The organism is Streptococcus sp. 1621 (genome assembly GCF_013276615.1).
In the GTDB taxonomy this organism is placed as follows: Bacteria; Bacillota; Bacilli; order Lactobacillales; family Streptococcaceae; genus Streptococcus.
Genome location: NZ_VMLJ01000009.1, coordinates 1 through 45,981, shown reverse-complemented (window position 1 = coordinate 45,981; position 45,981 = coordinate 1). Strand labels below are relative to the sequence as shown.

Annotated in this window: 47 protein-coding genes and 1 pseudogene; 11 read left to right on the top strand and 37 right to left on the bottom strand. The window is 39.2% G+C overall.

What is annotated here, in order from left to right:
• Positions 1-169 precede the first annotated feature (169 nt).
• The 9 genes and pseudogenes from HT697_RS01970 to HT697_RS01930 all read right to left on the bottom strand — a co-directional run bounded on the left by HT697_RS01970 (position 170) and on the right by HT697_RS01930 (position 10,797).
• Complete coding sequence (locus HT697_RS01970) at positions 170-2,491, bottom strand: G5 domain-containing protein (RefSeq protein WP_173261942.1); 2,322 nt, start codon at positions 2,489-2,491, stop codon at positions 170-172.
• A gap of 630 nt (positions 2,492-3,121) precedes the next feature.
• On the bottom strand, positions 3,122-3,673 hold the full coding sequence (locus HT697_RS01965; RefSeq protein WP_173218695.1) for a GNAT family N-acetyltransferase: 552 nt from the start codon (positions 3,671-3,673) through the stop codon (positions 3,122-3,124).
• A 398-nt stretch (positions 3,674-4,071) separates the two neighbouring features.
• Positions 4,072-4,896 carry an ammonia-dependent NAD(+) synthetase gene (gene nadE, locus HT697_RS01960; protein ID WP_173218693.1) on the bottom strand — a complete coding sequence of 275 codons (825 nt, stop codon included), beginning with the start codon at positions 4,894-4,896 and terminating at the stop codon, positions 4,072-4,074.
• A complete protein-coding gene (locus HT697_RS01955) occupies positions 4,893-6,353 on the bottom strand; it encodes a nicotinate phosphoribosyltransferase (RefSeq protein ID WP_173218686.1) in 1,461 nt (486 codons plus the stop codon). Before HT697_RS01955 ends, nadE begins: the two co-directional genes overlap by 4 nt.
• Positions 6,354-6,468: 115 nt before the next feature.
• Positions 6,469-6,957: a DUF6773 family protein gene (locus tag HT697_RS01950; RefSeq protein WP_173218684.1), complete on the bottom strand. Its 489-nt coding sequence runs from the start codon at positions 6,955-6,957 to the stop codon at positions 6,469-6,471.
• Positions 6,947-7,156, bottom strand: coding sequence for a helix-turn-helix transcriptional regulator (locus HT697_RS01945; protein WP_049525060.1), 210 nt, complete (start codon positions 7,154-7,156; stop codon positions 6,947-6,949). Before HT697_RS01945 ends, HT697_RS01950 begins: the two co-directional genes overlap by 11 nt.
• A 380-nt stretch (positions 7,157-7,536) precedes the next feature.
• Entirely contained in the window at positions 7,537-8,265 is a 729-nt protein-coding gene (locus HT697_RS01940) for a hypothetical protein (protein ID WP_173218682.1), read from the bottom strand.
• 15 nt (positions 8,266-8,280) lie between these two features.
• Positions 8,281-9,151 (bottom strand): annotated as a pseudogene (locus HT697_RS01935) (ABC transporter ATP-binding protein).
• A 359-nt stretch (positions 9,152-9,510) separates the two neighbouring features.
• Positions 9,511-10,797, bottom strand: a complete 1,287-nt coding sequence (locus tag HT697_RS01930) for a U32 family peptidase (protein ID WP_173261939.1) — start codon at positions 10,795-10,797, stop codon at positions 9,511-9,513.
• 443 nt (positions 10,798-11,240) lie between these two features.
• On the opposite strand from HT697_RS01930, the gene HT697_RS01925 reads away from it, so the two are divergent.
• Together HT697_RS01925 and HT697_RS01920 are read left to right on the top strand one after the other, a co-directional pair.
• Positions 11,241-11,615: a hypothetical protein gene (locus HT697_RS01925; protein WP_173218677.1), complete on the top strand. Its 375-nt coding sequence runs from the start codon at positions 11,241-11,243 to the stop codon at positions 11,613-11,615.
• 293 nt (positions 11,616-11,908) lie between these two features.
• Positions 11,909-12,817 (top strand): Dam family site-specific DNA-(adenine-N6)-methyltransferase, encoded by a 909-nt coding sequence (locus tag HT697_RS01920; RefSeq protein ID WP_173218676.1) that lies wholly within the window; start codon positions 11,909-11,911, stop codon positions 12,815-12,817.
• Positions 12,818-12,850: 33 nt separating this feature from the next.
• Here the strand turns inward: HT697_RS01920 and HT697_RS01915 are convergent, their stop codons facing one another.
• Both HT697_RS01915 and guaA read right to left on the bottom strand, forming a co-directional pair.
• Complete coding sequence (locus HT697_RS01915) at positions 12,851-13,693, bottom strand: type II restriction endonuclease (RefSeq protein WP_173218675.1); 843 nt, start codon at positions 13,691-13,693, stop codon at positions 12,851-12,853.
• A 90-nt stretch (positions 13,694-13,783) separates the two neighbouring features.
• A complete protein-coding gene (gene guaA, locus HT697_RS01910; RefSeq protein WP_000065711.1) occupies positions 13,784-15,346 on the bottom strand; it encodes a glutamine-hydrolyzing GMP synthase in 1,563 nt (520 codons plus the stop codon).
• A 139-nt stretch (positions 15,347-15,485) separates the two neighbouring features.
• Here guaA and HT697_RS01905 point away from each other — a divergent pair, with 139 nt between their 5' ends.
• Positions 15,486-16,184, top strand: coding sequence for a GntR family transcriptional regulator (locus HT697_RS01905; RefSeq protein WP_000936191.1), 699 nt, complete (start codon positions 15,486-15,488; stop codon positions 16,182-16,184).
• A gap of 111 nt (positions 16,185-16,295) precedes the next feature.
• Here HT697_RS01905 and HT697_RS01900 read toward each other — a convergent pair whose 3' ends face one another.
• The 6 genes from HT697_RS01900 to HT697_RS01875 all read right to left on the bottom strand — a co-directional run bounded on the left by HT697_RS01900 (position 16,296) and on the right by HT697_RS01875 (position 21,747).
• Positions 16,296-17,192 carry a DMT family transporter gene (locus tag HT697_RS01900; protein ID WP_173261936.1) on the bottom strand — a complete coding sequence of 299 codons (897 nt, stop codon included), beginning with the start codon at positions 17,190-17,192 and terminating at the stop codon, positions 16,296-16,298.
• Positions 17,193-17,200: 8 nt separating this feature from the next.
• Entirely contained in the window at positions 17,201-18,136 is a 936-nt protein-coding gene (locus HT697_RS01895; protein WP_173261933.1) for a serine hydrolase domain-containing protein, read from the bottom strand.
• Positions 18,133-18,858, bottom strand: a complete 726-nt coding sequence (locus tag HT697_RS01890) for a CppA family protein (protein WP_173261930.1) — start codon at positions 18,856-18,858, stop codon at positions 18,133-18,135. Before HT697_RS01890 ends, HT697_RS01895 begins: the two co-directional genes overlap by 4 nt.
• A gap of 83 nt (positions 18,859-18,941) precedes the next feature.
• On the bottom strand, positions 18,942-19,577 hold the full coding sequence (locus HT697_RS01885; protein WP_173235038.1) for an SGNH/GDSL hydrolase family protein: 636 nt from the start codon (positions 19,575-19,577) through the stop codon (positions 18,942-18,944).
• A gap of 1 nt (position 19,578) precedes the next feature.
• The gene (locus tag HT697_RS01880) at positions 19,579-20,406 is read right to left on the bottom strand and encodes an HAD family hydrolase (RefSeq protein ID WP_173235040.1); all 828 of its coding nucleotides are present in this window, start codon (positions 20,404-20,406) and stop codon (positions 19,579-19,581) included.
• Between the two features lie 21 nt (positions 20,407-20,427).
• Positions 20,428-21,747, bottom strand: a complete 1,320-nt coding sequence (locus tag HT697_RS01875; RefSeq protein ID WP_173218669.1) for a CapA family protein — start codon at positions 21,745-21,747, stop codon at positions 20,428-20,430.
• Positions 21,748-21,921: 174 nt separating this feature from the next.
• On the opposite strand from HT697_RS01875, the gene def reads away from it, so the two are divergent.
• Both def and rlmB read left to right on the top strand, forming a co-directional pair.
• Entirely contained in the window at positions 21,922-22,533 is a 612-nt protein-coding gene (gene def, locus HT697_RS01870) for a peptide deformylase (protein ID WP_004260025.1), read from the top strand.
• A gap of 44 nt (positions 22,534-22,577) precedes the next feature.
• Positions 22,578-23,306, top strand: coding sequence for a 23S rRNA (guanosine(2251)-2'-O)-methyltransferase RlmB (gene rlmB / locus HT697_RS01865; protein ID WP_138703006.1), 729 nt, complete (start codon positions 22,578-22,580; stop codon positions 23,304-23,306).
• 39 nt (positions 23,307-23,345) lie between these two features.
• Here rlmB and trxB read toward each other — a convergent pair whose 3' ends face one another.
• The 7 genes from trxB to HT697_RS01830 form a co-directional block, all read right to left on the bottom strand.
• Positions 23,346-24,257, bottom strand: coding sequence for a thioredoxin-disulfide reductase (gene trxB / locus HT697_RS01860; RefSeq protein WP_112444175.1), 912 nt, complete (start codon positions 24,255-24,257; stop codon positions 23,346-23,348).
• Between the two features lie 65 nt (positions 24,258-24,322).
• The gene (locus HT697_RS01855) at positions 24,323-24,547 is read right to left on the bottom strand and encodes a DUF4059 family protein (RefSeq protein ID WP_164226726.1); all 225 of its coding nucleotides are present in this window, start codon (positions 24,545-24,547) and stop codon (positions 24,323-24,325) included.
• 77 nt (positions 24,548-24,624) lie between these two features.
• Positions 24,625-25,368 (bottom strand): amino acid ABC transporter ATP-binding protein, encoded by a 744-nt coding sequence (locus HT697_RS01850; protein WP_000590965.1) that lies wholly within the window; start codon positions 25,366-25,368, stop codon positions 24,625-24,627.
• Positions 25,368-26,168, bottom strand: a complete 801-nt coding sequence (locus HT697_RS01845) for an amino acid ABC transporter permease (RefSeq protein WP_050313437.1) — start codon at positions 26,166-26,168, stop codon at positions 25,368-25,370. The genes HT697_RS01850 and HT697_RS01845 overlap by 1 nt, the downstream gene beginning before the upstream one ends.
• A gap of 157 nt (positions 26,169-26,325) precedes the next feature.
• Positions 26,326-26,682, bottom strand: a complete 357-nt coding sequence (locus tag HT697_RS01840; RefSeq protein ID WP_000889092.1) for an arsenate reductase family protein — start codon at positions 26,680-26,682, stop codon at positions 26,326-26,328.
• A 5-nt stretch (positions 26,683-26,687) separates the two neighbouring features.
• Positions 26,688-27,206 carry a methylated-DNA--[protein]-cysteine S-methyltransferase gene (locus tag HT697_RS01835; protein WP_173261927.1) on the bottom strand — a complete coding sequence of 173 codons (519 nt, stop codon included), beginning with the start codon at positions 27,204-27,206 and terminating at the stop codon, positions 26,688-26,690.
• Positions 27,206-27,700, bottom strand: a complete 495-nt coding sequence (locus tag HT697_RS01830; protein ID WP_173261924.1) for a GNAT family N-acetyltransferase — start codon at positions 27,698-27,700, stop codon at positions 27,206-27,208. The genes HT697_RS01835 and HT697_RS01830 overlap by 1 nt, the downstream gene beginning before the upstream one ends.
• Before the next feature lie 134 nt (positions 27,701-27,834).
• On the opposite strand from HT697_RS01830, the gene HT697_RS01825 reads away from it, so the two are divergent.
• Entirely contained in the window at positions 27,835-28,281 is a 447-nt protein-coding gene (locus tag HT697_RS01825) for a DUF1836 domain-containing protein (RefSeq protein WP_173261921.1), read from the top strand.
• Positions 28,278-28,925, top strand: coding sequence for a hemolysin III family protein (locus HT697_RS01820; RefSeq protein ID WP_173261918.1), 648 nt, complete (start codon positions 28,278-28,280; stop codon positions 28,923-28,925). Before HT697_RS01825 ends, HT697_RS01820 begins: the two co-directional genes overlap by 4 nt.
• Positions 28,926-28,945: 20 nt before the next feature.
• Here HT697_RS01820 and pdxT read toward each other — a convergent pair whose 3' ends face one another.
• The 3 genes from pdxT to HT697_RS01805 form a co-directional block, all read right to left on the bottom strand.
• On the bottom strand, positions 28,946-29,527 hold the full coding sequence (gene pdxT / locus HT697_RS01815) for a pyridoxal 5'-phosphate synthase glutaminase subunit PdxT (RefSeq protein WP_173261915.1): 582 nt from the start codon (positions 29,525-29,527) through the stop codon (positions 28,946-28,948).
• Entirely contained in the window at positions 29,528-30,403 is an 876-nt protein-coding gene (pdxS, locus tag HT697_RS01810; protein ID WP_000138517.1) for a pyridoxal 5'-phosphate synthase lyase subunit PdxS, read from the bottom strand.
• Positions 30,404-30,555: 152 nt separating this feature from the next.
• Positions 30,556-31,935 carry an FAD-dependent oxidoreductase gene (locus tag HT697_RS01805; protein ID WP_050242086.1) on the bottom strand — a complete coding sequence of 460 codons (1,380 nt, stop codon included), beginning with the start codon at positions 31,933-31,935 and terminating at the stop codon, positions 30,556-30,558.
• 143 nt (positions 31,936-32,078) lie between these two features.
• Here HT697_RS01805 and HT697_RS01800 point away from each other — a divergent pair, with 143 nt between their 5' ends.
• Genes HT697_RS01800 through HT697_RS01785 form a run of 4 tightly spaced genes read left to right on the top strand, consistent with a single transcriptional unit; the run spans position 32,079 to position 35,076 of the window.
• Entirely contained in the window at positions 32,079-32,261 is a 183-nt protein-coding gene (locus HT697_RS01800) for a hypothetical protein (protein WP_173261954.1), read from the top strand.
• Entirely contained in the window at positions 32,231-33,154 is a 924-nt protein-coding gene (locus HT697_RS01795; RefSeq protein ID WP_173261912.1) for an FAD:protein FMN transferase, read from the top strand. Before HT697_RS01800 ends, HT697_RS01795 begins: the two co-directional genes overlap by 31 nt.
• Positions 33,155-33,213: 59 nt before the next feature.
• Complete coding sequence (locus HT697_RS01790; RefSeq protein WP_049511449.1) at positions 33,214-33,819, top strand: NADPH-dependent FMN reductase; 606 nt, start codon at positions 33,214-33,216, stop codon at positions 33,817-33,819.
• 18 nt (positions 33,820-33,837) lie between these two features.
• Complete coding sequence (locus HT697_RS01785) at positions 33,838-35,076, top strand: NAD(P)H-dependent oxidoreductase (protein WP_173261909.1); 1,239 nt, start codon at positions 33,838-33,840, stop codon at positions 35,074-35,076.
• A gap of 115 nt (positions 35,077-35,191) precedes the next feature.
• On the opposite strand, the gene HT697_RS01780 is transcribed toward HT697_RS01785, so the two are convergent.
• The 10 genes from HT697_RS01780 to HT697_RS01735 all read right to left on the bottom strand — a co-directional run.
• On the bottom strand, positions 35,192-35,449 hold the full coding sequence (locus HT697_RS01780) for a DUF896 family protein (RefSeq protein ID WP_173218654.1): 258 nt from the start codon (positions 35,447-35,449) through the stop codon (positions 35,192-35,194).
• A 42-nt stretch (positions 35,450-35,491) separates the two neighbouring features.
• Positions 35,492-37,528 (bottom strand): glycine--tRNA ligase subunit beta, encoded by a 2,037-nt coding sequence (glyS, locus tag HT697_RS01775; protein WP_173261906.1) that lies wholly within the window; start codon positions 37,526-37,528, stop codon positions 35,492-35,494.
• A gap of 211 nt (positions 37,529-37,739) precedes the next feature.
• A complete protein-coding gene (glyQ, locus tag HT697_RS01770) occupies positions 37,740-38,657 on the bottom strand; it encodes a glycine--tRNA ligase subunit alpha (RefSeq protein WP_112444194.1) in 918 nt (305 codons plus the stop codon).
• Between the two features lie 537 nt (positions 38,658-39,194).
• Positions 39,195-39,956: an elongation factor Tu gene (locus HT697_RS01765; RefSeq protein ID WP_173261903.1), complete on the bottom strand. Its 762-nt coding sequence runs from the start codon at positions 39,954-39,956 to the stop codon at positions 39,195-39,197.
• A 272-nt stretch (positions 39,957-40,228) separates the two neighbouring features.
• Positions 40,229-41,071 (bottom strand): aldo/keto reductase, encoded by an 843-nt coding sequence (locus HT697_RS01760; RefSeq protein ID WP_173261900.1) that lies wholly within the window; start codon positions 41,069-41,071, stop codon positions 40,229-40,231.
• A 255-nt stretch (positions 41,072-41,326) separates the two neighbouring features.
• Entirely contained in the window at positions 41,327-42,718 is a 1,392-nt protein-coding gene (pgdA, locus tag HT697_RS01755) for a peptidoglycan-N-acetylglucosamine deacetylase PgdA (protein WP_173261897.1), read from the bottom strand.
• A 234-nt stretch (positions 42,719-42,952) separates the two neighbouring features.
• A complete protein-coding gene (locus tag HT697_RS01750) occupies positions 42,953-43,552 on the bottom strand; it encodes a DUF6088 family protein (RefSeq protein WP_173261894.1) in 600 nt (199 codons plus the stop codon).
• Between the two features lie 98 nt (positions 43,553-43,650).
• Positions 43,651-44,001, bottom strand: a complete 351-nt coding sequence (locus tag HT697_RS01745) for a hypothetical protein (RefSeq protein WP_240149829.1) — start codon at positions 43,999-44,001, stop codon at positions 43,651-43,653.
• A 59-nt stretch (positions 44,002-44,060) separates the two neighbouring features.
• Positions 44,061-44,564 carry a hypothetical protein gene (locus tag HT697_RS01740; RefSeq protein WP_239499811.1) on the bottom strand — a complete coding sequence of 168 codons (504 nt, stop codon included), beginning with the start codon at positions 44,562-44,564 and terminating at the stop codon, positions 44,061-44,063.
• Between the two features lie 266 nt (positions 44,565-44,830).
• Positions 44,831-45,981: FIVAR domain-containing protein (locus HT697_RS01735; protein WP_173261890.1), on the bottom strand; the 1,151-nt coding region annotated here is incomplete at its 5' end.

The window sequence follows — 45,981 nt, the reverse complement described above, 5'->3', positions numbered from 1 at the left end:
TTTTCATTGAGTATTAAACAAAAAGTGAACAAACCTGAATTCTAATGTACAGAAGACTAGGCTTGTTCACTTTTTTATAGTCGCTATAAGATGAGCTTATCTATAGCTTTTTATACATAATTATATATTCAGATATACTATTATCAATTGTGTCGCAGGGAGGAATCTATTAACGCACCCATTCACCATTATCATTGACTCTATAGCCATCTATACTTGTATTGACCGCTAGCTCACCCGATGCGTTTACATAATACCATTTACTACCAACTTGGAACCATTGATTGGCTTTCATAGAACCGTTGCTGTTGAGGTAGTACCATGAACCATTATTTTGTAGCCAACCTGTCTCCATAGAACCATTATCGTTTAGATAGTACCATGAACCATCAACTTGCTCCCAACCTGTTGCCATGGAACCGTTAGAGTTGAGGTAGTACCATAAACCATTCACTTGTACCCAACCTGTTGCCATGGAACCGTTAGAGTTGAGGTAGTACCATGAACCATTCACTTGTACCCAACCTGTTGCCATGGAACCATCAGTATTATAAAAATACCACATACCATTTTCTTGTTTCCAGCCTGTTGGCGCAACTGGTTTAGCTGGTTCTACTGCTGCATCCGTTCCTTGATTAGATGTAACAGATACAGGATACGAAGGAATAGATGATTTCTTAGGAACAACAACTTTTTCAGGTTCTCTCGTCCCTCTCCTTATACGTCTTTTTACCATCTCTTTAGTAATTTGACGAGAAGTAGTTTCTTCAATTGTTCCATCACGTTCATCTACAGTATAGATTGTAGTAAGCGTAATTTCACCAATTTCTCCTGCTTCTTCTATTTCTTGACCTTTATCAAGAGTTGGGTCATCGAGATATTCTGTTTCGATTGGGATTACTTTTGTTTCAACGCTATCCTTAGCTGGAACTTTAACAATAATAGGTGTAGCTGCTTTAGTAACCGTCTCCGAAACAGTTGCTACCGTAATATCGCCTGTCTTAGAATCAACTTTATAACTAGTCGTAACTGTTTTCAGTCCATCTTCGCTTGGAATAGTCGTAGGTTGACTTCCTCTTATATGTTCTGAATCCTTTTCATACCTCACTTCCGTGGAAGTTGTAGACTCAGTTGTTTCAGTCGGTTTTGTCCCAACTTTAACTACTTTCTTAACCATCTCAGTTGTTACTTCACTAGTCTTCTTATCTTCTACTGCCTTACCACCTTCGATTTTATAAGTAGTCGTAATGGTTTCAGTTCCTGCCTTACCTGGACGAGTTGGATCATCTTTCTTTTCCCCTTTAACAAGAGTTGGATCTGCTTCATACTCTGTTTCGATTGGAATAGCCTTTGTTTCAACGCTATCCTTAGCCGGAACTTTAACAATAATAGGTGTAGCTGCTTTAGTAACCATCTCTGAAACAGTTGCTACCGTAATATCGCCTGTCTTAGAATCAACTTTATAACTAGTCGTAACTGTTTTCAGTCCATCTTCGCTTGGAATAGTCGTAGGTTGGCTTCCTCTTGTATGTTCTGGATCCTTTTCATATCTCACTTCCGTGGAAATTGTAGGCTCAGTTGTTTCAGTCGGTTTTGTCCCGACTTTAACCACTTTCTTAACCATCGCAGTTGTTACTTCACTGGTCTTCTTATCTTCAACTGCCTTACCACCTTCGATTTTATAAGTAGTCGTAATGGTTTCAGTTCCTACCTTACCTGGACGAGTTGGATCATCTTTCTTTTCCCCTTTAACAAGAGTTGGATCCGCTTCATACTCTGTTTCGATTGGAATAGCCTTTGTTTCAACGCTATCTTTAGCTGGAACTTTAACAATAATAGGTGTAGCTGCTTTAGTAACCGTCTCCGAAACAGTTGCTACCGCAATATCGCCTGTCTTAGAATCAACTTTATAACTAGTCGTAACTGTTTTCAGTCCATCTTCGCTTGGAATAGTCGTAGGTTGGCTTCCTCTTGTATGTTCTGGATCCTTTTCATACCTCACTTCCGTGGAAATTGTAGGCTCAGTTGTTTCAGTCGGTTTTGTCCCGACTTTAACTACTTTCTTAACCATCTCAGTTGTTACTTCACTAGTCTTCTTATCTTCTACTGCCTTACCACCTTCGATTTTATAAGTAGTCGTAATGGTTTCAGTTCCTGCCTTACCTGGACGAGTTGGATCATCTTTCTTTTCCCCTTTAGCAAGAGTTGGATCCGCTTCATATTCTGTTTCGATTGGAATTACTTTCGTTTCAACGCTATCCTTAGCTGGAACTTTAACAATAATATTTCCTACTTCATCAACATCAGTCTCCGGTTCCTCCCCTTTACGGCGGGTATCGTCTTTAATAAATGTCACTCCTGTTCCATCAGCATGAACAAAACTTGTATTCAGGACTCCTCCTAAAAATAAAGTTAGCCCGATTATCACAGAACCAAAAATCTTTCCGAGTTTACGTAATGCATAGCGCTTATTGGTATTAGATTTTGCCATTACATCCTCCTTCTAAAAGTTACTACTTCTAGTATAGCATCTTTTCTGGCAAATGTTGAATAATATGTTTCATATATTAAATAAACTTATAATGATATATTGATTATTGAAATAACACTTTAACTATATCGTAATCAATCTCATATATAGAGGATTGCAGACATCTTATCTAAATACATGCTAATATATTTAAATACAAACATTCCAACTTGATAATTTTCACTCATCTTTCATCATTCTTTATACAACGATGCAGTAGCAATCGAATAGTTTGTTCATCAGAATTAGAATGTTTTAATATTAGATATTTTGATGAAAAACATAAATAAAATTTGTGGAATTTAATTCCCTAACTCGATAGAGGATTCTATTTTAAATTTAACAACAGCTAGGATTACACTATAAAACATATATTACTACCTGTTCGGCTGGAGAATCTAGTCGATTAGCTCCCTCTTAGTTACAAGCTTAAAGCGATTTTTTAACTAATACTAAATAAGATTAAAGAAGGAACTAGAACATCTGTCTTGTACTAATCAATATGCTATTTTAAAGTTGTAAATAAACTTGGAATACCCATTATTATATTTACAATAAATAGTTGACTTCAATGAAAACAAAAAAGAGAATTCAACATTCTTCCCTACTTATCTGATAATAAATAAGGTCCGCAAGATAGCCTTTTCTCTCTACACCATTGCTAATAGTCTTTAGATAGGACATTCCAGCCTTCTCCATGACACGACCTGAAGCTGGATTGAGACTGGCATATCGAGCTCTAACTTTTTGAAAACCTGCTTGAGTAAAACAGAAGTCCAAGACAGCTTTCAAGGCCTCCGTCATCATACCATGACCCCAGTACTTCTTGCCTAACACATAGCCAATTTCACAAGAAGAATTGTTCTCATCTATTGCAACGATGCTGATATCTCCTATCACTTGCTCTGGGTTCTCTTTGAGACAAATGGCCCATTTGTAATAGTTGAGATTAGTATAGGAGGCAACCCAATTTCGAATGGAGTTTCGAGTGACCTCGACATCAGGATGGGGATCCCAAGTGACGTAGGTTAGATTCTCAGCAGACGAAGCCCAATTTTGAAACATAGCTTCTGCATCACTTTCCACAAATCTTCTTAAAATCAAACGGTCTGTCTGTAATGTTTGCGTACCGATAGATTTCATGATGCTACCTCACTTTCTGATAGATGTTTCTCTGTCCAATCTCCATCGAAACTTGTTTTGCTTTTGAATTTCAAGGTAATAAGCTAAAAAGGTCCACTGGACCTTCCTCGCTTACCTGTTTCCATGCTCGGGGTAAAAAGATTAAACTCAGTGACAGCTAGAAAATGAGTTTTTCATATAATTTCTTGACGCAGTCGCTGTCTGGTTTGAAATGCGCTTTCCCAAGCTTTTTCAAACCTAGTCATCGTTGCGGGGGTGAGACTACGAAATCGAACTCTTCGAGTTACCGAACCTTCTCTCACTTTCTTATTTCAAGGTGAGAGGCTGAAAACCTCCACTGGAGGTTTTTCTTGCTTTTTAATTTCAGGGCAAGAAGCTAAAAAGTCCCCCGGACCTTTTTACTCCCAAAAGTCATCAAAGACGGTGATTGGTAGGTGGCGTTTGTGTTGGCCTTTGTGCCACCAGTTTTCGATTCTTGCTTGGGCTTCTGGGTTAATTGTTTTGCCTTCTAGGTAGTCGTCAATCTCTTCATAGGTGACTCCGAGGGCTACTTCGTCAGCTAAGCCTGGTTTGTCTTCTTCTAGGTCTGCTGTTGGGATTTTTTCATAAAGTGCTGGGTCTGCACCAAGTTCCTTCAAGAGTTGTTTTCCTTGACGTTTATTGAGGCGGTAAAGAGGGAGAATATCCGCACCACCGTCACCAAACTTGGTAAAGAAACCTGTGATATTTTCCGCGGCGTGGTCTGTTCCAATGACCGCTCCGCTATGGGAACCAGCAAGGGCATACTGAGCAATCATACGGCAACGTGCCTTGATATTGCCCTTGTTAAAATCTGAAACAGGACTACCTGTCGCTTCAACTGCTGCCGTCATGGCGTCAGCTGATTCCTTGATATTGACGACTAAACTGACATCTGGTTGGATGAATGCTAAGGCTTTTTGAGCATCTGCTTCATCAGCTTGCACTCCATAAGGCAGGCGGACAGCGATAAATTTATAGCTGTCGTCTCCCGTTTCTGCTCGCAGTTCTTCCATAGCTAATTGGGCCAAGCGCCCTGCCAAGGTTGAGTCCTGCCCTCCAGAAATTCCTAGTACAAAGGTTTTTAGGAAAGGATGTTTTTTCAGGTATCTCTTTAAGAAATCAATGGAACGACGGATTTCTTCCTGGGCATCAATCACTGGTTTCACGCCCAGTTCTTGGATAATCGCTTCTAGCAAACTCATTCTTCTTCTCCTTCACCAAGGGCTTCCTTGCGCATCTTATCAATCAAGTCCATCTTGTCTTGCCATACATCACGCGCCAAATCTACTGGATAATGTTGCGGATTGAGCACGCGCTTGTATTCATCCCAAAGCTTGTCAAATTCCTTACGAGCATAGTCCTGAATCTCAGTCAAGCTAGGCAGGTTATAAATCAATTTTCCGTCTTTGAAGATATCCACTAAGAGAGGAACAGCGTCAAAATTACGAACGGTCTTCTTGATATAAGTATAGGTCGGATGGAACATCTTGATTTCTGTCATGCTGGCAACATCTACGCCATCATAAGTGATGTAGTCGCCCTCTGACTTACCTTTTTCACGACTGGTAATGCGCCACACCTGCTTCTTACCTGGCGTCGACACTTTTTCCGCATTATTTGACAGCTTGATGGTATTACGCATGTTACCATTTTCATCTTCAATCGCAACAATCTTATAAACCGCCCCAAGAGCTGGTTGGTCATATGCTGTAATCAGCTTAGTACCTACTCCCCAAACATCAATCTTAGCATGTTGCATTTTGAGGTTAAGGATGGTATTTTCATCAAGGTCATTTGATGCATAAATCTTAGCATCAGTAAATCCTGCCTCGTCCAGTTGTTGACGAACTTTTTTAGAAATATAGGCAATGTCTCCAGAGTCAATGCGGACACCAAGGAAATTAATCTGGTCACCCAGCTCACGCGCCACCTGAATGGCAGCGGGTACCCCAATTCGAAGTGTGTCATAGGTATCCACAAGAAAGACGCAATTTTTATGGGTCGCAGCATAAGCCTTGAAAGCCTCATAATCATTACCATAAACCTGCACCAAGGAATGGGCGTGAGTCCCCAAGACAGGAATATCAAAGAGTTTACCAGCACGCACATTGCTGGTTCCATTAGCACCACCAATCACCGCTGCGCGTGTTCCCCAGATAGCCGCATCCATTTCTTGAGCCCGACGTGTCCCAAACTCCATCAAGGGTTCATCTTCAATAACCGAGCGAATACGAGCTGCCTTAGTCGCCACCAAGGTCTGGTAGTTGACGATGTTCAAAAGGGCTGTTTCGACCAACTGACATTGGGCTAGAGGGCCTTCCACCTGCACAATCGGTTCATTAGCAAAAACCAGGTCTCCTTCTTGGGCAGAACGAACGGTCAACTCCAACTTGAAATTGCGGAGGTAGTCCAAGAATGCCCCATGATAGCCCAGCGACTCCAAATAGGCAATATCACTATCTGAAAAACGCAAATCTTCAAGATAGTTCACAATTCTTTCCAAACCAGCAAAAACCGCATAGCCGTTCTTAAAAGGCTGCTGGCGGAAATACACCTCAAAAACCGCCTTTTTATTGTGAATCCCCTGGTCAAAGTAAACCTGCATCATGTTAATCTGGTACAAGTCCGTGTGCAATGTCAAACTATCATCTGGATACATACTTTTCCTACTTCCTTAGCTAGAAACCCATGAAAATTTTCAAGAACTTTCATGTATTCCAATAAATTAGTACTATTATATCACATTTTAGCTGGATTGAGAAAAGAGTAACAAGCTATTCACCACTCTCTAGTTCATCCATATCTTGTTCAAACTTTTTCTGAGCCCATTCACCATAGCTCTTCAGACCAAGATTGCCAATAAAGACCCATGGAAGGTAAATGACATAAGTAATCGCCCAAGCAGATAGGTATTTAACGTTCAAAGGATTGTACTGATAAATTTCTATGTTGAATTGATAATTCTGCAACATCAAAAGAGCCGTAATAGCCAAGGTTAGACAAAAACAACCCAAAATCGTAAAATGAAAACGACTATAGTAGGTCACTCCCAGATAACGGGCACGATTGAAAAAGAAGAAAATTCCTACTATCAGGGTATAGACTAGAAAATTCGGATTAAAAAGAGAGGGAGCCAACACTGCCACCAAATAGCTTAGAAGTACAAGCCCAATAAAGAGTGAAAAAGACTCTGCCCCAGCTTTATTGATTAGTTGTTCTTCTCTTTCGTCAAGTAATTGATAATGAATAAATTTATTTACCATCTTCTTCCTCCCAAAATAGTTGGTCTAAAGTTTTTCCTAAGCATCTGCAAATAGACTGGCAAAGGGAGAGACTAGGATTGTATTTCCCTGCTTCTATCAAGCCTATAGTCTGGCGCGTCACCCCCACAGCCTCTGCCAGTTGACCTTGTGTTAAATCAAGCTCTATCCGAGCTAATTTTAATTTTAAATTTTTAGCCACCTGCGTCCTCCTTATAGTTTTAATACTCATCTACTCTTAAAAAATCCAAAACCAACACAAGCTGTCAGCTATTTATTATAACCTCATTAATTAGCACTCCAATATTATCTTCAGCCTAAAATCAGTATGTTGGATTGTTTGAAATAAACTTCCTAGTTTGCTATTTGATTTTTTGTTTAGTATTAGCTTTAGTAGGGTCTTTTAAGCGAGTTTTGATTGCTTGTATTTCTTATTTAGTTGATTTCATATCACTATTATATAATGCTTTTGGAAATGAGTCTAGTATAAGTCAAAAACGTGGTAAACAGCAAGAGCAGGAGCATAGCAAGATGACTGATTTTTTACTAGATTTTAAGTCTACAAAATAATACTAAATGAAACTAAAATGAATACTCCTTGCTTTTCTTGAGAGTGAAAAAATACAATAAAATGATTGTAGTGATTACCACAAGATACTGACTAATAGACATCGTATTTGAAGCAACAAATACAGGTAATGAATAAAAAGGAAGAAGTTCAATCGCTTTGATAAACAAATCATTACTAGTATTCATCATAATCGTATTTAATATATTAGGGACAAAGAGTAGTAAAGCTACTAAAATACCAAATACCAAGCCACTTTTCAATTTATATAAATAGAAAATGTAAGATAATAGAAAATAAAATAGGACTAACAAAATTGTATTGACTACAATGGCTACAATAAAATCTAATCCTAAATCACCTGGAACACCCAATTTACTTACGATGACTAGTAACACAATACCATTCAAAGCATAGATAATGGAAACTGAGATGGCATATAGAAAATTGGACAAGACGTAAATCATCCGATTTTTCTGTTGATTATAAAATAAACTGATCGTATTGTGGGAAAAATCCCTGCTAATAATTCGGTTAGCATGTATAACAGCCATTAACATACCGAGCATAGCATAAAAATTTGAAATATGCTTAATACCAAGTGATGTCCCTTGAGTCTTTAGAATAAAGAATGTAACCAGTATAGGCGGTATAAACGAGATAACCAATCCTAGATATATTACGCCTGATGAATATAAATCTCTTATATTTTCCTTAAGAAAATTCAATTTATTTAATTTCATGATTATAACCTTCCTTTATTTTGAACGATTTAGATAAATATCTTTAAGCGTCTCTTTTTTAGTTTCAAAATCAACTACTTTAATAGAGTTTTCGTTAAAAAATTTAAAAAGCTCACTACTTTGAATATTCCCAGACATAGTAATTTTCAGTCCCTCTTCCTGAACAATATCCCCAAATTCTTGTTTGGTAAGGAAAATGTCTCTATCTGTAGCTGATGAGAAAGCTATCTCAAACAAGTAATTATGACTATCTTTTCCTACTTTTTGAAATGTCAAAAGCCCGTTCTCCAAGAAAAGAACTCTCTCACAAATTTCTTCAATATCTTCTAATTTATGACTCGATATTAAAATTCCCACATTTTCACTTAAAGCTAAGTTTTTTAGAACCGCTAAAACTATTTGTGATGATTCAATATCTAAACCATTAGTCGGTTCATCTAAAATCAATATATCAGGTTCCGTAACGAGAGTTAGAAGCAAAGCTAATTTTTGTTTTGTACCCAAAGAATAGGTCTTTACTTTTTTATTAATAGACTGAGTCAAATCTAACTCTTGAATCAAACTCCCAAATCTTTCTTGATTGTAGTCAACACCATATAAATTTGACAAATATTTTAAATTCTCTAAACCTGTTTTAGATAAAAATAACTTTGGTTCTTCGATTAAATACCCAACATTATCACTACTTATAATATTCCCTGCAGTCGGTTGATTATTCTGAACAAGAATTTTCATCAATGTACTCTTACCAACTCCGTTTCTCCCTACTAGACCAACAATTTCACCCTTATTAAGTGCAAAATTTATACCTTTGAGAATGATTGAATGGCCATAATGCTTACTTACATTTATAACTTCCATTTTTTATTCCTCCATTAATATTCATTGTTTGCTCTTTGATTCTTATTGAGTTTAAAAAGTTGCGCCTCTTTTTAACAACATTATATCATATATCTAACTTAATGCAATATATAAATGTCATTTTGTAAAATTTTATTAACAAAAAAACTCTCTACCACAAAAAGATAGAGAGTTTTTAGTTTAAATATATAATTTCAAAATATCGACGGCATCGCTTCTTTGTTTAATTTGATAGGCTTTGGATACCTAAGCTCCGACTTTATCACTTAAAAAATAAAAAAGGACAGCTAATCCCTTGCACATCAAGGGATTTCGCCATTCTTTAATCTCGTTTAAGTGTTGTATATGGAGCTTTGCATAATTTTTTAAAACTAAACAACTACATTAAGCTCGAACTGTGACACTAGTTCCATCTTCTTTGTAAAGATTGATGAGTCCTTCTTTTAATGCACGAACCATGTCTCCTGCTTGAACAGGTTGAGGCACCTTAATAGTCAATAGCTCCATTGGATTTGGAGCACGGTCGATTTTATTGCCTTTAGCATCGTGCAAATCTTCAATATAAGTTTCAAAATGACGGAAACCTGGTCCATAAAACTCAACTTGATCGCCTTCGTTAATGACGTTTCGTTGACAAATAGTTGCTGTTTGTGTTGCGTCATCATAAGAAACCACTTCAGCAACAAACTTGTACTCAGGAATTTTACGGCGAGCACCAAACAACTGCTCATTTTCAGATGGTGTACCATAGTAAAAACCTGTTGCCAATTCACGTTGGGCAACCTTCCACATCTCATCAATCAAGTCTTGTTTGATAGATTCAAACTTTTCAGGACTTTCAAGATAGGCATCCACAGCCGCCTTGTAGCAGTTGGTTACTGTTGATACGTAGTGAATAGACTTCATACGCCCTTCAATCTTAAGACTGTCCACTCCATTTTCAATCATATCTGGAATATGGTCAATCATAGACATATCAACGGCTGACATTGAAAATTCTTCTGGAATCTCTCCCTTAAGGCTCTTACGTTCTTTCCCAAATGGCATATCGTAAAGGTCGTATTTCCAACGGCAAGACTGAGAACAACCACCACGGTTGGCATCACGCATACTCATGTGGTTTGAAAGAGTACAACGCCCAGAGTAAGAAATACACATGGCTCCGTGGACAAAGGCTTCAATCTCAACATCTGTACGTTTGCGAATTTCAGCTAATTCTTCCATTGAAACCTCACGCGCCAAAACGACACGTGTTAAGCCTAGCTCTTTCCAGAACTCAAGGGTTTCATAGTTAGTGGCACTTGCTTGGGTAGAGAGATGGATTTCAAGACCTGGTGCTTCTGTTGCTGCAATCATAATCAAGGCTGGGTCAGACACAATAACTGCCGCAATTCCGATATCACGCAGTTTACGGAACCACTCACCAGCTCCCTCTTCATTCCCTTCGTGCATAACCATATTAGCCGCTACATAGACCTTGGCACCGTACTTGGCAGCAAACTGGACGCCTTCTTCCATCTGTTCAAAGGTAAAGTTACCTGCTCGGCTACGAAGACCATAGGCCTGACCGCCGATAAAGACAGCATCTGCTCCATACTGAACAGCTACTTTTAGCTTCTCTAAAGTCCCTGCAGGTGATAAAACCTCAGGACGTTTTAATGTTTTTGTCATGTTTTCTCCTATTTGCAATATAAAAGTTTGACGTTTTTCCTTCTCATTTTATAGTAAATAAGCCATAAAATCAAGCCTAGACAGATTGTTTTGACAATTCTAATCTTTTAAACTTTGCATAATAACTGTTAAACAATCGAAAATTACCCCAGTTTTAACAAGTATTCAAAAAGTTTAGGAAAGAGCAAAAACCAGTATCCAAAGATACTGGCCCGTTATACTATATAAATTAGTTCTTAGATGACTATTCCCACTCAACTGTTTTCTAAATTGATAAGGTTCGATATAGTGTGAAATTAAGGATTTATACTCAGTTATTTTTATAAGAATTTATTAAAATTAATTTCTGTTATTTGTAAATTGTTTACAGAGTTGAAATTAATGTGTAGCAAAAACACAACATTTTTTGTATAATAGTATTAGTAAAAAAAGGTGGTGAGATAGTGAGATTAGCTGTCAGATTAGCAATAGAAACACGAAATAGCATCGATACTCTAAAAAAAGAAATAAAAGCAACTGGAGAATTTGATAATCTTCATCTTACTAATGGGTTTGTCGTAAATCAAGCTTATTTAGATTCTAAAAAAATTACTGCTGAACAAAACTGGGATAAAGTATTAAAATTTGGGTCTCAAGTTGAAGAACGAAGTGCCCCAAAAACTCGAACTGATTTACAAGTAAATCAAACTACTATTGATGATATTGCTGAGTTAAAAAAGATTTTACCTCTATATACAGAAACAAATTATGTAACCACTTCTTTTGTTATCAGAATGATAGTGAGGGGTTCTCTTTTAGTGCGTCACGGAAAAATTTAGGCTTCAAGCCTATTTTTTTTATTTCAATTTTATGTGTCGACAAAACACGACACTTATTTTATAACAGTGGCGTGAAATAATTACAACACTGAAATTATATAAAGGAGAACTAACAATGATTAGACCAATTTTGAATGCAGAATGCATTTATTTGACTATTTTTTGTAGTGTTAAATATTTTATGCGTTTAACTTTACATTTTAGGAAGAGGAGAAGTTTATAATCAGTTTTTGAAGAAAAAAGTATAAAAAATGCTATAATAGAATACATATAGTAGGGGAGGAGAATTACAATTGTTACCTAAAAAAATTATCACACCTAAAGTACCACCTATTAAAATCCAAGGAATAAAAACTAAATTAGTTCCATTTATTGCTGAATCAATAAAGTGGGATGGTAAAGGAACATACTTTGAACCATTTATGGGATCTGGTGTAGTAGGTTTTAATTTAGAACCACAGAAGGCTATTTTTAGTGACACCAATCCCTATATCATTCAATTTTACAAAGATATTCAATCAAAGAAGATTACTGCTCAAACAGTTAGAACTTTTTTAGAAAATGAAGCAACTAAATTATCTAGTACTCCGGCTGATAAGACATCTTATTACTATGAAGTTAGAGATAGATTTAATAAAGAACATAGCTCTTTAGATTTTTTATTTTTACAACGTTCCAATTTTAATGGAATGATACGTTTTAATAATAAAGGTAATTATAATGTTCCTTTTGGACGAAAACCAGAGAGATTTCAAAAAGCATTGATTACAAAAATTGTAAATCAAGTTTCATGGATTGAAAAAATAATGAAGGGTAAAGATTGGGAATTTATCTGTATTCCTTTCACTAAAGCATTTGAGATGATGGGAGAAAATGACTTTGTTTATTTAGACCCTCCGTACATTGATCGATATGATGGATATTATGATTCTTGGAGTGAAGAATACGCGACATTACTCGCAGAACTTACTCAAAAAGGAAAAGCAGGATACGCCTTTAGTATGTGGTACGAAAATCAGTATAGAAAAAATACCCACATGGAAAAATGGACGGATGGAAAGTTGTTAACTACTGAACATTTTTATCACTTAGGAGCAAAGGAATCTAATCGAAATAAAATGATAGAAGCCCTAGTAATAAGTGAAAAACATTTGAATTTAGAAGAAGTTTATCACGAACAACAACAAATTCTATTATTCTAAATAAAAAAGGATACAAAGTGTATCCTTTTTTTATTATTCACATTCTTTATTTGTTTCAACTGATAAATATTTTTCAAGTCGTGTTAATTGTTCGGTTGATAATTGTTTAGTTTCTTTTCCCCACTCTGTAAATGTCTCTAAGTTATTAAAGAGTTTATCTTTTACTTCTTGAGAATCTTTATATTTAGGAAAATTTTCCCAATAAATATGGAAAAGGTCGTTCCCTAATTTACTAAAAGGACCATTACCATCTTGAAAATCCTTAATTATTTTAGATTTAAAGGTTCCAATGTTATCTGTATTTCCACTTCCTTTACTTGTACCAGCTACTTTATATTTTTCTTGAACAAAATATTCTACATCTTTATAAGCTGGTACTATTGAAGAAATGTCTTCTGATTCTAAATTAACCTTTCTAATACTTGCACTTTCATTCCTTGAATATAGAAAACCTAGAATATAATGCTTATCATATTCACTATAATTACCATCAATATTTTTAGTTCCATTTCTTAAGTAACTAGTAAAACTTCCAGCTGTAAAATTGAACTCTTTAATTTGACCTTGTTTATCAAATTGTCGATAAGTTGTTTTAATATCAAGTGCAATTCTTTTCTTATCAGGTTTCAAGAAATAAAAATCTGGATAGACTGTCTGCTTTTCAGATTCAAACAACTTATATCCTAACTCCTCTGCAACTTCAAGCAAATATGGATATACTATCACTTCAAATAATCGTCCTATTATTTTTGAATCATTTCCAAATGGGAAAACTTCTTTCTTTTCATTTACAAAACCAAGTAAGTCCCAAGCGTTTTTATCATCTATTTTAGGTAATTTTTCAATAATTGTTTTAATAAAAATATCATCACACATCTTATTTCTCCTTTGTTTGCGAATTGTTTGCGATTATTTAATTAAAGGCTCTGAAACATTGATTTCAAAGCCTTTTTATTGTAATTTTTCTTATTCCCACTCAACTGTTGCAGGTGGTTTACTTGTAATATCGTAGACGATACGGTTAACGTGATCTACTTCATTTACGATACGTACTGAGATTTTTTGAAGGACATCCCAAGGAATTTTGGCAAAATCAGCAGTCATACCATCAATAGAGGTGATGGCACGGATTGCAATTGTATAGTCATACGTACGACCGTCACCCATAACACCAACTGAACGAACACCTGTATTAACTGTGAAGTATTGCCAGATATCGCGGTCAAGACCAGCTTTAGCAATTTCCTCACGAAGGATAGCATCTGATTCACGAACAGTTTCAAGTTTCTCTTCAGTGATTTCACCCATGACACGGATAGCAAGTCCTGGTCCTGGGAATGGTTGGCGCCATACAATATGGTCTGGCATACCAAGCTCTGTACCAAGGGCACGAACTTCATCTTTATAAAGAGTGTTGAGTGGTTCAATCAATTCAAATTGCATGTCTTCTGGAAGACCACCCACGTTGTGGTGCGACTTGATAGTTTGAGCTGTATCCGTACCAGACTCGATCACGTCGGTGTAAAGAGTTCCTTGTGCAAGGAATTTCACATCTTTGAGCTTGCTTGCTTCGTCATCAAAGACATAGACAAACTCGTTACCGATGATTTTACGTTTTTGTTCAGGGTCAGAAACGCCAGCAAGTTTGTCAAGAAAGCGTTTTGCAGCGTCTGCTTTGACGATATTCAAACCAAACTTACCACCAAGCATATCCATAACCTGATCTGCTTCACCTTTACGAAGAAGACCGTGATCCACGAAGATACAGATCAATTGATCGCCAATCGCTTTTTGGAGAAGAACTCCAACAACTGAAGAGTCAACACCACCTGATAGACCAAGAAGGACACGTTTATCACCGACGGTTTCACGAATTTTTTGGATCTGCATATCAATGAAGTTATCCATTGACCAATCGCCTTTAGCCTTACAGATGTTAAGGGCAAAGTTACGAAGGATATCATTTCCGTATACAGAATGACGGACTTCTGGATGGAATTGGATACCGTAAATGTGTTTATCTGGGTTTTCAATGGCTGCATAAGGGCAGTCAGCTGATGTTCCAGTACGAACAAAGTCAGCAGGAATCTCAGTGACCGCATCACCATGGCTCATCAAAACAGTCTGCTCGTCTGGTGTTGATTCAAAAAGCGCTGATGGTGTGTGAGTTAGGGTTGATTGACCATATTCACGATTTCCAGCATCACCTGCAGGAACAACTTTTCCTCCAAGTTTATGGGTCAATAACTGCATACCATAACAGATTCCCAAAATAGGAATTCCAAGTTCGAAGATTTCTGGGTCAATATCAAATGAACCATCTTCATATACAGAGTTTGGACCGCCTGAAAGGATAATTCCTACAGGATTGATTTCACGAACTTCAGCAGCTGAAATTTTATGGCTTTTTAGTTCTGAAAACACACCAATCTCACGGATACGGCGTGAAATCAGCTGGTTGTATTGGCTACCATAGTCCAATACGATGATTTTTTCTACATCTTGCAAATCAGTTGAAATGTTGCTCATCTTTTTCCTTTCTCAAAAGAAATATCTTTTCCAATATTCTATCACAAATAAGGTCGAATTACCAACTAAACAAGGCGAAGATTGACTTTTTCTTGTTTATTAAGGTACAATAGAGAAAAGATAGAAATGAAGTGAAAATATGCTACCTGCTTATATGAAAATCCACGATCAGATTAAAAAGGATATTGACGAGCACCGTTGGGCTATTGGAGAAAGACTCCCTAGTGAACGAGATTTAGCAGAGCAGTTTGCGGTTAGTCGTATGACCCTCCGCCAAGCCGTATCTCTATTGGTCGAAGAAGGCGTTTTAGAGCGTCGTGTAGGAAGCGGCACCTTTGTATCCAGTACACGTGTACAAGAAAAAATGCGAGGGACAACCAGTTTTACTGAAATTGTTAAGTCCCAAGGTAAAGTACCCTCTAGCCAACTCATTTCCTACAGAAAAACCATTCCCAATGAACAGGAAGTTGCCAAGCTAGGAATTTCTCCTACCGAAAATATTATCCGAATGGAGCGGGTTCGCTATGCCGACCAAGTTCCTCTGGTTTATGAAGTTGCTTCTATTCCTGAGAAATTCATTAAGGACTTTAAAAAAGAAGAAATCACCAGTCATTTCTTCCAAACCTTGCAAAAACATGGCTACCGTATTGGTAAATCACAGCAGACCATCTATGCTCGCCTCGCTAAGGAAAAAATCGCCCACTATTTGGAAGTTGAAAAAGGACACGCTATTCTTGGTCTGACTCAGGTTTCCTACCTAGAAGATGGAACTGCTTTTGAATACGTAAAAAGTCAATATGTAGGCGAACGTTTTGAATTTTATCTTGAAAATAATTAATACTCTTCGAAAATCTCTTCAAACCGCGTCAACGTCACCTTGCCGTACTCAAGNNTTCATTGAGTATAAAATACTAGGCAAAAACTCTCTGTCACGGACAAAGAGTCTTTTTTATTTTTCTAAGAGTAAATCTTTCAACGAAATCAGAGTTACAGCAAACAATATCATTGCCATACCAAGAAAATCAATGGGATAAAATTGTTCATTCATGATTAAGAAGGCAAAGAAAACCGCCGATATTGGCTCAATTGAAGCCAACAAGCTTGACTTAACCGGTCCGATCAGACTGGCTCCTTTTAAGAAGGCTGTATAGGCAAAGACAGTCCCGATAAGGATAATACCTGCAAAAGCAAGGAGAAAATCAAGACTAGTCGGTATATTGGCCTGTAGAACCCCTGTAAAAGGAAGGGCGACCAAACCAGCTATGACCATTCCCACACCAATGACCAAACTGCTCCCCCACTTCTTAATCAGGGCTATGGGCAAAATGATATAAAGCGCATAAGTCAAGGCAGAAAAGAGACCCCAGAACAGGCCTGCAGGTGTCATAGATAACTGGTCCAACTGCCCATGAGTGGCGATTAGGAAGGTCCCTCCAATGGCTAATATGATGGAAATAATCTCTCCCAGTGTCGGTGCCACCTTATCCTTGATACAGCTATAAATCAAAATCCCAACAGGACAAACATACTGAAGCACTGTCGCGGTTCCTGCATTGGTCTCCTGAATAGCAGTTAGATAGGCAAATTGATTGAGGAAGAGGCCAATTAGAGCAAAAATGAGAAGAGACAGCAAACTCTTCCTATCCTTTAAAAAGGCCAGCATTTTATCCTTTGCAGTAGCGTAAGCCAATAGCATGAGAATTCCACCAGCGATTAAAAGACGCAAGTTGGTCAAAATCAGAGCCGAAATTCCATGTGCCATCAGGTATTGGCCACTCGTTCCTGACAAGCCCCAAGCAATCCCAGCCACAACTGTTAATAGAGTCCCTTTTAAAATGTTTGACATGTCTCTCCTTACTCTTCTTTGCGAATCAAGTCCATCACTTGATTACGGTCTACAATCCACTGAGCCCTCTCATCCTTTTCATAGGTACGATTTGATAGGAAAATAGCCGCTTCTTGCTTCTGGCGATTCCACATGATAAAGGTACCTGTATAGCCCGTATGGTCTAGCCAATCTCCTTCCAAATTCCATGCCAAAGAACGTTCCTTGTCATCCAAAGGAGAAAAATTTTGACTCAAATCTCTTGCAAAATCATCTGCTAAATAGTGTTCTAAAAAGATTTGTAAATCCTTTACAGTCGAAAATAAACCAGCACTACCAGCATGTCTTCCCAGGAGACGAGCCTTGGGATCATGTACCATACCTGCCTCTACACCTCTAATTGTTGGAACAGCGAGCTCAACAGGACCAAACTGGGTTTCCGTCATTCCCCAAAGGTTCCAGACTTGTTCTTGTAAAATCACATCCAAGTCTTGATTAAAGATTCTTTCCAAAATAAAGCCCAAAAGCAAAAAATGGACATCCGAATAAAGAAAGGCTGGCTGACTTCGTCTGTTGAGATGAAACATCGCTTTCTTTAATTCAGGGGCTGTTAAAAGATCACGATTAGGAATAAAAGGATCAAGGTCTGTTGCATGAGTCAAGAGCTGGCGAATAGTGATGTCTGGATAATCACTCTCAGGGAAAAAATCGGTTACTGGTCTGTCAATATCTAATTGACCGTTTTCCCACAAGAAGGTAAAAACGGTGCCAACTCCAACAACTTTGCTGACACTGGCTAGGTCATAAACGAGTCCCGCCTTAGTCTGTAAGCCATGCTCTGGGTCACTCTGTCCTAAATAGAACTCCGTCCATTGATTGTCCTTAAAATATGCAAAAGAGGCTCCGGGATAAATCCCTGCCTCGATTTGTTCTTCTATTTTTTTAATAATCTTGGTCCACTTCATACTTCTTCAAACCACAATTCAACATTATTTCTATCTTTACCAAGGAAGAATTTTTCAGACTTAGGAATAAAATATTCGGTAGACTCAAACTTCTGGCGCAGACTTGCTATGTCTAATTCATTAACCAAGAACTTGAGCATAGATAAGTCCCAAGTAACCGTATTGTCCACAGTCAAATCTTGCCCCTGAGCTGGGATAAAATCAAGTGATGTCCCAATTTCAGATAGTTCCAAGAAACTTTCGATATCAGTTGGGAGATGTAATTCCATAGAAATCTCAAATTTACTTAAAGAGATTGATTCCAAATCTGTTTGAAATTCAGGCTTTTCTCCTACTTCTACTAGACTTGCTCTATCATCTTCCGCATGAATCAAAATCAAATCATTTTCTGGTGAAAAAATTTCAAAAGCGTAGCCATTTTGCCCTTTATATAATTGATGAATTGAATCTGTTTTAGCTAATAAAACCTCGATTTCTAAGGGATTTTCCACCTTGATAATCAATCTAGCCAGTTTTTTTCTTCCTTCTACCTTACGAGTACGCATACTTGGAGCTTCTTCTAAAACCAGCTTTTCAAGACCTGTTTGATCACCTAGTGACAGAAAGGCTGACTCCTCTAACAAGACCTTCATACCAAGGGTTTCAATATAAAATGTTTCATTTAATTTTCTATTATTAACTTTTAAAGTAGGAATAATCCGTACAATCTGATTTACATTCATAAATTCCTCCGTCACTTTTTATTTTAAAGGATTTTAGAATTTTTTACAAGATATTATGCTCAAATTTAACATTATTTAGCTATTTAGTAAAGATAGTCTTTCAAAGCTTTGGTCAAAACCTGATAACCGGCAACACTGAGGTGCAGCCCATCAGTTGTATAGTCTTTTTTGAGTTGGCCTGCTTGGTCTGTCAAACTATCAAAAACTGGCACAAAGTCCACCTGCATATAGGCAGAGGCAAGTTCTTGATAGGCTTGATTCCAATTCTGAATTTTTTCATTCGTGCGGATATAGACTGTCTGCTTGTACTCCTCTCCCTCATTGACTGGCAAAATAGAAAGCAATTTAATCTCAGTTAATGGATAATCGCAAGCAATAGACTGTATGATAGCTTCGAGATTATTGAGAGTCTCATTCACAGGCACATCTTTTCCGACATCATTTGTCCCAATCAAAAGGACAATTTTATCTACTGCCCCACCGTACAGATGCGCATCTAGATTCTCTAATAACAGTCCTGTCTGATAGCCACGAATTCCTCGATTGACAATTGTCTTCGAAGTCCCGAATAGTTCCTGCAGAGGATAATATTCAACAATGGAATCCCCAATAAAAAGAACATCTGGCTCTATAACAGAAACTTGATTTAGGTGACGATACTTGGTTTGAATTTTACCTTGTTCCTTTAGGAGCCAATTTTCTAATAACTGTACTGCCACTTCATTCTCCTTTTTCTAACCAGTTTTCCAAGACTTGGTAAACTCCTCCTTGGCTGTTGGCTGGTGCTAGAGCAGTCGCCACAGCTTTGGCCTTATCATCAGCATTTTCCATCGCATAGGCAATTCCAGCCATTTCAAGCATTTCAACATCATTTTCACTGTCACCAAAAGCCATAATTTGTTGGGGGTTCAAGTCCCAACGCTTGAGTAATTCTTCCAAGCCCCATGCTTTATGAATCCCAGCTTGAAGGATATCAATGCAACCATAGCCACTCGATACAGCACGAACACGGCCATCAAAGAGGTCATTGATTTCTTCCAAAACCGAACTCAAACGTTCCTCACCAACAACCATACTCATCTTGAGAACACCACCAAAGAGGTCAGATATTAACTCATCCACAAATTGCATCCGTTGGTAGAATTTTTCAATCATTTCTGGAGTCATAAAACTTTCAAGGTCTGTAAAAATAGTACCTTCTTTGACAAAACCACCCTTCATCCCCGTTACCACAAACTGGTCCTGACACGCTCGACCCTTGAAATGAGCCAAAGCCTTATCGACAATGGCGTCATCCCATGTCTGAGCCTGAATCAGTTCATTGTTTTCAAAAATACGAGCACCGTTAGCAACAACCAGAACCACTCGATTCACCAAGTACCTCAGTAGTTGCCTCATGCGGTGAATTTCATTGCCCGTCGCGATAACAAAACGAATGCCCCTTTTATCCAACTGATCTAAAATCTTTTCCAATCGTGGGAGATCCAGCTGGCCTCTAGCATCCAGCAAGGTTCCATCCATATCTGTCGCAATTACTTTAATCGTCATTTACTTTCCTCTGGATTCAAACTAATCCCACTTCAATCCCACATGTTCGTTCATTTCTTTATAGGCTGTATCAATTCGTTCCTTAGTCGCTTCATCTAATTGATCACGATGACTGCCACCCTCGATAAAATCTTCTAAGATATAGGTTTGGTAATGATATAAAGGATAGCCTTCTGGTGAAAAGGTTCCCTTTGGTGTTCGATTGACCCAAGTAGGATGAGCTTTAGCTGTTCCGATAGTTGTTTTTCTATCCTTCTTCTTAATGGTCACGTCCATAAGAACACCACGTTCAGTCCACTTAGCATTTTCTTCATCTCCCATAGATTCAATCCGTTGATTGGAAATGAAGTTCCCCATTGAATAGATAATGAGTTTCTTGTCTCCATCTTTTTCAACCGTTTCAGATGGTTCCACAACGTGAGGATGCCCTCCAAAGATGATATCCGCCCCCCAATCAATCATCTTGTGATAAAGAGCTTTTTGTTCTTCAGTTGGTTCCAATCGATACTCAACACCCATCTGAGGCATGATAATGGTGATATCTGCTTCCTTTTCCGCCCGTTCAATTTCAGCCTTCATCTTATCTTCGTTTAAATCTGAAAGATAACGATTATAGTCTTCCTGAGAAATATACTGTTCAATTCCATTGAATCCATAGGAATAGGCTAACAGTGCAATCTTGATACCATTCACTTCCTTAATGACCAGCGGAGCCTGATCACGTGGTTCATGCGTATAAACTCCGATTGGAGTGATTCCAGCTTTCTCAATAATATCGGCCGTTGAAATAACTCCCTCAATTTGCGAATCCAAAATGTGATTATGAGCTAAATCCAGCACATGATAACCTGCATCCTTAATGGCATCCATAACTTCAGCAGGAGCATTAAAGAGAGGATAGCCTGCTAAATAATGATCCTTATTAATGGTTCCTTCAAAGTCACCAATAGCTAAATCTGCTTGCTTAAGCCAAGGTGTCACATACTCAAAATTCTCATGAAAGTCATAGGTACCGTCTTCTTTTTTAGCTGAAAAGAAAAGTCCATCGTGGTAGAGCAAATCCCCGTGGGCCATAATTCTGGCAGTTTTTTCCTCTTCCTGCTCCTGAGACTTTTGCTTAGTCCCCTCTTGAGAAATAGTATCTCGTTTTTGACTGGTCAGAGGCATGCCTTGGAAACTTTCAAACAACAAGACCAAGCCCATTGATAAAGCAACTGCTAGCAAGAGTACCGCCACAAATCCTTTATTGCTCCACTTGCGATAACTCCTAAAAAAGTTTACCAAGCCCTTCATAAAACGAAAAGCTAAACCACCCTGATTTCTATCTTGTCTTCTTTGCATCTTCATTCTCCCTACTTTCTTATGCAAGCCTTTTCTTTTTATTATATCACAGATAAGTATTTCTTTCACAATTGAATTGAACATCCTATCTATTTTCTATAAATCCTAAAGGCTATAATACTTTCAATCCTTGTCATTTTGTGTTATCATGTAGAGGTAATGAAAGGAGAGAAAATGTCTGCTATAGAACGTATTACAAAAGCTGCTCACTTAATTGATATGAACGATATTATCCGCGAAGGGAATCCTACTCTACGCGCGGTTGCTGAGGAAGTCACTTTTCCCTTGTCTGACCAGGAAATCATCCTTGGCGAAAAGATGATGCAATTCCTCAAACATTCCCAAGATCCTGTCATGGCTGAAAAGATGGGGTTACGCGGGGGGGTTGGACTGGCTGCTCCCCAGTTAGATATCTCAAAACGCATTATCGCTGTTTTGGTACCTAATATTGTTGAAGAAGGTGAAACTCCAGAGGAAGCCTACGATTTGCAAGCCATTATGTACAATCCCAAAATCGTCTCTCACTCTGTTCAAGACGCTGCTCTTGGTGAAGGAGAAGGTTGCCTCTCTGTTGACCGCAACGTGCCTGGCTATGTTGTTCGCCATGCTCGCGTTACTGTTGACTACTTTGACAAGGATGGCGAAAAACACCGTATCAAGCTCAAAGGCTACAACTCCATCGTTGTTCAGCATGAAATTGACCACATTAACGGAATCATGTTTTACGATCGCATCAATGAAAAAGACCCATTTGCAGTTAAAGATGGTTTACTAATTCTAGAATAAAGAAAATCACGTTGCAAGACGGGGTTTTGTGTTATAATAGAGGCATGAAAACAAATGATATTGTCTATGGCGTCCACGCCGTTACCGAAGCCCTCCTTGCAAACACTGGAAACAAACTCTACCTCCAAGAAGATCTCCGAGGTAAGAACGTTGAGAAAGTCAAGGAACTAGCTACAGAAAAGAAGGTATCCATTTCTTGGACTTCAAAAAAATCCCTCTCTGAGATGACTGAAGGTGCTGTCCACCAAGGTTTTGTTCTACGAGTGTCTGAATTTGCCTATAGCGAGCTGAATCACATCCTTGCCAAAACACGCCAAGAAGAAAATCCTTTGCTATTAATTCTGGACGGGTTAACTGATCCTCACAACTTAGGCTCCATCTTAAGAACCGCTGATGCGACCAATGTTTCAGGTGTCATCATTCCCAAGCACCGTGCTGTGGGAGTAACTCCTGTCGTTGCCAAAACGGCCACAGGTGCTATTGAACACGTTCCGATTGCCCGAGTAACCAACCTCAGTCAAACCTTAGATAAACTCAAGGATGAAGGCTTCTGGACCTTTGGAACAGATATGAATGGGACTCCTTGCCACAAGTGGAATACAAAAGGGAAAATTGCCCTCATCATCGGAAATGAAGGAAAAGGCATCTCTAGCAACATCAAAAAACAGGTTGATGAGATGATTACCATTCCGATGAATGGACATGTTCAAAGTCTCAATGCCAGTGTTGCTGCAGCCATTCTCATGTACGAAGTTTTCCGAAATAGACTATAAAAAAGTTTCCAGTCATCTGATTGGAAACTTTTTTTATGATTAACTATGTTCGGTGATAAACTTGTAAACTTCTTGACCGGCGATGGCCCCATCTCCAACTGCTGTTGTTACTTGGCGAAGGTCTTTCAAGCGAACATCTCCAACTGCAAAAATACCGTCAACTGCAGTTTTCATGTGGTTATCTGTCACAATCCAGCCAGCCTGATCTTGGATATTCAATTCTTTAACAAAATCGCTAAGAGGGTCCAATCCAACATAGATAAAGACGCCACCGAAGGCTTGTTCTGTCACTTGACCTGTTTTCACATTTTCAAATACGACAGATTCTACTCGGTTTTCACCTTTGATTTCCTTAACTACAGAATCCCAGATAAAGCTGATTTTCTCATTCGCAAAGGCGCGGTCTTGTAAAACCTTTTGAGCACGAAGTTGGTCACGACGGTGAACAATGGTAACAGTCTTGGCAAAACGAGTCAAGAAGAGGGCTTCTTCAACAGCTGAATCTCCACCACCAACTACCAACAAATCTTGGTCACGGAAGAAAGCACCATCACATACGGCACAATAAGAAACACCACGGCTGTTCAGTTCTTCTTCTCCAGGTACTCCCAAAGGACGGTGTTTAGAACCAGTTGCTACGATAACTGTACGTGTTTCATATGTTTGGTCATCAGTCATCACTTTCTTAAAATCACCATGATCTTCGACATTTTCAACATAGCCATAAATGTGCTCAACACCAAGATTTTCAAGCGGTTCAAACATCTTTTCTGCCAATTCTGGCCCACTAATATTAGCGTATCCTGGGTAATTTTCAATATCAGATGTATTATTCATCTGACCACCTGGTAAACCACCTTCAATCAAGGCTACTTTCAGATTGCTTCGAGCAGCGTATAAGGCTGCAGTCATCCCTGCAGGTCCAGCACCGATAATAATAGTATCGTACATATAGTTTCCTTCTTTCTTGTTGTAACTATCTTTATTCTAACTCTTTCTTGTCAATCATGCAAGGATTATGCTTCGAAAACAAGAATTAAACTCATAACCGCAAAGGATAATACTGGAACAACCAAGACTCCAATCATAATCATATCATAGAGATGGGCTTGGCGAGCCTTGGCTGTCTTATCAACTCCCGACATGGCTCTTAGTCCAATCCAAATCCCTAAAAAAATCAGGACGAGGATGGTGGTCAAGATCAAACTCTCGAAATATAAAGAAAATAGTTGCAGTAGCATGATTTCTCTCATTTCTATCTTTTTTAAAGAGTAAACTCAGCTAGTCCAGCTAACTGAGTTTTCCTTTATCTATTATATCAAATATAAGTCCGTTTGTAACTAGCAAAGAATTCTTTTGTCCGCTCTTCTTTAGGATGGTGGATAATCTCATCCGGTGTTCCAGACTCAATGATTTTCCCCTTATCTAAGAAGAGAATCTTATCAGCTACTTGGGCTACAAAGGACATGTCATGACTGACCAAAATCATGGTCTGACCTGACTTAGCAGCATCTGCAATAGACTTCTCTACTTCACCGACCAATTCTGGGTCAAGGGCTGAAGTTGGTTCATCTAAGAGCAAGACATCTGGTTTCATAGCAAGCGCACGCGCCAAGGCAACCCGTTGCTTCTGTCCACCTGATAAATGACGAGGATAATGGTTTTCACGGTCAGAAAGTCCAACCTTAGCCAACTCTTCCTTGGCAATCTTGGTTGCTTCTTGGTCAGATAATTTCTTGACAACAACCAAACCTTCTTTCACATTATCAAGTGCCGTGCGGCGTTCAAACAAATTAAACTGTTGAAATACCATAGACAGCTTACGGCGTAGGGCAAGGATTTCTTCTTGAGTGATTTTAGAAAAATCAACTGAAAAATCATCAATCTGAATCGAGCCACTGTCAGGTGTTTCAAGATAATTGAGACTACGAAGAAAAGTTGATTTTCCAGCTCCTGAAGAACCAATCAAGGCTACAACTTCCCCTTTTTGAATATCCAAGTCCAGATGATCCAAGACAGTCTGTCCTGAAAAGGATTTACTTAAATTCGAAATCTTAATCATTAACGAAGGTCTCCTTTCACATCTGTCTGCACTGTATCAGGTGCAGAAATAGCCATTTTTCTCTCGATGAAACGACCGAGGCTTTCAATTCCGATATTGACTACCCAATAAACAAGGGCAACGGAGATGAAGCGTTCAAAATAGCGGTAATCAGCTCCACCTAGAATCTGAGCTTGGGCAAAGACTTCCACAACACCCGCACTAAAGGCTAGGGACGTGCCCTTGGTCAAGCCGATGAGGGAATTGATCAAGGTTGGAGTCGCTACAACGGCCGCATTTGGAATAATCACTCGACGATAAACTTGCGCTCGGGTCATCCCCAGACTGCGTGCCGCTTCAATCTCACCAGGATTGACTGAGAGAATGGCTGCACGAATGGTTTCACTAGCATAAGCTGCCTCATTAAAGGCAAAGGCAACAATGGCAAAAGCAGCAGCTGGAATGGCATTGATATTGAGACCAGTTCCCCATTGCTGATTGAGGGCTTTCAAAACCAAAGGAATTCCGTAGTAGGTCAACATGAGTTGCACCAAAATCGGTGTCCCTTTTAAGAAACTAACGAAGAAGGCCTGCAAGGGATATAAAATCTTGACACGATTGATTTTCACAATGGCAAAAAGAAGCGCCAAAACCAAGCCAAAAAAGGCACCACCAATTGTCAACATAATCGTTGTTGGAAGTTGTTGGACAATTCTTGGAATCCCATCAAAGACCGAACGCAGGCTAAACAGCTTGCCATCCGGAATCAATTGCATCAAGTTTTGGTACCAATCTGATGCTAAAATCGTTGTAACATTCATAAAAACATCCTCTCCTGATAATGATTCATTCTACCATACTTCTGCCGTCAATGAAATTATTTGCTACGGTCAGATACAGACTTTGTCTACCTACTAGTTTATCATACTTTGAAACAGGGAGGTTATATATTTTATCTATCAAAGAGATAAGTAAAAACTATTTCAATCCCAATTCTTCATAAGGTTTTCGATAACCAATTTGCTTAACAGTTCCATTTTCTACTAAAATGGGTCGTTTTAACAACATACCGTCACTTGCTAGCAACTCAGCCGCTTCTTGGTTCGACAGACTTCCTACCTTATCTTTCAGCCCTAGTTCACGGTATTTGATTCCACTGGTGTTGAAAAATTGTTTCAATTCGAAACCTGAAGTTTCTAGCCAGTTCAAAATCACTTCTTGACTAGGTGTTTCTTCGACGATATGAACAGCTTTGTAGTCCACACCGAGTTGATTTAATTCTTGTTTTGCTTTTTTACAAGTTGAACATTTTGGATATTCGATAAATTCTAACATGTTTTTCACTTTCTATTGTTTATCTCTTTAAAATCTGCGCCTTCATGCTCCAAGAGCCAAGCTTTCTTTTCCACTCCTGCAGCATAACCTGTCAGGCGCTTGCCTGCTCCCAGCACCCGATGACAAGGTACTAGGATAGAGCAAGGATTGCGTCCTACTGCTCCACCAATTGCTTGAGCAGAATCCACTTGCAGGTCTTGGGCTATTTGTCCATAGGTCACTGTCTGACCATAAGGAATGCCCTGTAAATAGGACCAAACTCGCTTTTCAAAATCCGTTCCGATTGAAGCCAAGGGCAAGTTGGATAAATCCCGAGGATTGCCTTTAAAGTAATCATCTAAGCAAGCAATAACTGGGTCTAAAATGGGATGACTAACAACTGCTTCTATCGTCTCATCTCCTAGTCCTCTCTCAAAATGCTTCTGCTCCTGAACCCAAATTCCATACAAATAATGGTCATCAGCTACCAGTGATAGAATACCAATTGGCGAAGAGTAGAACATTTTTGCGTACTTCTTTTGCATTATTTCTTTAATTTTTGATAGGCCAAGCGTTCACCATCAACTGGAACCTTACCAACCTGTTTAAAACCTAGTTTTTCAAAAATATGCTGCATGGCCTTGTTTGCAACATGCGTATCTGAGCGAAAATCTAGATAGTCAAAACCTTCAATCAAGCCCTCTAGGAAAGTCTGAGCAACTCCTTGTCCCTGCACATCTGCTGCCACAGCAATACGGTGAAAGACTAGGTACTCTGACTCTCCAGCTTGCCATTTTCCTTCATAAATAGCTTCATAGGCTGCCTCTGGACTTTTGGTCACAGCTGCATAGGCTAGTAGTTCTCCCTCTTCCAAGGCTACGTAGGCTTGACCTGAGATAATATCATCGATAATAATGTCCGCATTTGGATAACCATTTTGCCACTGGTCACTACCAGCATCTGCTAAACATTTCTTGGCTTCCTCCATCACCTGCATGATGGTATCTACTTCATTTGGAAAAGCTAAACGAATCTCCATCTTTTCTCCTCATTTCTGACTAGTTTCTCCCATCATAGCATAATTCAAGCCTTTTCACAAGCAGTTAAAACTTGACTTTCTGTTTTTATTATTTTATAATCTAGTTATTAAAACTAGATTATAAGGAGTTTAAAATGAAAATTACCTTTTCCTACCCAAAATGGGCAGAAATTCCAAACATTGACCTCTATCTGGACCAGGTTTTGCTCTATGTCAATCAGGTCTGCGCTCCTGTCTCTCCAGATAAAGATAAGGGGCTAACAGCATCCATGGTCAATAACTATGTCAAACATGGTTATCTTACAAAGCCTGACAAGAAAAAATACCAACGCCAACAGATTGCCCGTCTGATTGCTATCACAACCCTCAAATCTGTATTTTCGATTCAAGAAATAGCTCAGACACTGAATACTCTCCAAACTCAAGCAAGTTCAGACCAACTCTACGATGCTTTTGTGGACTACATGAACCAAGGAATTGATCCAGCTAACCCCATTATCCAAACCAGCTGCCAAACCGTTAAACTCTATCATCAAACCCTAGCCTTAATCCATCATACTCAAGAGGAGGTAATCCAATGAACACTAGTCTTAAACTCAGCAAACAACTTAGTTTTGGAGAGGAGATTGCTAATAGCGTGACCCATGCCGTAGGTGCAGTTATCATGCTCATCTTACTGCCTATTTCATCAACCTATAGTTATGAGATACACGGATTTTTATCCTCTATCGGCGTTTCCATTTTTGTTATTAGTCTCTTTCTCATGTTCCTCTCATCCACCATTTACCACTCTATGGCCTATGGTTCGACCCATAAATATGTCTTGAGAATTATTGACCATTCTATGATTTATGTGGCTATCGCAGGCTCTTATACGCCAGTCGTCTTAACCTTGATGAATAACTGGTTTGGCTATCTGATTATTGCCATTCAATGGGGAACGACCATCTTTGGTATTCTCTATAAAATCTTTGCTAAAAAAGTCAATGAGAAATTTAGCCTTGCTCTTTACCTGATTATGGGCTGGTTGGTTCTGGCTATCATTCCTGCCATTATCAGTCAAACGACACCAATTTTCTGGAGTCTCATGGTAACTGGCGGACTTTGTTATACAGTTGGGGCTGGATTTTACGCCAAGAAAAAACCTTATTTCCACATGATTTGGCATCTCTTTATCCTAGCCGCATCTGCCCTCCAATACATTGCCATTGTTTATTACATGTAAAAAAGTTGAGAAATTCAATCTCAACTTTTTTCTTTACACATATTGATAAAGTACTGGTGCAAGCGCACATCATCAGTCAATTCTGGATGAAAAGAGGTCACCAGCATATTTTTTTCTTGGGCTGCAACGATTTGATTGTTCACTGTTGCTAGAATTTCTACATCCTCTCCAACACTGCTAATAATTGGACCACGGATAAAGGTCATTGGAATCTGACCGACTCCCTTACATTCTGCTTCCGTGTAGAAACTTCCTAATTGGCGCCCATAGGCATTGCGCTCGACCACCATATCCATAGTTCCTAGATGACTTTCTTCTTGAGAAGCGATTTTCTTAGCCAGCAAAATTAAACCCGCACAGGTCCCAAAGGCTGGTAAACCAGACAGAATGATTTCTCGAATGGGAATCAGCATGTCCTGCTCACGTAAGAGCTTGCCCATAGTTGTAGACTCACCACCAGGCAAAATCAAACCCGACAAGTCAGTCTGATCTTGCTGAAAATCCTCTAAATTTCTGATTTCAACACTCTCGACACCTAATCTCTCTAGTACTTTTGCATGCTCTGCAAAGGCACCTTGCAAGGCCAATATTCCGATTTTCATCTATTTTCCTCGCTCAGCCATGAGAATTTGGATTTCATTTTCATTGATACCAACCATGGCTTCTCCTAAATCTTCAGAGATTTGAGCTAGGATTTGAGGATTACGGAAGTTAGTCACAGCCTTAACAATGGCGCTCGCTCGTTTAACAGGATCTCCTGACTTGAAAATACCTGAACCGACAAAGACACCCTCTGCCCCTAATTGCATCATCAGTGCAGCATCTGCTGGCGTTGCAACGCCTCCAGCTGCGAAGTTTACAACTGGCAATTTCCCATGTTCATGGACATATTGAACCAATTCTACAGGGACTTGCAAGTCCTTAGCAGCAACATAAAGTTCGTCCTCACGCAGGTTTTGAATACGGCGAATTTCCTGATTCATCATACGCATATGTCGAACAGCTTGAACAATATCCCCCGTACCCGGTTCTCCTTTTGTACGAATCATAGAAGCACCTTCAGCGATACGACGCAAGGCTTCACCCAAGTCCTTAGCCCCACAGACAAAAGGAACTTGGAATTCTTTCTTGTCCACATGGAAACGGTCGTCAGCTGGCGATAGAACTTCACTCTCGTCGATATAGTCAATTTCAATAGCCTCTAAAATCTGAGCTTCCACAAAATGCCCGATTCTGACCTTAGCCATTACTGGAATACTAACCGCTTCTTGGATTTCCTTAATCATCTTTGGATCACTCATGCGGGAAACGCCACCAGCTGCACGAATATCAGCTGGAATCCGTTCCAAGGCCATCACAGCTGCCGCACCAGCAGCCTCTGCAATACGGGCCTGTTCAGGGTTCTGAACGTCCATGATTACACCGCCCTTGAGCATCTGTGCCAAGTTTTTATTTAATTCATAACGATTTTCAGTCATTTCTTTATCCTCATCATTTGTATTGGTAGCTACTATTTCATTTTAAGTTAGATTAGAAGGAATCACAAGATAAAAAATGGATAATTGTATGGGTACACATTGACTAAAAAAACTATCTGACCTTAACTTAAGGCCAAATAGTTCATCAAATATTATTTTTCAGCTGTAAGGGCAGCCATTGTAATGTAGTTGTATGGTTTGTTGAAGTGTGGCAAGAAGAAGAGGTCTGTCAATGCCAATTTATCAATTGTAACATGCTCTTGGATAGCAAGTGAGAACATGTGAATTCCCATGCTGATTGCAGAATCGTGTGAAACCATTTGGGCACCAAGAATCTCACGGCTATCTTTGTCAAAGACAATCTTGATGGCAACTTCATGATTGTCATGCTTCATAAATTCTGGTTTTTGAAGATCGTTAAAGCCTGTTTCAGTTGCGTTGTAACCAGCAGCTTTTGCTTTTTCAAGAGTCAAACCAGTTGAAACCATGTGAAGACCATAGATTGAGATACCGTTTGAACCTTGCACACCGATTCCTTCCAATTCATGTCCACAAGCATTGTAGGCACCAACGATACCAGTACGAACAGCGTTTGAAGCAAGGGCGATGTAACTAGTGTCTTTACGAGCATTGTCATAGACAGTCGCACAGTCACCAACGGCAAATACACCTGGGATAGATGTTTCTTGTTTCTTATCTACAAGGAAGGCACCGTTGCGGAAGAGTTCAATCTTACCATCAGCAAGTGCTGTGTTTGGACGGAAACCAACTGCAAGAACAACCATATCCACGTCGAAACTTTCTTTGTCAGTAATCAAGCGTTCAACTTTACCGTCACCTTCGATTGCTTTAACAGTTTGACCAAGAGCCAAGCGGATGTTGTGGTCTTCCAAGTTCTTGGCCATCATTTGTGTGAAGTCTTTGTCGTAGTAGCCGTTCAAAACAGTGTCTACGATATCAACAAGGACAACTTCTTTTCCAAGACGCTCGAAAGCTTCAGCAAGTTCAACACCGATATAACCACCACCAACAACAGCAATACGGTCAAGGTGTTGGCTCTTGTCAGCAAGTTTATTGATAACTTCTTCAGCGTTTTGGTACAATTTCACGAATTGTACATTTTCAAGAGTTGCTTTAAATTCGCGGTTTCCTTTAACAATTTCAACACCTTCGATTGGTGGCAAGATTGGTGTAGAACCTGTAGCGAAAATCAATTTTTCGTATGATTCTTTGTGCTCTTTTCCTTCAACTTCTGCTGTAACCACTTTGTTATCATAGTCGATTGAAAGAACTGGTGAATTCATATAAACCTTAGCACCTTTAGCTTCCAATTTTTCTTTATCAGAATAGAACAAGCCTTCAGCACCGTCAATTTGCTCACCAATCCAAAGGGCCATTCCACATCCTAGGAAAGAGATGTTAGAGTTTTGGTCAAATACAACAATTTCGTTCTCATTTCCAAAATTATCCAACATGGTATTGATACATGCTGTACCAGCGTGGTTAGCACCGACTACAACGATTTTACTCATAGAAAAATTCCTACCTTCAATTTTAAATTTACTCTACTAGTATAACATTTACTGTTAGCGTTTACAAGTGGTTTACTATTATTTCAGGATTTTTTATCAAAAATAATTCTCCATTTATCCTGTTTTCAAGCCTCATGAATTTTATGAGCATATTTCTTGACTTTTTCCAAATTTTATTTGTGAAAAGTCTAACTTTATGGTATTCTAATAACATGAAAATAAAATGTAAGGGCTTCAATTTAGATAATTACTTGATATTACAACTTATTTTCTATAAGAGAAAGGAGTTGGTAGCTTGCCTCTTAGTTCACATTCTGAACGGCTAATGGGGACTACTATCACTATTTCATTAGTAGATGAGCGAGCCGATAGCTTGCTCCAAAAATCCTTTGATTTACTCAGAGAGCTCGAATACCGCTTCAATGCCAATAGTCAGGAATCTGAGTTGATGGAAATCAATCATCAAGCTGGAATAGCCCCCGTCACGGTTCATCCAGACCTGTTTGAGCTAATTTCACTTGGGTTAGAGCATAGCCTAGCGCCCTCTAGTCATCTCAACATCAGCATTGGTCCCCTAATTCAAACCTGGCGTATCGGTTTTTCAGATGCCAAAGTTGCCCAACCTCAAGAAATTGAATCGGTGCTCCCTTTAATCAATCCTCATGATATCGAGTTAGACTCTTCTGCTTCCACTGTGTTCTTGAAACAAAAAGGAATGAAGATCGATCTAGGTTGTTTAGCCAAAGGATACAGTGCGGATAAGGTTGCACAATTTCTGAGAGAAGAGGGAGTGACATCTGCCTTGATCAATCTGGGAGGGAATATCCTGACCATTGGAAAAAATCAGGCAAGAGGAAATCAGCCTTGGCAAATTGGGATTCAAGACCCAGCCAATCCGAGGGGAAATCACTTAATGACCATCCCTGTTGTCAATAAATCTGTCGTGACTTCAGGCATTTATGAACGTCACCTGACAGTCGACGGAAAAGATTACCATCATATTTTTGACAGTCAAACAGGATATCCTGTTGAAACAGAACTCGCTAGTCTCACAATTATCTCTGATAAGTCAGTTGATGGTGAAATCTGGACAACTCGACTCTTTGGAGAAAGACCTGCTTCTATCCTTTGGCAAGTCGAAAGTTTGGAGGGCATCGAAGCCATCCTCATCGATAAAGAGGGCCACCTAAGCTGTTCTTCAGGAATTCCTACTCTATAGAGACAACTGTTTCAATGGAGTTTTAAAATTGTATTATGTAAAAAGAGAAAGGAAATCTCATGTTAAAACTTATTGCTATTGTTGGAACAAATTCAAAACGTTCTACAAACCGTCAATTGCTTCAATACATGCAAAAACACTTTGCTGAAAAAGCTGAAATTGAACTTGTTGAAATCAAGGATATCCCTGTCTTCAACAAACCAGCTGACAAGCAAGTACCTGCTGAAATCTTAGAAATTGCTGCTAAAATCGAAGAGGCAGATGGCGTTATTATCGGTACTCCTGAGTACGACCACTCTATCCCAGCTGTTTTGATGAGCGCTCTTGCTTGGTTGTCTTATGGTATTTACCCACTCTTGAACAAACCAATCATGATTACAGGTGCTTCTTACGGTACGCTTGGTTCATCACGTGCTCAAATGCAACTTCGCCAAATCTTAAACGCACCAGAAATCAAAGCAAGTGTCCTTCCTGATGAATTCTTGCTTTCACATTCTCTTCAAGCCTTTAATCCAAGTGGAGATCTAGTAGATCTTGATGTTATTAAAAAACTGGATGCCACTTTTGACGACTTCCGTATCTTTGTAAAAATTACAGAAAAATTGCGTAACGCACAAGCCCTACTTCGCAAAGATGCTGAAGACTTTGACTGGGAAAATTTGTAAGATAGGAGACCAAAAAGAATGAAATTTGTTGGACTTGTAGGATCAAACTACGATCAATCATATAACCGTAAACTCTTGGAATTCATCCGCCGTCACTTCAAACTCAAATTTGAATTAGAAGTTCTCGAAATTGATGAAGTTCCAATGTTTAACCAAGACGAAAAATGGGATGAAAGTTTCCAATTACGTTATTTATATAACAAAATTACTCGTGCTGATGGTGTCATTATTGCTACTCCTGAGCACAACCACACAATCTCAGCTTCTCTAAAATCGGTTCTTGAATGGCTTTCATACGAAGTTCATCCATTTGAAAACAAACCAGTTATGATTGTGGGAGCTTCTTACTACGACCAAGGTACTTCTCGTGCCCAAGTTCACCTTCGTAAGATTCTTGACGCTCCAGGTGTCAATGCCTACACTCTTCCAGGAAATGAATTCCTTCTTGGTAAAGCCAAAGAAGCTTTTGATGTTGATGGGAATATAACAAATGAAGGAACTGTTAATTTCCTTGAAACATGTTTAGACAACTTTGTAAAATATGTGGGAGTCGTTTCAAAATTGAAAAAACCAAAACCAATCGCACCAGAAGATTTATATTGTACAAAACCAATCGCAACTACAATTCAAGGTGTTGACCCTGATGATCCTGAATGGGTAGAAAAAGCAGCTGAGCTTGTTGGAGCTGTTTCAGGAGATACTTACGTTAAATTAGACCACGGTATCTTGACAGTTAACCAAATTGATATGTTCTTGAAAGCAATGCCATTTGAGTTGACATATGCGGATGATAATAACCAATTCTTGTACTATAATAACGCCCATCAAGATCCAAATACAATGTATGGTAAACGTGTGCGCGTTCAAGCAGGTAGCCGACTAGGAACAGTACATGCTTCCCTACCACCTGAAAGAATGAAAAACGTTGAATGGGTTGTCGGTGTACTACGTAACGGAGATCAAGAATATGTCCGTACAATTGTGCCGGGAACACCTGAAGGTGTTATCAATACCCATAATTACCAAGCAATGTACTATCCAGATGGTTCATATGCTGGAATCAATGAGATTATCTTTAATTTCCAACCATGGCTTGACTGGTACCTCAATACAACTGGTCAACGTCTAGTTGGTGGAAATGCTGTAGCTCCTGCTGGAGGACACGGTGGCGCAGATGCCACATCTGGAGCTTCAGATTCAGGTGATGCTGGAGGTCACGGTGGTGGCGCAGACGCTACAGCTGGTGCAAGTTACTAATGATAGTTTTAGGAACCATTTTGGTTCCTTTTTTAGTGACAAAAGACTAGCAGTTTGTGTCTGCTAGTCTTTTGGTTATTATTTTATCTATCCTTGTTAAAAGAAAGAATACATATTACGAATTTGGGTCATCGAGACTACGACCATGTAAGCCTTTTTCACGTTGGACTTGACGTAGTTTCTCTGGTGTAACATCGTTTCCTTCTTCGTCAACAATTTTGATTCCCTCAATGTGGTGACGAACAGTGCGACGATAACCTTCGATGTACTCCTCACGTAGTTTGGCTTGTTCTACTTTTTCTTCTGAGGTCAAGCCTTCTGTTTTTTTCTTTTTGGCAAGCTCGTTAATACGATCAATTTTTTTAGGATCCATGTTTCTCTCCTTTGTGATAAGATAAAGTCCGTTTATCAAATTTTATTTAGTGTTAATTTGGTTAAAACGAGCAAGCTTAGCTGCTTTTTGAGTTAAATGAGACAAGATTGCCAAACGATTTTGTCGAACAGTCTGATCTTCAGCCATAACCATAGTATTCTCAAAGAAGGCATCGATGACAGGGCTAAGCGCAAAGAGTTGTTTCAATTGCTGACTGGCAGATCCTGATAAAATAAGTGATTCTACGGCTTCTGCTAAAGCCTTCTCTTCTTCATTCTCAAAGAGAACTGGATCAACAGTATCAGTTCCTTCGGCTTTCTCAGCCAAATTAAAGGCACGAGAAAGTGATTCAACAGATGGTTTGAAGTCTTCTTCCTTGCTTGCTTCCACGAGAGCACTTGCTGCTTCCAACATATCCGCCACAACAAAGTTCGAACTTGCAAGTACTGCTTCCTTGATGTCTTTTGGAGTAGACCCCATCATCTTATCAACACGAGCCTTGATAAAGTCCATAACCTCTGACTTATTTTCATAAGTCAAGCTGTCAAATGTTAAAGCATAAAGGCTATCAATCAACTCATCCATAGCAATGTGCCAACCAAAGGCATCCAAGATACGAACCACACCTTGGGTCGCACGACGAAGGGCATAAGGGTCATTAGAACCTGATGGAATCAAACCTACTGAGAAGAAACTCAAAATCGTATCCAATTTGTCTGCAATGGCTAGAATGGCTCCAACCTTGCTCTCTGGAAGTTCTCCTTCGGCTGATGTAGGCATGTAGTGTTCACGAATAGCAGCTGCCACCGCTGGAGTTTCCCCAGCAAGAAGGGCATATTTCTCCCCCATAATTCCTTGGAGTTCGTCAAATTCACCAACCATACCTGTCAACAAGTCAAACTTGTAAATGGCTGCTGCACGGGCTAGGTCAACTGTTTCATCCACTGACAAACCAGCTTTTTCTGCCAAAAGTACAGCGATTTGACCCGTACGAATCATGTGTTCACGAAGGGAACCAATTTTCTCATGGAAAGTCACATTGTTTAATTTTTCAACAAGGTCAGAAATCACCAATTTTTGGTCTTCACGCCAGAAGAATTCTCCGTCTTCCAAACGAGCTACCAAGACTTTTTCATTTCCTTTAATGACATTTTCCAAATGCTCTGCGTTTCCGTTACGGACTGAAATGAAATTTGGCAAGAGTTTGCCGTTTTGATCACGAACAACAAAGTAACGTTGGTGTTCTTTCATTGAAGTCACCAAAACTTCTTCTGGAACTTCAAGGTATTTGGCATCAAAACTTCCCATAAAGGCAGTTGGGTATTCAACCAAGTTCAAGACTTCATTAAGCAAATCAGCATCAATTTCGATATGTACACCATGCTCAGCTTCGATTGCCTTGATTTGGTCAACAATCATTTGCTCGCGTTCACGTGGATCTGCAATTACAAACTGACGACGAAGGTCTTCTTCATAGCTCAATGCTGACTGAATCTTAGTTTCTTTTCCCAAGAAACGATGGCCACGGCTCACACGACCGCCCTTGATATCAAGGAAATCCAAATCAAACTCTTCTTCATCTAAAAGAACAGTTAAAGTGTGAACAGGGCGGATATATTCAAAGGTGTTGTTAGCCCAGTGCATGCTGACAGGGAAAGTCAATGACTTCAAGACATCTACAACACCAGGAACAATGGCTTCAACTGCTTGACCAATTTCTTCCTTGGTAACATAGACATATTCTTCACCCTTAATTTCACGGAATTCGATATCTTCAACAGTCAAGCCTTTTCCACGGACAAATCCTTGAGCTGCTTTGGTGAAGTTCCCATCACCATCCAAGGCAATTTTCTTTGCTGGACCCTTGAAATCTTCTGTCAAATCAGACTGTTTTTCTGCAAGACCAGTCACACGAACAGCCAAACGACGTGGTGTTGAGAAGGTTTGAATGGCTTCAAAAGACAGGCGGTTTTCCTTGAGGAAGGCTGCCATTTTTTCACCTAGTTGTTTTTCACTTGGTGTGACAACATAGGCTGGTAATTCTTCAAGACCGAGTTCTACTAATAAGTTTTTTGTCATGTTTTTTCTCCGAAAAGTATCTTTTTATTTTCCAGCTTGCCTTATGTGATTGGCACGCAAGCAACCAACTTCGTTGTTTCATTGCTAAAATTGGAGCCAAAAGTCTCCAATTTTGCCTAGTATCCTTAGCTTCACTAAGGATACCTTCATCACTGCGGCAACTAGCTCAGGGCTCACTCTGTTCGCCCATTTTCGTAATTTGTCACTCTCTTTATTCTGCGTCTTCTGCTAAGAGTTTAGCTCGTGTTGCTTCATCTAAAAGTGGGTAGCCTAGGCGTTTTCGTTCTGCGACAAAGGTTTTGGCTACGACACGGGCCAAGTTACGGATACGAGCGATATAGCCCGCGCGTTCGGTTACAGAAACGGCACCACGCGCATCAAGCAGGTTAAAGGTGTGTGAACATTTGAGAACATAGTCATAGGCAGGGTGTACCAAGCCTTCTTCCAAGGCGCGACCAGCTTCTTTTTCAAACTTATCAAAGTTTTCAAGCAACATTTCTTGGTCAGAAATTTCAAATGAATATTTTGAGTGCTCATACTCAGGCTGAATAAAGATTTCTCCGTATTTTACACCATCGGCCCACTCAATATCATAGACAGAATCTACTTCTTGGATGTAAGAAGCCAAGCGTTCCAAACCATAGGTAACTTCCGCAGTCACAGGGCCAGTTGCCAATCCACCGACTTGTTGGAAATAAGTGAACTGAGTAATTTCCATACCGTCAAGCCAAACTTCCCAACCAAGACCAGCTGAACCAGTTGAAGGATTTTCCCAGTTGTCTTCAACGAAACGAATATCGTGCTCCAAAGGATTGATACCCAATTTTTCCAAAGACTCAAGGTAAAGTTCTTGGATGTTTGATGGAGAAGGTTTCATGACCACTTGGAATTGGTGGTGTTGGTAAAGACGGTTAGGGTTTTCCCCGTAACGACCGTCAGCAGGACGACGTGATGGCTCTACATAAGCCGCATTCCATGGCTCAGGTCCGATAGCACGAAGGAAAGTGTAAGGACTCATAGTTCCCGCACCTTTTTCATTGTCATAAGCCTGCATAAGCATACAACCTTGGTCATTCCAAAATTGTTGCAAAGTCAAAATAATTTCTTGAAATGTTATTTTCTTAGACATTGTTTACTCCTTTTTATATAAATTACTTGCGACACGAGTCTGCCTCGGCGATCATACGAGGCAAGACGAGTTAGTACTGCGTCTAGCTCAGGCATTCTAGTGCTGAGCGTGGGGCAGTCCGACTGTAAGGAGGTTTCTGCCACTGACGCAGTGGAAAGTCAATTTTTTAGACATTGTTTACTCCTTTTTCTATAAATTACTTGCGACACGAGTCTGCCTCGTCGATCATACGAGGCAAGACGAGTTAGTACTGCGTCTAGCTCAGGCATTATAGTGCTGAGCGTGGGGCAGTCCGACTGTAAGGAGGTTTCTGCCACTGACGCAGTGGAAAGTCAATTTTTTAGACATTGTTTACTCCTTTTTCTAAATTCTTGTGACACGAGTCTGCCTCGTCGATCATACGAGGCAAGACGAGTTAGTACTGCTTCTAGCTCAGGCACTCTAGTGCTGAGCGTGGGGCAGTCCGACTGTAAGGAGGTTTCTGCCACTGACGCAGTGGAAAGTCAATTTTTTAGACATTGTTTACTCCTTTAGTTTTTATATTTCTTTTTCAATTAATTTCTGCTGAACAAACCAATTTAACAAGGGAAGAGTTTTATCTGTATTTGCCCATAGATGATAAGAATCGAAGACCGCTTGTACACTACCTAGATTTTCTACCAACTTATCTATTGTCAAAAAACTACGCCAGTATTCGTAAAAAATACTTGCATAGTTCTTATCATAAGTCGAAGAACCAAAATCATTCAATGAATGCCAACCATACTTCTTCTGAAAAAGTTCTACTAGAGATTGATTACAAATTTTTTCCGCTTGAAATTCCTCTTCTGTCAAGAAATACTTGCGACTAATATATTCAACCATCCCCTCTTCGAACCAGATATAAGAGTCATAACCATCAAAATCACCTAAAAAATGCTCCGACCAATGAGCTAACTCATGTCCTACAATCTGTAAGAGGAAATTTTCAGATAAAGAATGATAGTGACTTTCTATTGCTTGAGTTTGCTCAGAACACTCGTAGCCCATCAACTGATACAAATACAACTCTTTCCAAACAGCTAAATCAGGCGTCATAACCATTCGTCTATTATTTGTATAGGCTGGAACAGCGCTTTCCCTAATAATCTGTGTAGCAGCATTAAAACTTGACCAAATAACGGCTTGCGGTAAATCACAGACTGCAAGTTCATTCTTTAAAAAAGATTGATAATCTTTCAACTTTTCAGTATTTCTTACTACAAAATCACGAAATGCAGCTAGTTGACTATCGTCTTTTACAAGATAAAGGTTTTCCACGTCTCTCCTTTCTTTCACACAATAGACTGAATAAGCAAAAGAACCGCGTCCGACAATCCTAGGTTGATTTAACCTAGGGGCGTCAGAAACGCGGTTCCACCCTAATTTATTACTTCATTGTTTTTGAAAATACTACAGAAAGCGCCAGCTCTTGATTTTGTTCTACTTGGCTCCCACTATCCCAAGCTCGCTTGAAGAACGCCATAAGACTTTCTTTCCTGCTGACTATTATATCAAAAATTAGAATAATGTACAATTCTTTTTATGATTTTCTAAAAATCCACATCATCAACTCGTGGAGCACCAGATTGAACAGCAATCGTTTTTAAGGTTTCTCGTTCCTCTTTACTTAATTCAATTCCAAAGCAATCAAGATTAGCCTGAATACGAGATGCTGTAACAGATTTCGGAAGTGGTAAAAATCCTTCTGCCAAGCTCCAGGCCAAGGCTATCTGAGCAACAGACTTTCCGTGATTTGTTGCTATTTCTTGCACTTCCTTGCTATCAAAAAGTTCTCCCTGACCAAAAGGGCCCCAAGCTTCCAATAAAATTCCTTTTTCTCTACAGTAAGCTACGACTTCCTCTTGATACACACCTGGTGCCAAGCGAACTTGATTGACCGCAGGAAGGATAGTTGCAGTTTCAAGCAAGGCATCCAAATGATGGGGAAGAAAATTGCTAACGCCGATAGCACGGATTTTCCCTTCTTGATAGAGGTCTTCCATCGCTCTCCAGACCTCAGCATTTCGGATTTTCCATGCGTCATTTTCTCTGAGCGGTTTTGGGTTCGGCCAATGAATCAAATACAGATCCAAATAATCCAAACCCAGCTTCTCTAAAGACTCTTCAAAAGCCTGATGAGCTTGCTCATAGGTCTGTTGGCTATTCCACAGCTTGGTAGTTACGAACATTTCTTCACGTGGAACTCCGCTATCTTTGATTGCTTGACCAACACTTTCTTCATTCTGATAAATCGCCGCCGTATCAATATGACGATAACCAGCCTTCAAGGCTTCTAACACTGCACGATAGGCTTCTTCTCCATCCTTAGCCTTAAAAGTTCCAAATCCCAATACTGGAATTTCTACTCCATTATTTAATTGATAGGTATTCATATGCTTCTCCTTCTATTTTATACTCTCTTCAAACCACGTCAACGTCGCCTTGCCGTAGGTATTGTTACTGACTTCGTCAGTTCTATCCACAACCTCAAAACACTGTTTTGAGCAACCTGCAGCTAGTTTCCTAGTTTGCTCTTTGATTTTCATTGAGTATTATTCATCAATTATAGCATAAAACATTTTTTAATTAGTACTATCTTTTATAAAAAATAAGTCTATCACATATCTGACAGACCTATTTTTTCTTGCTTATTCATCACGACTATAATACAGTTCATGAGCTTTTAGGCGAGTATTGAGCATCTCTGGTATGGTCACAAAGGTATAACCTTGTTTTTTCAAATACTCAATGACCCTTGGCAAGGCATTGACTGTCGGACTGTGAATATCATGCATCAAAACGATAGAGCCGTTAGCTACTTGATGCTGAATTTCCGTCAAAATAGCTGCTTCATTTTTACTCTTCCAGTCCAGACTATCCACATCCCACATGATAAAGCTCAAATCCAAGCTATTGCGAATATCATCTGTAATGGCTCCATAAGGCGGGCGCATGAGTTTTGAACTAGAACCCAGCACTTTAGTTAGCACATCCTCAGTATCAGTAATCTGCTTTTTAGCTTCATCAAGAGAAAGTTGCGAGAGAATCGGATGGCTCCAACTATGGTTTCCAACAACATGACCTTCGGATTTTATCCTCTTCACCAAGTCCTCATTCCCAGAAACATTTTTCCCAAGCACAAAGAAAGTGGCTTTAACACCATATTTAGCTAGAGTCTCTAATGCCTGCGGGGTCGTTGCTGGATTTGGACCATCATCAAAGGTTAGAGCGACAACTTTTTGATGTTTCTTATCAAAGTAAGACTGGTACAAGGCCGCATCTTTTTCGAGTAAGTACGAAGATTGGATAACATCAAAGAAAGCAGATACTGGCAAGGCTATCTCTTCTAAATTTTCAACCGCAGGACTTGGATAAAGGATAATCTGACTATCCTTGTAATCAAAATTCCATGCAGATAAGTCTTGGTCAGAGAAGTTTTTTATAATCTGCTCACTCTGGTCTTGATCCAATTTTTTATCCTCTAGGACGGAGGTCAATTCTTTTATCAGTTGTTCCTTAGCCTTACTAGCATCTGAAAACAGTTGGTCAAGTGTAAAAGGTTGCCCATCTTCTGTTAAGTGAACCTTTCCTAGACTGGTCTTTTCTGTCTCTTCAACCTTAAAATCAACTAAATCATAGATTTGTTTGGTTACATTACGATTGACGACTCCCTTTAAACCTGACTCTTCTTGCTCTGTATAGTAGAAAACAAGAGTGTCCTTACTTTCTAGCTTGTCCTTAACATCTTGATTTATCAGCTCCTTAACAGACGAAATCACTTGCTCCCCTTGGAGAGGATAATAGGCAATCACTTCGGCTTGTCCCTTACGAAAATGCTCCTTCTGATTTCCCTCACTCAATTGATCGTCTTTCTCTTTTTTGAGCGATTCAATCTTTTGCTCAAAACTTTTTTGCTGGTAGATCTTAAAAGCAATAAATCCGCCTAATAAGCAAATAGAAATTGCTAAAATACCAATCAAAGCCAATAATACATGTCTCTTTTTCCCGTGTCTGCCACGTCCCAGTCTACTTTTATTCATATTTATATCATAACAAATTTGAGCAATAATTTCAATGATACAGTTTGGCAATCCACAATTCCTCTAGCAAGCCAAAGCATCTCACATCAACTCGATCAGCCCTATCTGTAGGAACCATCTAGTTTTCTATCTATGGAATTTCTAGTGGATTGAAGCTAGAATAGACACCGTGACTTCTAAAAACATTCTGAGAAATTGATTTATTTTTCCCAATCGATTTATCCTCAAACATCCCTATACCTCTGATATTTTCTTGATAATACTATATACCCAGACACTTGTAGTTTTACCTTCAGCTAGTAATGTTGACTTTTCTTCTTCAGATAATTTTTTCCGTAAGTAGTCAATCTGCTGAGAAGTAATGTTCTCTTTCCCCATTGCCTTGACAGATTGTATCACTATTGCAGTTAAGGTTGACATATTTGAAATATCTCCATTATTTCTATGCTTAAATTCTATCCTTGCCTTACCAACATTAAAACTGGCATATCTTCCATCTGATATATAGGTCCATTTTGCTGGTACCTGCGTAGATAAACCAAGTAAATTAAGGGCTGTGTTTCCCGATGGAGCAATGGTCCAATTATATTTTCTAGCAATAGCATCAGCAACTTCATCCACAGAGGCCATTGCATACTCTCCAATCAGTTCTATATATTTTGGTTTATAATAAATACCTTTCAAAATGCGAGTAACCTTTTTGTCTTTTACAAGACGATTTAATGTACTACGAACAGTTTCATCTCCTGCAATATCAAAGAAATCATTTGCTATAAAAACTTGATTCGATTCAAAATTTTCTATCCTGTTTACTATTTCCTGCTTATCGTTCATCTATCACGCCTCCTTTGCGCCGAATATGATGCTATTTTTGGTGCAAAAAGTCAAATGAGAGTCATTTTATCAAGAGGGAACAGACCTCTTACAATTTCTTATGTAAAATCTCTATCCATTTTTATCCCATTTCTTATTTCAGTAATAGCTTGATTATAAAAATCATGATAATCAGCCGCATTTATTTCTTTTATAATAACGCCATATGTACACAAGAGTATTCTCACATTATCATCTAAATCTCCAACTTTCGAGTAAAAATACACCTTTGTAAATTCAAAATGTTTCTTCTTGTATGCGAGTAGCCACCACAAATCGATTTCAGCTAAATCGAAAGCAAAACCAAGGATATGCACATCATTGCTTACAAAATAATCAATCCATGAATGATGATAAAAATCATTTTTAGAATTCCATCTTCTTAATAATTCAGACGTATATCCTATCACCTGCGAAAGCAAATAACCATAATGGTATTGTCCGAGTATAATAGAATTTTTTCTGGTTGCTATTCCATGTATATGCCATAATTTTTTCGATCACCTAATTTTATATACTGATAGATTCCTAGTTCCTTTTCCTTTTTACTGATTTCACCCTCTTTCCTATATCCATATAGATTTAAGATTTTTCCAATAGATGGATTAGTACAAATTGTTTTTTCAAACTCAAAGCTGTAATTCGTCGTCAAAATATTCTCTACTTCTAAGTTCAATAAATCCTCAAGAAACTCTTTCTTCCTTTTTGAAATTGTCATCTTATCCTTCAAAAAATCAGTTAGTTCCTCTGCGACAGTTTCTTCTTTCCCCTCATAGTTTACTGAAATCCTCATCGGAAAACTTAAAGAATCGCTTATCTCAGCATGTAATGAACGTTTCTCCGCCTCTTTTTCACCTCTAAACTTGTCGACATTAAAGAAATCATCATTTTCTGGCTCGCTCGCAAATAATCTATTGATACCATTCCCTACTAATAAAATAGGTTTATTTTTTCTGCTTTCATGTTTTCCCATTCCATTACCCCTTCTATTTTCGAAGCGCTTACATACACTCCTAAAGAAAGATGGATAGAAAGACGCTTTTCAACTTCTTTCTATCCATTACTTCCTTCAAGAGTCCACACCAGTAATTTTCAGTTCCATTTCATGAACTATCTTACTTGTCTCGTGTTTCTTCTTTATCTTACTCTACCATCAAAGACTTCTACTTGTACTAGAAGATGACGCTATCCAGCCATGTAGTAACTTCTATGGTCGCCTGCGATATTTCAACATGTCGCTTATCTTAACTGAGCAAGAATAGCTTTGAGTTTCTCAATCAACTCATCTTCTGTGTGGTCAGACTCTTTCTCATTGGCTAGGAAGGCAACTGCTTGAGCGAGAGCTTCTCGTGCTTGGTCAAGGACTTTCGCATCTACACTTGTAAGGTCGCCGTCTTGCAGAATCTTAGTCAATTCCTTGATCAATTTCTTGAGTTCTGACTCTTTCTTACGACGCGCGATGAGGAAGAGAAGGAGACCAAGAAGGGCGAGCAGACTAGCAATCATCGTACCGTATGGAAGATGACCTTGTTCTTTCCTTGTTTCTTTCGTTTCTTCTTCATCCTTAGTCGTTTGCTTACCTTTCAAGGATTCGAGTGCTTCTTTGACCTTAGCAGTAACCTCTCTCAAGCCTGCCTCTGTCAAGTCAGCATTTCTAAGGGCTTCTTGACCCTCTCCGAGAATGACCTTCGCAGCGTCGATGACAGATTGATCAATACCATCCAAGTCTTTCAAACGAGTTTCTAGTTCTTCAACCAATCGAGCAAGCTCAGACTTGTCAACAGGACGAGTCTCGCTAGGAGTTGCTGTATCGCCTGAATTGTTTGGAGTGTTTGTAGAAACTGGTGTTTCTTGAGCTGGAGTACTTGCTTGAGCCTGTCCAACAGTAGACGATGGAGTAGCAGGGGTGGTGTTGCTACTATCGTCGGTCGTCACACCAGGGGCTGGAGTGTTGCCACTGTTACCTGGTGTCACACTATCGCTATTGCTGTCAGCAGGGGTGGTAGTACCGCCGTTGTTCGTATTAGCACTATTATTAGTGTCGCCACTAGTATTGCTGTTACTACTATTGTCGGTATTATCACCGTTGTTGGTGTTAGCACTATTGTTAGTGTTACCATCATTACTTGGTACAGAAGTTGGTTTATCTACCAAGCCTTCTTTGGCTTTATCAAGTTCTTTCTTCGCTTCATCCACTTTCGCTTTCGCATCCGCTACGTCTTGTTCCGTTGCGTTCGCGTTCGCAATCACTTTTTCAGCTTCGGTTACAGCTTCTTGAGCTTTTGCCTTCGCGTCTTCATAAGCTTTCTTACTTGCTTCTGTCTTACCAGATGTTGATGCTCCTGGAGTAAGGGCTGCTTCCAAGTCCTCTTTCGCATTCGTCAGAGCTG

Excerpts from the sequence above, each read along its gene's own strand:
- HT697_RS01955 (WP_173218686.1), bottom strand. The coding sequence starts at position 6,353 with ATGTATCCAGATGATAGTTTGACATTGCACACGGACTTGTACCAGATT.
- HT697_RS01930 (WP_173261939.1), bottom strand. The coding sequence starts at position 10,797 with ATGACAAAAACATTAAAACGTCCTGAGGTTTTATCACCTGCAGGGACT.
- HT697_RS01875 (WP_173218669.1), bottom strand. The coding sequence starts at position 21,747 with ATGCAAAGAAGACAAGATAGAAATCAGGGTGGTTTAGCTTTTCGTTTT.
- HT697_RS01895 (WP_173261933.1), bottom strand. The coding sequence starts at position 18,136 with ATGAAGTGGACCAAGATTATTAAAAAAATAGAAGAACAAATCGAGGCA.
- HT697_RS01970 (WP_173261942.1), bottom strand. The coding sequence starts at position 2,491 with ATGGCAAAATCTAATACCAATAAGCGCTATGCATTACGTAAACTCGGA.
- nadE (WP_173218693.1), bottom strand. The coding sequence starts at position 4,896 with ATGAGTTTGCTAGAAGCGATTATCCAAGAACTGGGCGTGAAACCAGTG.
- HT697_RS01760 (WP_173261900.1), bottom strand. The coding sequence starts at position 41,071 with ATGAATACCTATCAATTAAATAATGGAGTAGAAATTCCAGTATTGGGA.
- HT697_RS01740 (WP_239499811.1), bottom strand. The coding sequence starts at position 44,564 with ATGGGAAAACATGAAAGCAGAAAAAATAAACCTATTTTATTAGTAGGG.
- HT697_RS01900 (WP_173261936.1), bottom strand. The coding sequence starts at position 17,192 with ATGTCAAACATTTTAAAAGGGACTCTATTAACAGTTGTGGCTGGGATT.
- trxB (WP_112444175.1), bottom strand. The coding sequence starts at position 24,257 with ATGTACGATACTATTATTATCGGTGCTGGACCTGCAGGGATGACTGCA.
- HT697_RS01835 (WP_173261927.1), bottom strand. The coding sequence starts at position 27,206 with ATGCAAAAGAAGTACGCAAAAATGTTCTACTCTTCGCCAATTGGTATT.
- HT697_RS01890 (WP_173261930.1), bottom strand. The coding sequence starts at position 18,858 with ATGAATGTAAATCAGATTGTACGGATTATTCCTACTTTAAAAGTTAAT.
- pgdA (WP_173261897.1), bottom strand. The coding sequence starts at position 42,718 with ATGAATAAAAGTAGACTGGGACGTGGCAGACACGGGAAAAAGAGACAT.
- HT697_RS01855 (WP_164226726.1), bottom strand. The coding sequence starts at position 24,547 with ATGCTACTGCAACTATTTTCTTTATATTTCGAGAGTTTGATCTTGACC.
- HT697_RS01905 (WP_000936191.1), top strand. The coding sequence starts at position 15,486 with ATGCTACCTGCTTATATGAAAATCCACGATCAGATTAAAAAGGATATT.
- HT697_RS01830 (WP_173261924.1), bottom strand. The coding sequence starts at position 27,700 with ATGGAGATTCGTTTAGCTTTTCCAAATGAAGTAGATACCATCATGCAG.
- HT697_RS01950 (WP_173218684.1), bottom strand. The coding sequence starts at position 6,957 with ATGGTAAATAAATTTATTCATTATCAATTACTTGACGAAAGAGAAGAA.
- HT697_RS01805 (WP_050242086.1), bottom strand. The coding sequence starts at position 31,935 with ATGAGTAAAATCGTTGTAGTCGGTGCTAACCACGCTGGTACAGCATGT.
- def (WP_004260025.1), top strand. The coding sequence starts at position 21,922 with ATGTCTGCTATAGAACGTATTACAAAAGCTGCTCACTTAATTGATATG.
- HT697_RS01850 (WP_000590965.1), bottom strand. The coding sequence starts at position 25,368 with ATGATTAAGATTTCGAATTTAAGTAAATCCTTTTCAGGACAGACTGTC.
- HT697_RS01820 (WP_173261918.1), top strand. The coding sequence starts at position 28,278 with ATGAACACTAGTCTTAAACTCAGCAAACAACTTAGTTTTGGAGAGGAG.
- HT697_RS01965 (WP_173218695.1), bottom strand. The coding sequence starts at position 3,673 with ATGAAATCTATCGGTACGCAAACATTACAGACAGACCGTTTGATTTTA.
- glyS (WP_173261906.1), bottom strand. The coding sequence starts at position 37,528 with ATGACAAAAAACTTATTAGTAGAACTCGGTCTTGAAGAATTACCAGCC.
- HT697_RS01880 (WP_173235040.1), bottom strand. The coding sequence starts at position 20,406 with ATGACGATTAAAGTAATTGCGACAGATATGGATGGAACCTTGCTGGAT.
- rlmB (WP_138703006.1), top strand. The coding sequence starts at position 22,578 with ATGAAAACAAATGATATTGTCTATGGCGTCCACGCCGTTACCGAAGCC.
- HT697_RS01845 (WP_050313437.1), bottom strand. The coding sequence starts at position 26,168 with ATGAATGTTACAACGATTTTAGCATCAGATTGGTACCAAAACTTGATG.
- HT697_RS01840 (WP_000889092.1), bottom strand. The coding sequence starts at position 26,682 with ATGTTAGAATTTATCGAATATCCAAAATGTTCAACTTGTAAAAAAGCA.
- HT697_RS01790 (WP_049511449.1), top strand. The coding sequence starts at position 33,214 with ATGTTAAAACTTATTGCTATTGTTGGAACAAATTCAAAACGTTCTACA.
- HT697_RS01940 (WP_173218682.1), bottom strand. The coding sequence starts at position 8,265 with ATGAAATTAAATAAATTGAATTTTCTTAAGGAAAATATAAGAGATTTA.
- HT697_RS01780 (WP_173218654.1), bottom strand. The coding sequence starts at position 35,449 with ATGGATCCTAAAAAAATTGATCGTATTAACGAGCTTGCCAAAAAGAAA.
- HT697_RS01785 (WP_173261909.1), top strand. The coding sequence starts at position 33,838 with ATGAAATTTGTTGGACTTGTAGGATCAAACTACGATCAATCATATAAC.
- glyQ (WP_112444194.1), bottom strand. The coding sequence starts at position 38,657 with ATGTCTAAGAAAATAACATTTCAAGAAATTATTTTGACTTTGCAACAA.
- guaA (WP_000065711.1), bottom strand. The coding sequence starts at position 15,346 with ATGAGCAACATTTCAACTGATTTGCAAGATGTAGAAAAAATCATCGTA.
- HT697_RS01825 (WP_173261921.1), top strand. The coding sequence starts at position 27,835 with ATGAAAATTACCTTTTCCTACCCAAAATGGGCAGAAATTCCAAACATT.
- HT697_RS01800 (WP_173261954.1), top strand. The coding sequence starts at position 32,079 with ATGAGCATATTTCTTGACTTTTTCCAAATTTTATTTGTGAAAAGTCTA.
- pdxT (WP_173261915.1), bottom strand. The coding sequence starts at position 29,527 with ATGAAAATCGGAATATTGGCCTTGCAAGGTGCCTTTGCAGAGCATGCA.
- pdxS (WP_000138517.1), bottom strand. The coding sequence starts at position 30,403 with ATGACTGAAAATCGTTATGAATTAAATAAAAACTTGGCACAGATGCTC.
- HT697_RS01915 (WP_173218675.1), bottom strand. The coding sequence starts at position 13,693 with ATGTGTGATGATATTTTTATTAAAACAATTATTGAAAAATTACCTAAA.
- HT697_RS01750 (WP_173261894.1), bottom strand. The coding sequence starts at position 43,552 with ATGAACGATAAGCAGGAAATAGTAAACAGGATAGAAAATTTTGAATCG.